This is a genomic window from Alicyclobacillus fructus (genome assembly GCF_017329605.1).
In the GTDB taxonomy this organism is placed as follows: Bacteria; Bacillota; Bacilli; order Alicyclobacillales; family Alicyclobacillaceae; genus Alicyclobacillus; species Alicyclobacillus fructus.
On the sequence record NZ_JAFMTY010000016.1, the window covers coordinates 1 to 55886 of the forward strand.

The 55886-nt window shown below is 63.6% G+C and carries 59 protein-coding genes and 1 pseudogene (1 of these 60 running past the window's edge); 49 read left to right on the forward strand and 11 right to left on the reverse strand.

Annotated elements, in window-relative coordinates:
• Positions 1-383 precede the first annotated feature (383 nt).
• From J3481_RS09220 to J3481_RS09280, 13 genes are all read left to right on the forward strand, one after another.
• Complete coding sequence (locus J3481_RS09220) at positions 384-590, forward strand: hypothetical protein (RefSeq protein ID WP_206831817.1); 207 nt, start codon at positions 384-386, stop codon at positions 588-590.
• Between the two features lie 43 nt (positions 591-633).
• Entirely contained in the window at positions 634-2913 is a 2280-nt protein-coding gene (locus J3481_RS09225) for a glycoside hydrolase family 3 C-terminal domain-containing protein (RefSeq protein WP_206831816.1), read from the forward strand.
• 145 nt (positions 2914-3058) lie between these two features.
• Positions 3059-4345, forward strand: coding sequence for an MFS transporter (locus tag J3481_RS09230; protein WP_206831815.1), 1287 nt, complete (start codon positions 3059-3061; stop codon positions 4343-4345).
• A gap of 69 nt (positions 4346-4414) precedes the next feature.
• A complete protein-coding gene (locus J3481_RS09235; protein ID WP_206831814.1) occupies positions 4415-4597 on the forward strand; it encodes a hypothetical protein in 183 nt (60 codons plus the stop codon).
• A gap of 265 nt (positions 4598-4862) precedes the next feature.
• Positions 4863-5372: a flavin reductase family protein gene (locus J3481_RS09240; protein ID WP_206831813.1), complete on the forward strand. Its 510-nt coding sequence runs from the start codon at positions 4863-4865 to the stop codon at positions 5370-5372.
• Positions 5373-5433: 61 nt separating this feature from the next.
• Positions 5434-6864 carry an MFS transporter gene (locus J3481_RS09245; protein ID WP_206831812.1) on the forward strand — a complete coding sequence of 477 codons (1431 nt, stop codon included), beginning with the start codon at positions 5434-5436 and terminating at the stop codon, positions 6862-6864.
• 51 nt (positions 6865-6915) lie between these two features.
• Complete coding sequence (locus J3481_RS09250; RefSeq protein WP_206831811.1) at positions 6916-7644, forward strand: GntR family transcriptional regulator; 729 nt, start codon at positions 6916-6918, stop codon at positions 7642-7644.
• Positions 7604-8356: a fumarylacetoacetate hydrolase family protein gene (locus tag J3481_RS09255; protein WP_206831810.1), complete on the forward strand. Its 753-nt coding sequence runs from the start codon at positions 7604-7606 to the stop codon at positions 8354-8356. The genes J3481_RS09250 and J3481_RS09255 overlap by 41 nt, the downstream gene beginning before the upstream one ends.
• The gene (gene hpaE / locus J3481_RS09260; RefSeq protein ID WP_236011486.1) at positions 8353-9894 is read left to right on the forward strand and encodes a 5-carboxymethyl-2-hydroxymuconate semialdehyde dehydrogenase; all 1542 of its coding nucleotides are present in this window, start codon (positions 8353-8355) and stop codon (positions 9892-9894) included. Before J3481_RS09255 ends, hpaE begins: the two co-directional genes overlap by 4 nt.
• A 26-nt stretch (positions 9895-9920) precedes the next feature.
• Positions 9921-11372, forward strand: coding sequence for a 4-hydroxyphenylacetate 3-monooxygenase, oxygenase component (gene hpaB, locus J3481_RS09265; RefSeq protein WP_206831809.1), 1452 nt, complete (start codon positions 9921-9923; stop codon positions 11370-11372).
• On the forward strand, positions 11369-12367 hold the full coding sequence (gene hpaD, locus J3481_RS09270; RefSeq protein WP_206831808.1) for a 3,4-dihydroxyphenylacetate 2,3-dioxygenase: 999 nt from the start codon (positions 11369-11371) through the stop codon (positions 12365-12367). The genes hpaB and hpaD overlap by 4 nt, the downstream gene beginning before the upstream one ends.
• A gap of 30 nt (positions 12368-12397) precedes the next feature.
• Entirely contained in the window at positions 12398-13303 is a 906-nt protein-coding gene (gene hpaI, locus J3481_RS09275) for a 2,4-dihydroxyhept-2-ene-1,7-dioic acid aldolase (protein ID WP_206831807.1), read from the forward strand.
• Between the two features lie 191 nt (positions 13304-13494).
• The gene (locus J3481_RS09280) at positions 13495-13641 is read left to right on the forward strand and encodes a hypothetical protein (protein ID WP_206831806.1); all 147 of its coding nucleotides are present in this window, start codon (positions 13495-13497) and stop codon (positions 13639-13641) included.
• Positions 13642-13729: 88 nt separating this feature from the next.
• Here J3481_RS09280 and J3481_RS09285 read toward each other — a convergent pair whose 3' ends face one another.
• Positions 13730-15166 carry a catalase gene (locus J3481_RS09285; protein ID WP_206831805.1) on the reverse strand — a complete coding sequence of 479 codons (1437 nt, stop codon included), beginning with the start codon at positions 15164-15166 and terminating at the stop codon, positions 13730-13732.
• A gap of 128 nt (positions 15167-15294) precedes the next feature.
• Here J3481_RS09285 and J3481_RS09290 point away from each other — a divergent pair, with 128 nt between their 5' ends.
• The gene (locus J3481_RS09290) at positions 15295-15705 is read left to right on the forward strand and encodes a Fur family transcriptional regulator (protein ID WP_206831804.1); all 411 of its coding nucleotides are present in this window, start codon (positions 15295-15297) and stop codon (positions 15703-15705) included.
• Positions 15706-15852: 147 nt separating this feature from the next.
• Here the strand turns inward: J3481_RS09290 and J3481_RS09295 are convergent, their stop codons facing one another.
• On the reverse strand, positions 15853-19059 hold the full coding sequence (locus tag J3481_RS09295) for an MMPL family transporter (protein ID WP_206831803.1): 3207 nt from the start codon (positions 19057-19059) through the stop codon (positions 15853-15855).
• A gap of 255 nt (positions 19060-19314) precedes the next feature.
• Between J3481_RS09295 and J3481_RS09300 the strand changes: the two genes are divergently transcribed.
• From J3481_RS09300 to J3481_RS09315, 4 genes are all read left to right on the forward strand, one after another.
• Positions 19315-19830 (forward strand): CcdC family protein, encoded by a 516-nt coding sequence (locus J3481_RS09300; protein ID WP_206831802.1) that lies wholly within the window; start codon positions 19315-19317, stop codon positions 19828-19830.
• A 24-nt stretch (positions 19831-19854) separates the two neighbouring features.
• Positions 19855-21069 carry a D-alanyl-D-alanine carboxypeptidase family protein gene (locus J3481_RS09305; RefSeq protein ID WP_236011487.1) on the forward strand — a complete coding sequence of 405 codons (1215 nt, stop codon included), beginning with the start codon at positions 19855-19857 and terminating at the stop codon, positions 21067-21069.
• Between the two features lie 18 nt (positions 21070-21087).
• Positions 21088-23688 (forward strand): transglycosylase domain-containing protein, encoded by a 2601-nt coding sequence (locus J3481_RS09310; protein WP_328702089.1) that lies wholly within the window; start codon positions 21088-21090, stop codon positions 23686-23688.
• 170 nt (positions 23689-23858) lie between these two features.
• Positions 23859-25235 carry a sugar phosphate nucleotidyltransferase gene (locus J3481_RS09315; RefSeq protein WP_206831799.1) on the forward strand — a complete coding sequence of 459 codons (1377 nt, stop codon included), beginning with the start codon at positions 23859-23861 and terminating at the stop codon, positions 25233-25235.
• On the opposite strand, the gene J3481_RS09320 is transcribed toward J3481_RS09315, so the two are convergent.
• On the reverse strand, positions 25232-25552 hold the full coding sequence (locus J3481_RS09320; protein WP_206831798.1) for a thioredoxin family protein: 321 nt from the start codon (positions 25550-25552) through the stop codon (positions 25232-25234). The two genes, J3481_RS09315 and J3481_RS09320, sit on opposite strands and share 4 nt — an antisense overlap.
• Positions 25553-25677: 125 nt before the next feature.
• On the opposite strand from J3481_RS09320, the gene J3481_RS14860 reads away from it, so the two are divergent.
• The gene (locus J3481_RS14860) at positions 25678-25803 is read left to right on the forward strand and encodes a hypothetical protein (RefSeq protein WP_008336326.1); all 126 of its coding nucleotides are present in this window, start codon (positions 25678-25680) and stop codon (positions 25801-25803) included.
• Between the two features lie 305 nt (positions 25804-26108).
• Complete coding sequence (locus J3481_RS09325) at positions 26109-26507, forward strand: toprim domain-containing protein (RefSeq protein ID WP_206831797.1); 399 nt, start codon at positions 26109-26111, stop codon at positions 26505-26507.
• A 51-nt stretch (positions 26508-26558) separates the two neighbouring features.
• On the opposite strand, the gene map is transcribed toward J3481_RS09325, so the two are convergent.
• From map to J3481_RS09340, 3 genes are all read right to left on the reverse strand, one after another.
• On the reverse strand, positions 26559-27323 hold the full coding sequence (gene map, locus J3481_RS09330; protein WP_206831796.1) for a type I methionyl aminopeptidase: 765 nt from the start codon (positions 27321-27323) through the stop codon (positions 26559-26561).
• 48 nt (positions 27324-27371) lie between these two features.
• Positions 27372-27560 (reverse strand): hypothetical protein, encoded by a 189-nt coding sequence (locus J3481_RS09335; protein WP_206831795.1) that lies wholly within the window; start codon positions 27558-27560, stop codon positions 27372-27374.
• A gap of 189 nt (positions 27561-27749) precedes the next feature.
• Positions 27750-28097, reverse strand: a complete 348-nt coding sequence (locus J3481_RS09340; RefSeq protein WP_206831794.1) for a phage holin family protein — start codon at positions 28095-28097, stop codon at positions 27750-27752.
• 146 nt (positions 28098-28243) lie between these two features.
• On the opposite strand from J3481_RS09340, the gene acpS reads away from it, so the two are divergent.
• The 8 genes from acpS (at position 28244) to J3481_RS09380 (ending at position 35417) form a co-directional block, all read left to right on the forward strand.
• Positions 28244-28648, forward strand: coding sequence for a holo-ACP synthase (gene acpS / locus J3481_RS09345; protein ID WP_328702088.1), 405 nt, complete (start codon positions 28244-28246; stop codon positions 28646-28648).
• Positions 28649-28729: 81 nt separating this feature from the next.
• On the forward strand, positions 28730-30238 hold the full coding sequence (locus J3481_RS09350) for an NAD(P)H-hydrate dehydratase (protein ID WP_206831792.1): 1509 nt from the start codon (positions 28730-28732) through the stop codon (positions 30236-30238).
• A 33-nt stretch (positions 30239-30271) separates the two neighbouring features.
• Positions 30272-31279, forward strand: coding sequence for a LolA family protein (locus J3481_RS09355; protein ID WP_236011489.1), 1008 nt, complete (start codon positions 30272-30274; stop codon positions 31277-31279).
• A gap of 91 nt (positions 31280-31370) precedes the next feature.
• Positions 31371-32573 carry an alanine racemase gene (gene alr / locus J3481_RS09360; RefSeq protein ID WP_206831790.1) on the forward strand — a complete coding sequence of 401 codons (1203 nt, stop codon included), beginning with the start codon at positions 31371-31373 and terminating at the stop codon, positions 32571-32573.
• A gap of 111 nt (positions 32574-32684) precedes the next feature.
• Positions 32685-32933, forward strand: coding sequence for a CopG family transcriptional regulator (locus tag J3481_RS09365; RefSeq protein ID WP_206831789.1), 249 nt, complete (start codon positions 32685-32687; stop codon positions 32931-32933).
• Between the two features lie 4 nt (positions 32934-32937).
• On the forward strand, positions 32938-33288 hold the full coding sequence (locus J3481_RS09370; protein WP_008336350.1) for a type II toxin-antitoxin system PemK/MazF family toxin: 351 nt from the start codon (positions 32938-32940) through the stop codon (positions 33286-33288).
• Positions 33289-33378: 90 nt separating this feature from the next.
• A complete protein-coding gene (locus J3481_RS09375) occupies positions 33379-34632 on the forward strand; it encodes an adenosylhomocysteinase (RefSeq protein ID WP_206831788.1) in 1254 nt (417 codons plus the stop codon).
• Positions 34633-34646: 14 nt separating this feature from the next.
• Positions 34647-35417 (forward strand): gamma-glutamyl-gamma-aminobutyrate hydrolase family protein, encoded by a 771-nt coding sequence (locus J3481_RS09380; RefSeq protein WP_328702163.1) that lies wholly within the window; start codon positions 34647-34649, stop codon positions 35415-35417.
• On the opposite strand, the gene J3481_RS09385 is transcribed toward J3481_RS09380, so the two are convergent.
• A complete protein-coding gene (locus J3481_RS09385) occupies positions 35357-36913 on the reverse strand; it encodes an HD-GYP domain-containing protein (protein ID WP_206831786.1) in 1557 nt (518 codons plus the stop codon). The genes J3481_RS09380 and J3481_RS09385 overlap by 61 nt on opposite strands.
• A 221-nt stretch (positions 36914-37134) precedes the next feature.
• On the opposite strand from J3481_RS09385, the gene J3481_RS09390 reads away from it, so the two are divergent.
• Both J3481_RS09390 and J3481_RS09395 read left to right on the forward strand, forming a co-directional pair.
• Positions 37135-37455, forward strand: coding sequence for a DUF1659 domain-containing protein (locus J3481_RS09390; RefSeq protein ID WP_206831785.1), 321 nt, complete (start codon positions 37135-37137; stop codon positions 37453-37455).
• Between the two features lie 62 nt (positions 37456-37517).
• A complete protein-coding gene (locus J3481_RS09395) occupies positions 37518-37736 on the forward strand; it encodes a DUF2922 domain-containing protein (RefSeq protein ID WP_206831784.1) in 219 nt (72 codons plus the stop codon).
• A gap of 42 nt (positions 37737-37778) precedes the next feature.
• Here the strand turns inward: J3481_RS09395 and J3481_RS09400 are convergent, their stop codons facing one another.
• A complete protein-coding gene (locus J3481_RS09400) occupies positions 37779-38039 on the reverse strand; it encodes a DUF1450 domain-containing protein (RefSeq protein WP_206831783.1) in 261 nt (86 codons plus the stop codon).
• Between the two features lie 5 nt (positions 38040-38044).
• Entirely contained in the window at positions 38045-38665 is a 621-nt protein-coding gene (locus J3481_RS09405; protein ID WP_206831782.1) for a DedA family protein, read from the reverse strand.
• Between the two features lie 153 nt (positions 38666-38818).
• Between J3481_RS09405 and thiL the strand changes: the two genes are divergently transcribed.
• The 5 genes from thiL to tsaD are packed head-to-tail and all read left to right on the forward strand — an operon-like array spanning position 38819 to position 42534.
• A complete protein-coding gene (gene thiL / locus J3481_RS09410) occupies positions 38819-39799 on the forward strand; it encodes a thiamine-phosphate kinase (RefSeq protein WP_206831781.1) in 981 nt (326 codons plus the stop codon).
• The gene (gene tsaE, locus J3481_RS09415; protein WP_206831780.1) at positions 39796-40284 is read left to right on the forward strand and encodes a tRNA (adenosine(37)-N6)-threonylcarbamoyltransferase complex ATPase subunit type 1 TsaE; all 489 of its coding nucleotides are present in this window, start codon (positions 39796-39798) and stop codon (positions 40282-40284) included. The genes thiL and tsaE overlap by 4 nt, the downstream gene beginning before the upstream one ends.
• Entirely contained in the window at positions 40281-40994 is a 714-nt protein-coding gene (gene tsaB, locus J3481_RS09420) for a tRNA (adenosine(37)-N6)-threonylcarbamoyltransferase complex dimerization subunit type 1 TsaB (RefSeq protein ID WP_206831779.1), read from the forward strand. Before tsaE ends, tsaB begins: the two co-directional genes overlap by 4 nt.
• Positions 40991-41494, forward strand: a complete 504-nt coding sequence (rimI, locus tag J3481_RS09425; protein WP_206831778.1) for a ribosomal protein S18-alanine N-acetyltransferase — start codon at positions 40991-40993, stop codon at positions 41492-41494. The genes tsaB and rimI overlap by 4 nt, the downstream gene beginning before the upstream one ends.
• Positions 41491-42534 (forward strand): tRNA (adenosine(37)-N6)-threonylcarbamoyltransferase complex transferase subunit TsaD, encoded by a 1044-nt coding sequence (tsaD, locus tag J3481_RS09430; protein WP_206831777.1) that lies wholly within the window; start codon positions 41491-41493, stop codon positions 42532-42534. The genes rimI and tsaD overlap by 4 nt, the downstream gene beginning before the upstream one ends.
• A 266-nt stretch (positions 42535-42800) precedes the next feature.
• Here the strand turns inward: tsaD and J3481_RS09435 are convergent, their stop codons facing one another.
• Positions 42801-44771 carry an ABC-F family ATP-binding cassette domain-containing protein gene (locus J3481_RS09435; protein WP_206831776.1) on the reverse strand — a complete coding sequence of 657 codons (1971 nt, stop codon included), beginning with the start codon at positions 44769-44771 and terminating at the stop codon, positions 42801-42803.
• Between the two features lie 63 nt (positions 44772-44834).
• Between J3481_RS09435 and J3481_RS09440 the strand changes: the two genes are divergently transcribed.
• The 13 genes and pseudogenes from J3481_RS09440 to J3481_RS09500 all read left to right on the forward strand — a co-directional run bounded on the left by J3481_RS09440 (position 44835) and on the right by J3481_RS09500 (position 54647).
• Entirely contained in the window at positions 44835-45746 is a 912-nt protein-coding gene (locus tag J3481_RS09440; RefSeq protein ID WP_206831775.1) for a phosphatase PAP2 family protein, read from the forward strand.
• Positions 45703-46305 (forward strand): 5-formyltetrahydrofolate cyclo-ligase, encoded by a 603-nt coding sequence (locus J3481_RS09445; RefSeq protein ID WP_206831774.1) that lies wholly within the window; start codon positions 45703-45705, stop codon positions 46303-46305. Before J3481_RS09440 ends, J3481_RS09445 begins: the two co-directional genes overlap by 44 nt.
• A 17-nt stretch (positions 46306-46322) precedes the next feature.
• Positions 46323-46916: a molybdenum cofactor guanylyltransferase gene (gene mobA / locus J3481_RS09450; protein WP_328702087.1), complete on the forward strand. Its 594-nt coding sequence runs from the start codon at positions 46323-46325 to the stop codon at positions 46914-46916.
• Positions 46913-47905, forward strand: coding sequence for a molybdopterin-binding protein (locus tag J3481_RS09455; protein ID WP_206831773.1), 993 nt, complete (start codon positions 46913-46915; stop codon positions 47903-47905). Before mobA ends, J3481_RS09455 begins: the two co-directional genes overlap by 4 nt.
• Complete coding sequence (locus tag J3481_RS09460) at positions 47898-48455, forward strand: molybdopterin-guanine dinucleotide biosynthesis protein MobB (protein ID WP_206831772.1); 558 nt, start codon at positions 47898-47900, stop codon at positions 48453-48455. The genes J3481_RS09455 and J3481_RS09460 overlap by 8 nt, the downstream gene beginning before the upstream one ends.
• Before the next feature lie 159 nt (positions 48456-48614).
• On the forward strand, positions 48615-48902 hold the full coding sequence (gene groES, locus J3481_RS09465) for a co-chaperone GroES (RefSeq protein WP_008336392.1): 288 nt from the start codon (positions 48615-48617) through the stop codon (positions 48900-48902).
• 66 nt (positions 48903-48968) lie between these two features.
• Positions 48969-50585: a chaperonin GroEL gene (groL, locus tag J3481_RS09470; RefSeq protein WP_206831771.1), complete on the forward strand. Its 1617-nt coding sequence runs from the start codon at positions 48969-48971 to the stop codon at positions 50583-50585.
• Positions 50586-50805: 220 nt separating this feature from the next.
• Positions 50806-51380, forward strand: a pseudogene (locus J3481_RS09475) (FAD-dependent oxidoreductase).
• Between the two features lie 17 nt (positions 51381-51397).
• Positions 51398-51751, forward strand: coding sequence for a hypothetical protein (locus J3481_RS09480; protein WP_236011490.1), 354 nt, complete (start codon positions 51398-51400; stop codon positions 51749-51751).
• Positions 51752-51798: 47 nt separating this feature from the next.
• The gene (locus J3481_RS09485) at positions 51799-53214 is read left to right on the forward strand and encodes an MBL fold metallo-hydrolase (RefSeq protein ID WP_206831770.1); all 1416 of its coding nucleotides are present in this window, start codon (positions 51799-51801) and stop codon (positions 53212-53214) included.
• 43 nt (positions 53215-53257) lie between these two features.
• On the forward strand, positions 53258-53383 hold the full coding sequence (locus J3481_RS09490) for a PAS domain-containing protein (RefSeq protein ID WP_206831769.1): 126 nt from the start codon (positions 53258-53260) through the stop codon (positions 53381-53383).
• A gap of 29 nt (positions 53384-53412) precedes the next feature.
• Complete coding sequence (locus J3481_RS09495) at positions 53413-54312, forward strand: helix-turn-helix transcriptional regulator (RefSeq protein WP_206831768.1); 900 nt, start codon at positions 53413-53415, stop codon at positions 54310-54312.
• A gap of 101 nt (positions 54313-54413) precedes the next feature.
• On the forward strand, positions 54414-54647 hold the full coding sequence (locus J3481_RS09500) for a DUF6199 family natural product biosynthesis protein (protein WP_206831767.1): 234 nt from the start codon (positions 54414-54416) through the stop codon (positions 54645-54647).
• A 58-nt stretch (positions 54648-54705) separates the two neighbouring features.
• Here J3481_RS09500 and J3481_RS09505 read toward each other — a convergent pair whose 3' ends face one another.
• Positions 54706-55104: a hypothetical protein gene (locus J3481_RS09505; protein ID WP_206831766.1), complete on the reverse strand. Its 399-nt coding sequence runs from the start codon at positions 55102-55104 to the stop codon at positions 54706-54708.
• A 385-nt stretch (positions 55105-55489) separates the two neighbouring features.
• On the opposite strand from J3481_RS09505, the gene J3481_RS09510 reads away from it, so the two are divergent.
• Positions 55490-55886, forward strand: the beginning of a protein-coding gene (locus tag J3481_RS09510) for an AAA family ATPase (RefSeq protein ID WP_236011492.1). 581 nt of this gene lie beyond the right edge of the window; the window shows 397 of its 978 coding nt (coding positions 1-397); its start codon is at positions 55490-55492; its stop codon lies off the right edge, out of view.

Consider the following 55886-nt stretch of genomic DNA (forward strand, 5'->3'; position numbering starts at 1 on the left):
AGGGCTGTAGACACTACACGAGTTATCCACAGGTCCCACGAACCTGCATGGGCAAAGGGTTCGTGGGACTTTGTATGACTACGAAGTGTCGAAGTCGGGATGGATGCTTCCATGGTTACCGCCTCACTTTGGATGAGATTCGTACCGTTCATCTGAGAAATATTCTAGATGGCTCGTTGCCTGCGCGCTAGATTGACGTCAAAGGGCGAAAGCGGTTGCAAACCACTGCTTATCCGCACCACGCAGGGCTCCGTGAAAGGGGATGGTGCATCGTATGGAGGTCCATGTGACGCCACAGCCACAGGAAAGCGCGTTCATCACGTCCGCTGCGCGGCGGAATGTGTTGTTTGCTTCTCTTGGCACGTCCTACTTGGGTCTTTTTCATGACGTACGCCGGGCTGATTGTCGTCTTGCTTCCCGAACAGGTGGCTATCCTCGATCCCGCTCGTAAGGTGGACGACCTTGCGGTTGTCACCAGTATCTCCTCCCTCGCTGCGATTTTGGTTCTGCGGTTTCAGGGCCTCGCGGCATACGACGAACAGGCTTACGCCTTTGATAGGGCGCTTGTGAATCGAGCAAGTGCTCTATGACACAGGAAGAAACTAGAAATACGAAAGTAAAGGAGAGAAATCCATGTCATTTCGCGGTTTGATTTCGCAGCTCACCCTTGAGGAAAAAGCATCGCTCTGCTCGGGGCTCAACTTTTGGCAGACCAAGCCCGTCGAGCGTCTCGGCATTCCGTCCCTCCGCCTGACCGACGGTCCGCATGGCGTTCGATTGCAGCGGCCGGGCGGATCGTTCACCGATTCGGAGCCGGCGACTTGCTTTCCCACCGCCGCTACGCTCGCCAGCTCCTGGGATCCCGCTCTTGTCGAACGCGTCGGCCAGGCGCTCGGCGATGAGTGCCGCGCCCTCGGCGTGCACGTGCTGCTGGGACCTGGCGCCAACATCAAGCGATCGCCGCTATGCGGGCGCAATTTCGAGTACTTTTCCGAAGATCCGCTCCTCTCGGGCTCCATGGCGGCGGCCCACATTCGCGGCGTGCAGTCGCGCGGCGTCGGAACTTCGCTGAAGCATTTCGCCGCCAACAACCAGGAATACCGTCGCATGACGACGAGTGCCGAAGTCGACGAGCGGGCGCTGCGCGAGATTTATCTCGCGAGTTTTGAGGGCGCCGTCAAGGGCGGCCGGCCGTGGACCGTCATGTGCGCCTACAATCGCTTGAACGGCACCTACTGCTCGGAGAATCCCTGGCTTCTGACCCAAGTCCTGCGCGACGACTGGGGATTCGACGGCGTGGTGGTGTCCGACTGGGGCGCCGTGAACGATCGCGTCCAAGGGCTCGCCGCGGGACTGGACCTCGAGATGCCTGGCGGCCTCTATGCTCAGGATGGCGAAATTGTGAAAGCCGTCCGCGAAGGTCGGCTGTCTGAGTCGGTGCTGGATGCGGCGGTGGAGCGGTTGTTGACGCTCGTGGATCGCGCGTACCGAGAAGAAGCGGGACCGCCCGTCGATTGGGATGCCCATCACCGACTGGCTCGCCAAGTTGCGGCGGAGTCGATGGTGCTGTTGAAAAACGACGGAGATATCCTGCCGATAGCGCATGGCCAGCGGATGGCGGTCATCGGGGCCTTTGCGGTCTCGCCGCGATATCAGGGAGGCGGGAGCTCGCACGTGAATCCGGCGCGCCTGGACGAACCGCTTGCCGAACTCCGCCACACGTTTGGCGCGGACGCGGTTGTCTACGCGCCCGGATATGCGCTCGACGATGACGCGCCTCGCCCCGAGCTCATCGAGGAAGCCGTGAACGTGGCCCGTCAGGCCGACATTGCCGTCATCTTCGCGGGGTTGCCGGAGTCTTGGGAGTCGGAAGGGTACGATCGCGCCCACATGCGCATGCCGGACGCGCACGTGGCCCTCATTGAAGCCGTGGCGTCCGTTCAGCCCCACACGGTGGTCGTGCTGTCGAACGGCGCTCCCGTGGAGATGCCCTGGATCCATCGCGTGCCGGCCGTCATCGAGGCCTATCTCGCGGGTCAAGCGTTTGGCGGGGCCATCGCGGACATCTTGTCCGGCGCCGTCAACCCGTCCGGCAAGCTGTCGGAGACGTTCCCCGTTCGGCTGGAGCACAATCCGTCACATCCGTTTTTCCCTGGCGAAGGCGATCGCGTCGAGTACCGCGAGGGGATCTTCGTCGGCTACCGGTACTACGACACGAAAGACTTGGACGTGCTGTTCCCCTTTGGTCACGGGCTTTCGTATACGACGTTTGCGTACGAGGCCATCCGCATCTCCAAAACGAGTGTGCGTGACGATGAGCCGCTGACGGTCGAGATCGACATCCGCAACACGGGTGCGCGCGAGGGCAAGGAGGTCGTCCAGCTGTACGTCGAGCCTGAGACGCCGGGCGTGATCCGGCCTGTCCGCGAATTGCGCGCGTTTGCCAAGGTGGAGTTGCGGCCGGGGGAGATGAAGACGGTGACGTTGACGCTCGACAAACGGGCGTTTGCGCACTTTGACGTCCGGGACGGCGAGTTCAGGGTGCAGACGGGGACCTACCGGCTCCGCGCGGGCGCGTCCTCGCGCGACCTGCGGCTCGAAGCGGAGGTGCGCGTGGAATCCACGGCGCCGCCGCGCCCCGTCGAAGTCCATGCGAATGCGACCCTCGGGGATCTGCTCGCCGATCCCGTCACGGGGCCCGTGCTGCGCGAGCTGCTCCAAGAGAAGCTCGCCGGGTCGCCGCTGGGTAGCGAGGTCGAGGGAAATCCGACCCTGGAGGCGTTCCTGCGCTTCACGGCCATCGGCCGCGTTCCCACGCTGTTCGGCGTGCCGAGGGACGAGATCGGCCGCATTCTGGAGATGCTGCGGGAGGCGCAAAACCGCTCGGGGAGCGGGGCAGGGGACAATCGTTGACCGGTGCGGCCGCGCTTTCCGCTGTGCGACCGGGATGGCGCGGCCATGGGCCGCTGCGCGATGAGGCGTTCTATTCTGGCGCGCTTGGCCCTTCAGAAGTTCAGAGCGCGGTTCACAGCGTGTAATATGAGGAGGGCACACATATATGGATCAACAAGTCACACCATTTAAACGACTTTTTGTCGGTTTGATTCTCTCTGGTGTTGGTTTATGGACAGCCATTCTGACTCCGATTCTAGTTTTGTTAACTATTAAATTGCAATCCATTTCACCACAACATTTAACGCAGGATTTCGGAACCATTACAGGAATCGGTGCGTTGTTCGCTTTGGTCTTCAATCCGCTCGGCGGATGGCTCAGTGATAGAACGAGACTTGCTTTTGGGCGTCGAAGAACGTGGCTCTTGATTGGTGCCATCGGACTCGCTGCATCGATGCTGGGCATCGGACTTGCAAGAAGCGTTCTTGCCGTTGGTGTCCTATGGTGTCTGTGCCAAGCACTATTTAACATATCATATGCCGCAACAACAGCTCTGGTCGCGGATCAGGTACCAGAAGAAAAACGAAGCACTATCTCTGGCTCTTTTGGAATGTCCATTTACGCAGGTGAGTTAATTGGTTTGCAACTTGTGAATATGCTCAGTCACGGTACGGCGATTATGCAATGGGGTTCGATGGCCATACTTGCTGTGATTTCTGCAGTCATCGGGGTTGTGCTGATCAAAGAAGGCAAATTCACGGGCGTTGTTCAAAAAGCAAAAGGATTTAGCGTATGGAATATCATCCCCAACCCAAAGAAACATGCGAGTTTTGCATGGGCATGGCTTGCGCGCTTTTTGGTGATGATCGCTGCTACTGCGACAACCTACAACTCCGTGTTCTTGACGCAAAAATTCGGCTACAGTACAGCTGAGTTACCCGAAAAGGTCTTGCTACTCACGCTGATTTCAGCAGGTGGTACGATTGTATTTAGCATCATCGGCGGATATTTGTCCGACAAGGTTGGGAAGCAAAAACCGTTTGTTATCATATCCGGAACCGTTATGTCCCTTGGCCTTATCGTGATGGCATTTGCGCACAGTTTCGGGGTTGTTGAGCTCGCCAACGCAATTATGGGGATCGGTACGGGTACTTATATGGCAGTCGACCTCGCCCTTGTCACTCGCGTGCTACCGAACCCAGAAGACACGGCAAAAGACTTGGGTGTCATCAACATCGCCAATGCACTGCCGCAATCTCTGACGCCCTTCTTTGCCCCGTTCCTCATCGCCATTGGCGGATATCCTTTCCTTTATATCTTGTTGGGCGTTATCGGAATTCTCGGTGGCTTGGCGGTGCTTCCTATTCCTGAAATTGGATCAGGGAAAACGCCGGTTTCTACTTTCGGTGATAATGGTGGTAATAAGGCTAAAATCCAGAATAGTGGTTGCTAAAATCGTCATGGATCGGGGCGATAAAAAAGAGCCGCACTCCTCTTCTCAACATAGCAGGTGGACTCATGGATGTGGAATCCTACTGCGGTGCGGCTTGCTGGACTTATCCGCAGGCATGCGCCTGTATTACGGAGGCCCGCCGCGACAACCAGGCGTCAGGTGACGAAGCGCACGCCGGACGGCATGGTCGTGCAGCCAAGGGAGACGACCGAGGTGCGACTCTGCGGTCTCTGCGGATTGACAAGCTGCTAAGCATTCTGCGGATGGAACCTCGGGCACGAGGGTTGTCGACGCTACACAAGTCATCCACACGTCCCACGAACCCGCATGGGCGAGCGTTCGTGGGACTTTTGTATGACTACGAAGTGTCGAAGCCGGGCTCACAGCGCGGTCCAAAATGCGAATTGACGGAGTGTATGAAATCATATATGATAAGCACACAGCCCTCAGTGCAGTTGAGCAACGCCGCCGACGACGCGACAGCCTGAGGGAGCGCCATGAAGGGAGGGACGGGAGAATGCCCGAGGTGGATGCGAAGACATTTCGGCGCGCATGCGGGCTGTTCACCACCGGGGTGACCGTGGTGACGACCGTGGTCGATGGTCAGGTGCACGGAATGACCGCCAATTCGTTCACGTCGGTGTCGCTCGAGCCTCCGTTGGTGCTCGTGTGCGTGGACCTGCGGAGCAAAATGGCTCAACTCTTGTCCTCTTCGAAAGCGTTTACAATCAATCTGCTGGCGCATCATCAGGAACCCGTGTCGCGCCACTTCGCCGGATCCGACGGCGAGTGGAGCGGGAGCTTCATTCCGTTCGGCCCGTCGGTTCGCTTGGACGATTGCCTTGCCGCGCTGTCCTGCGAACGGTTCGCCCAGTATCCTGCTGGCGATCACGTCATCGTGATCGGCCGCGTGGAAGACATTTACCAGCCGGACGGAGAAGGCTCTCCCCTCGTGTTCTGGCGAGGGCGCTACACATCGCTCGTGGGGGAGAGCTCGTCGCAGCCCTGCTTGGGCAAAATCGTATAGGAAATCGAATGGGATAGCTCGCAGTCATCGCGCTCCGTTCATCTAAAGGAGGGAAATGTTCATGGGCACTGGCGTGCCTCTTTCGAGCGCGGCGGGCGTGTTGTCTCGCATGGAGAGGCTCAAGGCGTGGCCCCTCCCGAGACGGTTGTTCTTTGTCATAGGTCTCGGTTATCTCTTCACGTTCTATGACATCTTCGACGTGAACGTGTCATTCGTGCAGACGGCAATGGCCATCATCCCGGGTGCAACCCCGGAAAACGCGAGCCGCTACATCGGTCTTCCTATCTTTGCGAATTTGCTCGGCTATGTCATCGGTACGCTCGCGCTCAGCCCGCTCGCGGACCGGGTGGGGCGAAGGCGGATGTTGATGGTCACCATGTTCATCACGGGCTTGGGTTCGCTGTTCACGGCGTTCGCCACGAGTGATGGGTGGTTCGTCGTTGCGCGCGGGATCACAGGCGTGGGGGTCGCGGCGGACCTCGCGGTGGTCAACACTTACATGAGCGAAGTTTCGCCTCGTCGGGCTCGTGCAAAGTATACCTCGGGGCTCTTCATCTTCTCCGGTATTGGCGCGTTGGTCGGAATTTGGCTCGGCCTATGGCTTACGACGCCGAGCGCGCCGTTCCCACAGGGCTTGCCTTTTGCGTTGGCCTCCCCGTCGTTCAACTGGGGCTGGCGCCTGATGTACTACATTGGCGCTGTGCTCGCGCTGATCGCGCTTCTCTTGCGCGTCGAACTGCCCGAATCGCCGAGGTGGCTCGCGGCCAAGGGCAGGATCGAAGAAGCGGAGATCATCGTCGCGGACATGGAATCGCGCGCGGGCGCCGATGCGAATGAACCTGATCAAACGTCCCCTCCGATGGCTCGAACCGCGGATTCCTCGGCTCCTTACGGGGAACTGCTGACGAGTCCAGTCTACCGAAAGCGCGTATTCCTGCTTTTCTTCGTTTGGCTCTTCAGTTACGTCACGGTCTATGGATTTTCGGCCGGCATGACCACGTTGCTCGTGGGAGCAGGGTATCCGCCCAGCGAGGCCGGGCTCATTGTGGCCGTGGGCGTCGTCGGCATGTTGCTCGCAGGCATCGCCGCGTATGTCGCCGGAGAGGCGATGGAGCGAAAGACGTATTTGCTCATCTCTGCGCTGCTCACCATCGCAGGAGGGTTGGTGGTGGGGGTGGCGGGTCACCACCTGGCCATCTCGTATCTCGGCGCCGTGGTGCTCTTCTTCGGGCAAAACGTGTGGGTGCCGGTCTTTTACGCATGGACTGCGGAGAACTTTCCGGCGCGCGCCCGAACGAGCGGTTTCGCGCTCGTCGACGGAGCCGGTCACATCGGGGCAGGGGTCGGACTGTGGGCCATCGCTCCGTACATCCCTGCGCTAGGCGTCACGGGCGGTTTTGTGACCATGTCGGCGTTCCTCCTCGTGGCGGCTTTCATCGCCCTCGGCGGCATTTCATCCCGAGGCAAGATCCTCGAGGAAATCTCGCCGTAGCGCGGCAAAGTTGCGCTTTCGCAGACATAGGAAATCGTATACGATGGTGACATGACCAAACACATGCCGAGCAAACAACAGGTTGCGTATCACACGCTGAAGCAGAGAATTCTCGACGGGACCTACGGGCCTGGATATCGCATCGTGATCGATCGCGTCGCCAAAGAGTTGGGGGTGAGTGCGATACCCATCCGCGAGGCCATTCGCCGCCTGGAAGCGGAGGGCTTCGTGGAGGTGGAGCGGTTCAGCGGCGCGAAGGTGACGCGCATCGACGCGAGGATGTATGAAGATTGCCTTTCGGTGCTCGCGGTGTTGGAGGGCTACGCCACGGCGCAGGCGTACCGAAGCCTCACGGATGACGACTTTCAGGCGTTGCGCGAAACCAACGAGGCGATGCGCCAGGCCCGCTCGGACTTCGATCTCACGCTTTACAGCCGGCTCAATCAACAGTTTCACGAGATCATTCTGCGCCGGTGCCCGAATCGCTACCTCGTGGATGAAATTCACGCGGTTCGCGAGCGAATGGATGCGATGCGGGTCTCCGTCTTCAATCTCATCCCGCACCGCGCCAGTGACAGCATCGCGGAGCATGATAAGCTGATTCAACTCATGGCGGTGGACATCGGAGAAGAGGCCGTGGAGCGGTTTGCCCGTCAACACCGACTGGCCACGCTGGAGGCGTTCCGGCGCTGGAACGAACAACACCACCGCATGGTGGCGGAGCGGAAGGAGTGGTATCGTGCGTCACGCGAGGTTCATCCACCAGGGACGGATTCGTGAAGGCATCTTCGAGGGCGACGTGCTCCTGGATGAACAGGGCAGCGTCGTCCCCATCGACGGCGTGACCTGGCTTCCGCCGCTCGTGCCGAGGACTGTCTATGGGCTCGCCCTGAACTATGCCGATCACGCCGTGGAACTGAACCTGGAAAAACCCAAGGAGCCCGTGTTGTTCATCAAGCCGAACAGCTCGCTCATCGGACACCTGTCCCCCATCGTGTATCCCGCCGGCGTATCGTACATGCACTACGAGGCGGAACTAGCGGTCATCATCGGCCGAGCGGGGCGAAGGATCCGGCCGGATCGCGCCATGGATCACGTCCTGGGCTACACCATCGCAAACGATGTGACGGTACGCGACTTCGTGGGCAATCTGTACCGGCCGCCCATCCGAGCGAAAGGATTTGACACGTTCGGACCCATCGGGCCCTGGTGGGTCGATGCTGCCGATGTGGCCGATCCGCACCGGCTCGCCATTCGGACCTACGTCAACGGGGCCGTGCGGCAACAGGGTAACACCAAGGATCTGATCTTCCGAATGGATGACATCATCTCGTTCATCAGTTCCTTCGCGACGTTGTATCCGGGAGACGTGATCCTCACGGGCACGCCCGCCGGCATATCGCCCGTGACGCCCGGGGACGTGATCGAAATTGAAATCGAAGGCATTGGCCGGCTCAAGAATCCGGTGGTGGCAGAGGGGGCGTCGTCATGAACCAGGTGGATCAGCGCGAACGGGACACGAAGCTCGAGTTCGAATCGATCTCCGGGCCCGCGCTTCACTTTATCGATGGGCAGTTCGTGGAGAGTGTGGAGGGCGGATGGTTCGATACGCTGAATCCGACGACGAATGAGGTGTTGACCCAGGTTGCCGAGGGCACGGCCACGGACGTGGACCGGGCGGTGGAAGCCGCTCACCGCGCCTTTCACGATGGGCCCTGGGGCAGGATGAGCGCCAAAGATCGGGCCCGATACCTCTTGCGCATCGCGGATGCCATCGAGCGGCACGGAGAAGAGCTCGCCCGCTTGGAGGTCGCCGACACGGGCCTGCCCATCTCGCAGGCGCGGGGGCAGGCTGCGCGTGCAGCTGAAAACTTCCGTTTCTTCGCGGAAATGGCCACGCGCATGACCGGTGAGACGTTTCCCGTCGGCGAACAATTCCTCAACTACGCCATCCGCGTCCCGGTGGGCGTCGCGGGGCTCATCACGCCTTGGAACACGCCGCTCATGTTGGCGACCTGGAAAATTGCCCCGTGCCTTGCCGCAGGGAACACCGCCGTGCTGAAACCCGCCGAATGGTCCCCTCTCACGGCGACCAAGCTCGCCGAGATCATGCAGGAGGTGGATCTCCCGCCGGGCGTGCTGAACGTCGTCCACGGGTTCGGCGAGGTGGCGGGCGATGCGCTGGTCCGGCATCCCAAGGTACCTCTCATCTCCTTCACGGGTGAGACGACCACGGGGCGGATCATTATGAAGAACGGCGCGGACGCGTTGAAGCGCTTTTCGATGGAGCTCGGAGGGAAGTCGCCCGTGGTCGTGTTTGCCGACGCCGATCTCGACAGGGCCTTGGATGCCGTGGTGTTTGGCGTCTATTCGCTGAACGGGGAGCGGTGTACGGCGGGATCGCGTCTGCTCGTCGAGGAAGTCATCCGGGAAGAGTTTGAGGCTCGCCTTGCGGAGCGCGTGCGGCAGATTCGCCTCGGCCACCCGCTCGATCCGGCCACGGAAGTCGGGCCGCTGATTCATCCGGAGCACAAGCGCAGGGTGGAGGCGTATCTCGAGATCGGCCGGCAGGAGGGCGCCGTCATGGCAGTGGGAGGCGAGGTGCCTGCAGAACTCAAGCGCGGCAACTTCGTCCGGCCGACGCTCTTCGTCGGCGTCCGCAACGACATGCGCATCGCCCAGGAAGAGATCTTTGGCCCGGTTCTCGTGTCCATTCCGTTTGCGACCGAGGAGGAGGCAATTCGTTTAGCGAACGGCGTGCCATACGGACTGGCGGCATATATTTGGACGCGGGACCTTGAGCGCGCGCACCGAGTCGCACGGCGGATTGAATCGGGCATGGCTTGGATCAATTCGCAGAATGTCCGCGACTTGCGCACGCCGTTCGGCGGCATGAAGCAAAGCGGCGTGGGGCGCGAAGGTGGACACTACAGCTTCGAATTTTACACCGAGTGGAAGACGGTGCACGTCGCGCTTGGACAGCATCCCATTCCGCGTTTCGGCGCGTCGAACGCCGGGGCGCAAAGCTGAGCCATCACAGGATGAGGTGACATGCCATGGGAGCGAAGAGCGGAGCGGAATATGTGGAGCGGCTGAACGCGGAACCCCGTGAGGTGTGGATTCACGGCCAGCGGGTCGAAGGCAAGATTTCGGAACATCCCGCCTTTCGCAATGTCATTGAGAGCATGGCGAGATTGTACGACATGCAGTGCCATCCCGCCCTGCGCGATGAGATGACGTACGAGGAAGGCGGCAAGCGTTACGGCTTGTCCTGGCTTGTGCCGAGATCGCGCGAGGATCTCGTCAAGCGGGGGCGCATGATGCAGCGGTGGGCCCGCGCGACCTTCGGGATGATGGGGCGGACGTCCGACTACCTGAACGTCGCCATCACGGCCATGTCGCAAGCAAGCGCTTACTTTGCGGGCAATCACCCATCGTACGCGGAAAACATCCAAGCCTACTACCAATACGCGCGCGAACGCGATCTCACGCTCACCCATACCCTCATTGCGCCGCAGGTCAACCGATCCGTGAGCGTCGGAAAACTTCAGGATCCCTACATCGCGGCACGCGTGGTGGAGAAGACGAGCCGCGGCGTCGTGATTCGCGGCGCCAGGCTTCTGGCCACGCAAGGGCCCATTGCGGATGAAATCCTGGTGTTTCCCTCGACCGTTCTCCGCAACACGGAGGAGGACGCGCCGTATTCGTTCGCCTTTGCCATTCCCAGTTCGACACCTGGGTTGCGGTATATCTGCCGCGAGAGCTTCGATTACGGGCGGTCCCACTTTGATCACCCGCTCGGCTCCCGCTTCGAAGAGATGGATGCCATCGTCGTCTTCGACGACGTCCTCGTCCCGTGGGATCGCATCTTCCTCCTCGAGGACGCGGATCGGTGCAATCAGCTGCATCAGGCGACGCACGCCGTCGTGCACATGACGTATCAGGTGGTGCATAAAAATATCGCCAAGTGTGAATTTCTGCTCGGGCTCGCGGAGGCCATGGTCGATGCCATCGGCATTGCCCAGTTCCAGCACGTGAAAGAGAAGGTTGCGGAGCTCATCCTCGCGCTGGAGACCATGAAAGCGTTTTTGCGGGCGTCGGAAGCTGATGCCGAACTGGACGAGTACGGCGTCATGACGCCAGCATGGGCTCCGCTGAACGCGGCCCGGAATCTGTTTCCCAAAACGTATCCTCGCCTCGTCGAGATCATCCAACAACTTGGCGCCAGCGGACTTATGGCCATTCCCACCGAGGCGGACTGGAATGCCGAGATTCGCGGCGACTTGGAGCGATTCCTGCAAGGACGCAACATCGACGCGTATCACCGGCTCAAGCTGTTCCGCCTGGCCTGGGATGCCGCGCTCTCGAGCTTTGGCTCCCGCCAGGTCTTGTACGAGCGCTTCTTCTTCGGCGATCCCGTCCGGATGTACGGCGCGCTCTACGATTCCTACGATAAGACCGAGTATGTGTCCCGTGTGAAGGCGTTCTTGGACGGTGAGGTCCAGTGAGACAGACGCTTCCGTATTCCGTTGTCCGGGCTGGTCACGCCGAGCTCCTGGTGCGCGACCTCGACGCCTCGCGCCGATTCTACGAAGACGTCCTCGGTTTCGTCGTCACGGAGGAACGGGACGGACAGCTGTTTCTTCGCGGCGTTGAAGAGCGGCATCATCACAGCCTCATCCTGACGCAATCGGATGTGCCCATGCTCGGCCACCTCGCGTTTCGGGTGGAGGCGGACGAGGATCTGGAGGGCATTGCGGCCTACTTCGAAGCTCGCGGCTGTCGGTTCCATTTCGTCGAGGACGGACATGAACCTGGTCAGGGCCGGGCGCTGCGCGTGCAAGATCCATTCGGATTCCCACTCGAATTTTACGCGGAGATGGAGCCCGCCGAGTGCCTGCTTCAGAAGTATCACCTGCACAAGGGGGCGGGTGTCCGCAGACTCGATCATTTCAACTGTTTCGTCCCGGACCTCGCCCGCTGCGAGTCCATGTGGCGCACGGATTTCGGTTTCCGCGTCACGGAGTATGTGGAAACGGATGATGAGCCGAAGAGCGTCAAGGCCGTCTGGCTTCACCGAAAGGGCAACGTGCACGATCTCGCCCTCATGGAGGGAAGGGGGCCTCGCCTTCATCACCTGGGATTTTGGATGGACGACATGGGGAGCATCATTCGCGCGTGCGACATTCTGGGCGGTGCGGAGATGCATGAGCACATCGAACGCGGACCGGGCAGACATGGCATCTCGAACGCGTTCTTCCTGTATCTGCGCGATCCCGACGGCCACCGAATCGAACTCTACACGTCGGATTATCTGACGGTGGATCCCGATCATCGGCCCATCCGCTGGAGCGCGACCGATCCTAGGCGGCAGACGTTGTGGGGCCATCAGACGCCGGAGAGCTGGTGGCGGGACGGGTCGAGCGTCATGGATTGGGAGCGCAGAGCGCCGGTTGAGGTCTCCGGCCTGACCGACGCGCGCGCAGCTGGGTACATCAAATGAAACATGGTCGTCAGGAAAAGGGGGAAGCTCATGACAGCCGGTGGCGACGTGCGCGATCGCCTGAAGGGATCCATTGTGCCGATGGTGACACCGTTTCTCGATGACGGATCGTTTGATGAGAAGGCGTATCGCGATTTGATCGAGTGGCAAATCGAAAGTGGATCGCACGGGATCTCGTGTGCGGGAACGACCGGGGAGCCGAGTTCCCTCACCGTGGAGGAGCGCGAATATCTGTTCGAGGTTACGGTGAACGCCGTGCGCGGGCGCGTGCCTGTGGTCCTCGGGACGGGATCGACGAATCACGCGGAAACGCTGCGCCTGACGAAGACGGCGGAAAAGCTGGGGGCGGACGCCGCGCTCGTGATTGTCCCGTACTACAATCGCCCTTCGCAGGAGGGGCTCTATCGGCACTTTCGCGCGGTGGCGGACAGCGTGAACATGCCCATCATCCTGTACAACATTCCCGGTCGAACCGGTGTGAATCTCGAGCCCACGACGATGGCGCGGCTCAAGCGCGATTGCCGCAATATTGTGGGCGTCAAGGAGTCCAACAAGGACTTCGAGCAGGTCACGCGCGTGTTTCAGGCATGCGGGCGGGATTTCCTGGTTTACTCCGGAATTGAGCTTCTGTGCTATCCGATGCTCGCCTTGGGAGGTGCCGGCCATATCAGCGCCACGGCGAATCTCATGCCGAGGGAAGTGGCTCGGTTGTACGATCTCGTCGCGGCAGGGCGATGGCAGGAAGCGATGGATCTGCATTTTTACCTTGCGGAGTTGAACGAAGCCCTGTTCTGGGAGACGAATCCCGGGCCCGTGAAGGCGTGCCTGGCGATGATGGGGAAAATCCGCCCCGTGGTGCGGCCGCCGCTGGCCTTGCCGGGTGAAGAACTGTCCGCAAAATTGCGCGACGTGTTGGTCTCCTACGGGTTGCTGTAGATGGATGCGCACGGCTGTGCGGGAGGTCGGCTGCACGGGGGCCCTCGTGCAGCCGTGCCTCGCTGCCGCAGAAGACGCGGCAGCGCGCGGATGGAAACTGCATATTCTGAACATTCGGTTGAAAATTCCCCCCTCCCGTGCTATGATCGGTCTCAATCCAAGAGACGCGATTCCGACGGGAGTGGTGAGAAATGCAGAAGACGGCTGAGACCACCACATGCGTCCTGTGTGGCTCGGAGATTCCGGAACCGTGCAGGCCATGGGAAGAGCGCGAATGGGAGAGGCTTTGCGACGATTGCGTCGACCGCTGGGTGCGCGACGCGCAGTCCGAGTGGTGAAGCGCGTTCGAACGATGCCACACCGCGGACCAAGGGACGCCCGGACCTACAGGACCGGGCGTCCCTTGGTTTGGAATCGTGGGTGCGGTCAAGCTCTCGCCAGAGACTCCGACACTCGCTTCGCGAGCTCCGGGTCGATTTGTTCAAAGTGATACATCTGTCGCTCGACGATGTCTGGTTCCACCTGACGCAGCGACGCCGCGAGGTTGTCGATCAGATCCGCCTGCTCAGCCGGCGGAAGCAGGCGGTACAGCTTGCGGGGCTGCGTGTAAAAGTCGCGATCGCGATATTCGTGGTGGCCCACCAGCCCATGCACGGGATATTCCGGGCCACGTGCGCGCTCCGTCGGCGCCGGTTCGCCAAACCGATTGGGATAGTAGTTGACGCTGCCGCCGCCATTGTCATCGAAGCGCATGGCGCCGTCTCGCTGATAGTTCTGGGCGGAAGTGGCGTGCGGACGATTGACGGGCAGCAAGTTATAGTTGGCGCCCAGACGGTATCGGTGGGCATCCCCATAGGCGAACAGCCGACCTTGCAGCATCTTGTCTGGCGAGAATCCGATGCCAGGCACCACATTCGCGGGCGAGAAGGCGGCCTGTTCGACCTCTGCGAAATAGTTCCGCGGATTGCGGTTCAATACCAACTTGCCGACCGGGATGAGCGGGTAGTCGCCGTGCAACCACACCTTCGTCACGTCAAACGGATCGAAAGCGTAGGCCTCGGCGTCTTGAAACGGCATGATTTGAACGTAGAGCGTCCATGAGGGGAAGTTCCCTTGTTCGATCGCGTCGTAAAGATCGCGAGTCGCGAAGTCCGGATCGCGGCCCGCCATCTCCACGGCCTCGTGCCGCCGAAAGTTGCGGATGCCCTGATCCGTGAGGAAGTGATATTTGACCCACACGATCTCTCCCTCGTCGTTGATCCAGGAAAACGTGTGAGAGCCGAAGCCATGCATGTGCCGATATCCGTAGGGCGTGCCGCGATTCGAAAAGAGAATGAGCACTTGGTGCATGGATTCCGGCGTCAAGCTCCAGAAGTCCCACATCATGTTGGGGTCCTTCAGATGCGTCTGCGGATGGCGCTTTTGGGTGTGAATGAAGTCCGGGAACTTGAGCGGATCCCGAATAAAGAACACCGGGGTGTTGTTCCCGACGAGATCGTAATTGCCTTCTTCCGTGTAAAATTTCACCGCGAAGCCGCGCGGATCGCGCTCCGTGTCGGCTGATCCCTGTTCCCCGCCGACCGTGGAAAAGCGGACAAAGACCTCCGTGCGCTTGCCAATTTCACTCAGAAAAGCTGCCTTCGTGTAACGGCGCACGTCGTGCGTGACTTCGAAGTAGCCGTAAGCGCCTGCGCCTTTGGCGTGAACGACTCGTTCCGGAATTCGCTCGCGGTTAAAGTGGGCCAGTTTTTCAATCAGATGAACATCTTCAAGCGTGACCGGGCCCCGGGGACCCGCGGTCCTGGAATGCTGATCGTCGTAAACGGGCGCGCCGGTTTCGCGCGTCATTGGGCGATCCGTCATCTTCATCACCTCAATATGAGTTTCGGTGTTAGACTTAATATAAATCTAAATCTATATCCACGCAAGGCGTCGCAAGTGAACGGGTCTTGATTTATGATAGTGCGGAGGAGACGAAAGAGGGGTTGACTATGAGCAAAGGGGTCAATTGGACGGCGCAGCGGCGGGCCGTTTTCGATATTGTGCAGGCATCGCCTGACCACCCGACGGCGAACGAAATCATGGAACGATTGAAGGCAAGCGGGCATCGTTACGCGTATGCAACGGTGTACAACGCCCTTCGTTACCTGACCGAAAAGGGGTTGCTTCGAGAGGTCAAAATCGGGGAATCGGCGAGCCGGTACGATGCCAACACGCACGAGCACGTTCACGTGGTCTGCGACCGATGCGGGGCCATTGCCGAGTTTGAACGAGATCTGCCCGGCGACTGGATGAGCGAACTGAGTCGCCAGACCGGATACCGCGTGGTGGGATCGGACCTCGTTTTTCATGGCATTTGTCCCGCCTGTCAGGCGCGCGACGCCGGCGCGGAGCTCGGCTGATGTGCAGATGAGGCTGATGTCAGGCGCGCGGAACGGCGCGCTTGAATCCAAGGGCCACCTATGAGCGAATGTCCGCGCAGGTGGCCCTTGGGCTGTCCGCGTAGAGAGGCATCTCCAAGTGGACGACAGGAGAAGTTGGAACGCCTCTTATTCCAGCGCGGCTTCCTCCGGCAGCGAGAGTTCGCGTTCTTCGCGCGACACGCTGCGGAAGGGCCAGAAGTGCGCCTGCCCCACGATGGCGGTGCAGGCGGGAACAAACAGCGCCAGGACGATGAGCGCGTACAGCGCGAGGCCGATGATCACCGACAGGCCGATCTCGACCAGCGTGGTGACGCCGGACACCGACATCGAGCCGAACGTGCCCGCCATGATGGCTGCGGCGGAAAAGACCACGTTGCCCATCTGCCGCATGGCGTACAGCATGGCGCTGCGAAGGTTGAGCTCCGGATGGCGCCTCAGTTCCTCGTCGAAGCGCGACATCAGGAAGATGGAGTAATCGACGCCCAGTGCCACGAGCAACAGGAGCGCGAAGAAGGGCACCGTCCAGCTGATGCCCGCCTTGTGGAGGACATCCACAGCCACAAACTGCAGGCAGGCCATGGTCACAAAGTACGTCCCGGTCAGCGACACAATCACATACAAAGGCGCGATGAGCGATCTCAGCATGATGACGAGCAGGACGAAGATGGAACCCAGAATGAGCGCCATCATCCGGACGAAGTCCTGATTCGACAGCTGGTTGAGCGCGTATTGGGTCGGCGTCGTCCCTGCGAATCCGACTTGCCCTGCGTGAATGGGCGCCGCCGTGAAAGCGGCTTGGGCGACGGTCTCGAGCCGAGGCATCTCGTCAATCGCCGCCATCGAGTACGGGTCGGACTTGAGCGTGACGCGAATGTCCGCCACGTGACCATCCGGCGAGATGTAGCTGTCGAGCGCCTGACGGAGGCTCGCGTTGGACGAGATCGCAGAAGCCGGCACGTAGAAGCCGGGATCGCCCGACGTCTGCGCATCGGCGCTTTTCGCGAGCGCGGACTGAACCTGGCCCACGCCGTTCGATAACTTCACGAGCGCGCTGTGGAGCTCGTCTTCCCCTGCGCCGGCCTGCGCCAGTCCGGCGGAAAATTGGGAAGCCCCCAGAGCCCACTGCCCAAGTCCTGCCTGAAGCTGCGACGCGCCTCCGCTCAGTTGATCAAGCCCCTGCGCCAAAGAGGAAGCCCCGTGTTGCACCTGCGATAGGCCGGAGGCCAGGCTTTCCGCGCCGGCTGCGGCGCGCCGGTTTCCGTCGGCCAACTGGCCCGCGCCTGTGGCGACGCGGTTGGCGCCTTGGGCCAGCGCGGACGCGCCGTTGGCCCACTGGCGCGCGCCATTCGCCAATTGATCCGCAGCTTTGGCCGTCCGCTCTGCGCCCGTCGCGCTGCCCTGTGCCAGCGCGACGATCTGTTGCCAGTTCGGGTCCGCCGCTTCGGCGGGGTGCGCCTTCGTCCACGCCGCGATGGCGTTGGCGAGTTGTTCAGCCGCCTGCGCCTCGCGGTTCGCACCTTCCGCAAGCGACGTTTCGCCAGACGCAATGTTCTGCGCGGACGCGGACAGTCGTCCTGCCCCTTGCGCGACCTGTTGCGATCCAGCCGCCACCTGCGCGGCACCATCTGCCAATTGCGCGTTCGCCTGCGCGAGCTGTGACGCCCCGCTCGTCAGGCTTTCCGCGCCGGCGGCCAGCTTGGACGCGCCCTCCCGGGCCTGTGCGGCGCCCCCGCTCAACTTGCCGCCCGCCTGTGCCAGTTTCTCTGCGCCGCTCGAGAGCTTGCCGGCCGCGCTCGCCGCCTGAGACGCCGCCTGACTGCCGACGTGGCTCGCCACCTGTTGAAGGCCCGTCCGCACTCTGCCAAGGCCCTGCGCGGCGAGCTGGTTTTGTTTGGCGAGCTCAAACTCAGAGATGACCTTGCCCGTGGGCCGCGTGGCGCTCTGCACCTGCTGCACAAAGGGCAGCTTGGCGAGGGACTCCGACACCTGCTCGATGGTCGCCAGTCCTTCCGGGGTGCGAAGATTGTCCGGCGTGTCGATCACGACGTCCATAGGCAGCACCTTGCCGGGGCCGAAGGCCTTGGACACGACGTGAAAGCCCACCACGGACGGCGCCGTCGGGATGTCGGAGGTCGGATCGAACGTGCGCCGGTCGGTGAACGAGAGAGCGACAGGCGTCAGAACCACCAGGACCGCGGCGAGCGTCCACCACGGGTAGCGGAGCGCCGTTCTGCCGGTCAGATCCCAGATGCGCGAAGGTTTGTGGCTCGCGCCATCCAGTTGCCGCCGCGGCCAGAACACATAACGCCCCAGGGCCATGATGAGCGCCGGGAGGAACGTGAGGCACGCGAACAGCGTCACCGCGATGCCGACCGCGACGCCGACGCCGGATCGGAAGAGGCCAAACCGCGCGAAGTACAGCGTCGCGAACGAGAGAAAGACGGTGAGGGCGCTGTAGACGACGGTCTTGGCCACACCCGACATCGCCCGGGCGAGGGCATCCACGGGCTCGAGCCCTCGACTCGCCTCTTCTCGGAACCGGTTGAGCACAATGATGCTGTAGTCGGTTCCGGCCCCGAAGATGATGGCGATGAGGAAGGTGTCGGTGAACGTCGAGACCGGCAGCCCGACGTTCGCGAGCACCGCCACCAGGTTGGTCGTCAGCAGATACGACAGGCCGATCGAGAGGAGCGTCAGAAACGGAGCCACGGCGGAACGGAACACGACGAGCAAGATGACGAGCACCAGGGCGACGGTCACACCCGCCGTCTTCGAGGCACCGTCCATCGAGATGTTGATATTGTCGTTTTCGATGGGCGTATCGCCCGTGAACAAGACCTGCGCGTCGTGCGGAGGATTCTGAAAGATTTGATGGAGTTTGTTCAGAGATGCGTCGGTCGCCCTGGACACGTCGCTTCCCGGAAAGCCGACGGTCGCGATCTCGACCGTATGGTCCGCGCTAAAGAATTGGTTCTGGACCGATCGCGACTGATTGTAGGCGGCCGTGACGGTCTTCACGCCGTACGCCTCTTTGTGATCGGCCACCTGACGCAGTTTTTGCGTGAACCACGCCTCGTCCGCTGCCGTCAGTCCATGCGGGTTATACAGGGCCACCACCGCGCTCGACCCCGACTGGCGCGACGGATCGACTCGTTTCAGCCAGTTGCTGGCGATCACGACACTCGACGAATTGGGCAAGAACGCGGTGTTCTTGTGGGCGACGATCGCGTTGAGCTGCGGCAACAGCACGTGCGCGATGGCCACCCCGAGGATCCAAACGGCGATGATCGCGTACTTGAAGCGCGCGACAACATGGGCGTAGCGCTCTGCCACGGACTCGCCTCCCTTCGCGCGATGGACGCCACGAACTGATTTAGTGACCGAAAGAATTCTACCAGGTCGCTGTCAGGATTTCCAGGCGGTCCGCGTTGATCGGCCGCGGCCTGTGCGCAAAGTTCGCAGTTTTGTAGATCGCTGTTCAAGAAAGCGTTGAGTCATTGATGGTATACTCACACGTAGTCCGCATGGTTGAAGCAAGGGACGAACCATGTCAGCTCGTCGGATCTCGCAGGAAGGCGAGGGGAGAGCGTGAATCACAGCGAAATCACCACGCTGATTGCAACCGTGGTCGCCGTCGTGTTTGCCATCACGGTCATCTTCGTGCGCCTTCGGGCGTCCAAGCGCCCGACGAACGCGCGGAAGATCCTCATTCCGCCGCTCGCCATGAGCACGGGATTCCTGATGTATGTGTTTCCATTCACGCGTGAGCCGATTCTGTACGCCGTCGCGGCGTTTCTGGTGGGATGCATGTTCAGCTATCCGCTCATCGCGACGAGCCATTTTGATGTGGGCGAGGATGGCGTCTATCTCAAGCGATCCCGGGCGTTCATCTACATCCTGCTTGGGCTCTTGGTGGTGCGCATCGCGCTGCACAGCCTGGTCGAGCGATATGTGGACGTTTACCAGACTGGGTCGCTCTTCTTCTGCCTGGCGTTTGGCATGCTCCTGCCGTGGCGCATCGCGATGTTCGTGCGATACAAGCGCTTGGTGCGCGAGATGGAGGCGTCGAAGTCCGGCGCCAAGACTGAACAGCCTGCGACCTGACAGGCCGAAGAGCAGCATAGGAGGATGGGTGTGCGTAGTCTGCGCGGTTTCGTGATTGCCATCGTGATTGCCATCATCGTCATCGGGGTGCCTGTCGTTCAGTGGCTGCGCCCCATTCCGCAGGCGGCAGCAAGTGTGGCCGCGCCGCTGCCAAGCGTGATTCAGGGAGAGAAGCCCGTCATCCAGTGGCCCGCTCAGGGAGAGGCGGCGCTCATGGCCGTCGGCGTGGGCACGTTCGGAACATCCGGACCTCAGGTGTCGGTGCCTATCGCGAGCGTGACCAAAGTGATGACGGCATACCTGGTGCTGCAGAAACATCCGCTGCAGTTGGGACAGCAGGGGCCCTCGATCACCGTCACGCCGGACGACGTGAAGGTGTACCAGCAGGACAAGGCCTTGGGGCAGTCCGTGGTCAAAGTCGCGGCGGGGGAGAAGATCACGGAGTATGAGGCGCTTGAGGGACTGCTCCTGCCGTCCGGGAACAACATGGGGACGCTCCTGGCAAAATGGTGCGACGGTTCCGTGCAGGCGTTCGTCCAGGAAATGAACGCGACCGCGAAGAAGCTTGGCATGACCCAGACGCATTATGCGGATCCCACCGGTTATTCGCCCGCGAGCCAGAGCGACGCGGTCGATCAGATGAAGCTGTTCTCGCTCGCGATGCAGAACCCGGTGTTTCGCCAGATTGTCGGCGAGGCGCAGGCCGAATTGCCTGTCGCGGGGCTCGTCTATAACGTCGACTCGGTGGTCGGGCATGGGACCATCATCGGGGGCAAGACGGGATCGACGCTCGAAGCGGGCGGATGCTTCGTGTTCGCCGCGCGCAAGGTTGTCGCCGGCCGCGAGGTGTTGATCATCGGCGCGGTGCTGGGGCAGAAAGGCCCGCAACCTCTTGCTGAAGCGCTGAACGCGGCCGTCGCAATGTCGAAAGACGCTCAGAAGGCGCTGCGATCCGTCCAGCTGATCTCTGCAGGGCAGACGATCGGGACGCTGTCGGCGCCCTGGGCCAAGCCCGTCACGCTTGTCGCGACGCAATCCGTGCAGGTCATAGGCTGGGGAGGGCTCCCCGTGCAGCAGTCGTACCGGGCGGTTCTGCTGAATCCGAAGAAGCCGATTCAGCCCAATCAGGTCGTGGGCGAGCTGCAGGTGCAGGTCGGGTCGCAGTTGGTGCGCGTGCCCGTCGCCGCCGCATCGGCGTTGCCGGCGCCCACGCTCGGCTGGCGCATGAAGCGACTCTGAGAAGTCCAATCGATGGAGGTGGGCCGTTTGGTCCGACGATGGATTGCCATCGCCCTAGGGACGGTCGTCGCGCTTGTCGTGGTGATTGCGGTCGGGTTTTACCTTGCGGTGCGGCTCACGCCCTTTAACGCGAGCCTGCTGGAACAATCGCATGAGCCGACAGTCGTGTACGCCGCCGATGGGTCGAAGCTCCTCACGCTCGGCTCGCCGAACACGGACTTGACGTATAACCAGATTCCAAAGGACGTCCAGGACGCGATTGTCGCAACCGAAGATCACACCTTCTGGACCAACACCACGGGCATCGATCTCAAGTCCATCTTTCGCGCGCTGTTTGTCGACGTCTCCTCGGGGAGCCTGGCGCAGGGCGCGAGCACCATCCCTGAGCAGCTGGCCAAGATGGTGTACCTGACGGATGAGAAGACGTTTGCCCGCAAGTTCAAGCAGATCATCCTGGGCCTGCAGATTGAGCGCAACTTCACCAAGCAGGAGATCCTGACGATGTACCTCAACCGCATCCCGATGGGCGAGAGTGCGGTCGGGATCGAGCAGGGAGCGCTCAGGTATTTCGGCATCGACCTGAAGACGGAGCCCGGCAAGTTGACGCTCGCAGACGCGGCGCTCCTCGCGGGGTTGCCGCAGGCCCCTTCGGCGTACGATCCGCTCGTGCATCCGCAGGCCGCGCTCGCGCGGCGCAATCAGGTGCTGCAAAACATGGTGCGGTACGGCTACATCACACAAGCGCAGGCCGACGCCGCAGAGAAACAGCCGCTCGGCGTGTCGTTCCACTCGTTCCCGGGCGATGGTTGGGACACGCAGCCGCTCTTCACCAACTTCCTGCTCGACTACCTGAACCGGCACGGCATTCCGCCGCAGGAGGTCATGCAGGGGGGACTGAAGATCTACACGACCATCGCCCCCAATGTCCAGAACGCCATTGACGAGGTGTTCTGGAGCGGGAAATACGACTCGGACTTCCCGGGGCCGACGACGGGAACCGTGGTGGAGGGCGCCGCTATCTTCGTCGATCCGAAGACCGGGGCCATCCTGGGCGCGGCCGGATCGCGCCGCCAGGGATACGTGCCGCTCGGGCTGGATCGCGTGTACCAGGCGAGTTCGCCGGGATCGTCCATCAAGCCCATCATGGACTACGCGCCGGCCCTGGCCACGGGCAAGTGGACGTACACGTCCATCCTGGACAACACGCCTCAGGACTTCGGCGGCGGATACATCCCGCAGAACTGGGATCCGAATGCGCCGCCCAAGGTGACGCTTCAGTACGCGCTCGAGTGGTCGCAGAACGTGGCCTCGGTCTGGCTGTTGTCGCAGATCGGCATTGACACGGGCGCGAATTTCGCCAAGGCGGATGGCATTCCGCTCACGCCGAAGGACTATCAGCACCTGGGCATCGCCATCGGCGGCCTGGAGAACGGCGTCACGCCGATGGAGATGGTCGCCGCCTACACGCCATTTGACAACAACGGCATCCGGTCGCAGCCGTATCTCATCACGAAGATCGTGAACAGCCAGGGCGGGATCATCTACCACGAGGGTCCTCAGCAGACCCAGGTGATGTCTCCCGAGGTGGCGCTCGACATGACGCGCCTCATGGAGGACGTTGTCGACTATGGCACGGGCCAGAATGCGAAGCTTCCAGGCTGGGGCGTCGCGGGCAAGACCGGCACCGTGCAGTACAGCGCCGGCTTGGTCAGCGATCACCCGAACTGGGTGCGCGACGGCTGGTTCGACGGTTACACGCCGAACCTCGTCGGCAGCATTCACATTGGTTACGATGTGTCGTCGCCGGAGCACCATATGACGATGTCGCCGGTTGATCCGTCCGCGAACGCGGCCCAGATCTTCCACGACATCATCGCGCTGGCTCTGGCAAACGAGGCGCCGGAACAATTTTCGGCGGGGCCGTATCCGTACATCACCGGGACGGCCCAAGGGGTCGACTACGTCAACCAGATGAACAGCGGACAGAGCAACGCGACTGCGACGAACGCCATCACGAATCTGTCCGCGACGTACGATGCGAACACCAACACGGTGACGCTGTCTTGGTCGGGCAGCTTCTCGCAACCGGTGACCTACGTCGTGACGCGCGTGTCCACGAACGGCGCCGACGAGACAGTGCCTGTGGGGCAGACGACGGCACAGACCATCACGGACACGTCCGTGCAGCCTAACGAGACCTACATTTACACCGTCCAGGCCACGAGCCAGTCCACCGGTCAGGACGTCGGCAAGCCTGCGACGGTGACGGTGACCACGAGTCAGGCGACGCCCAACGGTGGCAATCAGACGAACACGTCATCGCCGAACAATGGGCTGAACAACACGCTCCCGGGAAACGGGACGGGCGGTCTCGGGAACCAGAGTCCGGGCAACACGGTCATCGGGAACACCACCACGGGCACCGGTAACGGCATCGGCAACACGGCGAATACGACACCGTCCAACACGACCATCACGTCCACGCCGCCCGAGACCGCCGATTCAAGGCCGAAGTCGCAGGTGGTGTCGCCGGGGAAAGGCAACGAAGGCTCCGGAAACGGCGCCGCGGGCGGATCGAACACGAGCGCCACGAATGCGAATGCGCAGAATACGCCTTGAGCCCATGGGGCTGGCCCAACGCCACAGACGCGGCGGGTCAGCCCCGCTTGCTGATGGCGGGTTTACGACCCATGGACGAAGGGCGTGGCCATGATTTATAGTGGGAACTGTGAGTGATGGGGCCCGGATCCATCCGCCACACCGATACATCCTAGGGAAAGGAGTGGTGCATGGTGAAACTGGTCCTTTTGAGCGGCGGTTCGGGAAAACGCCTCTGGCCCATGTCGAACGATGTCCGATCCAAGCAGTTTTTGCGCATCCTGCCTCGCCCGGACGGGGAGGGCCTGGAGTCGATGCTGCAGCGCGTCTGGCGACAAATCGGACAGGCGGGCCTCGCGGCCGATGACGTGTTCGTCTGCGCATCCAAGCCTCAGGTGGAGGTCATTCACGCGCAGATCGGCGAGATCGACGTGATTGAGGAACCCGCGCGGCGAGATACGTTTGCGGCGATTGCGCTGTCCACCTTATACCTTGTCGATGAGCGAGGACTGAATCCCGATGAGCCGGTGGTCGTCTGCCCCGTGGACCACTTCGTGGACGATCACTACTTTCAGGAAATTCAGCGCCTTGGTCCCATCCTGCTGCGCGAAGGCGCCGAGATGGCGCTGATGGGGGTGTGGCCCACGGAGCCGACGAGCAAATTCGGCTACATCGTGCCCGAGGCCCGGACGGACGGCGACTGTTTCCGCGTGAAGCGGTTCGTGGAAAAGCCCGAGCGCGCCGTGGCCGAGGAACTGATTCGGGAGGGAGCGCTCTGGAACTGCGGCGTCTTCGCCTTTCAGCCGCGCACCATCCTCCGCATCCTGCGCGATCGCGGCCTGCCGTCGACGTACGCGGACGCTCGCCGAGGCTTCGATCAGTTCCCCAAGCGCAGCTTCGACTACGAAGTCGTGGAGAAGCTCTCTTCCATCGTGGCGCATCCGTATCGCGGCACGTGGTCCGATCTCGGCACGTGGTCGTCATTGGCCGAGCAGATGGAGAGCGAGGCGGTCGGCCGCGCCATTCTGTCGCAATGTGAAGACACGCACGTCGTCAACGAGCTCGGCCTGCCCGTGGTGGCGCTTGGGTTGAAGAGCGCCATCGTCGTCGCGACGCCAGACGGTATTCTGGCGGCGGACAAGGATCTCGCCGCGGGCCTGAAGGACGTCGTTGCGCCGCTCGACAATCGGCCGATGTACGAAGAGCGCCGCTGGGGCAGGTACCGCGTCATCGACTATCAGTTGCTCGAAGACGAGACGGAAGTGCTGACCAAGTGCGTCGAGCTCCTTCCCGGGCGCAACCTCAGCTATCACCGGCACAAGTGGCGCGAGGAGATTTGGACCATCATCGAGGGCGAGGGCGAGATCGTCGTCGATGACCGGTGGCAGAGGGTTGCGGCTGGCGATATTGTGCGCGCGCCGCAGGGCGTGTGGCACGCGATTCGCACGGAGAAGGGCATGCAATTCATCGAAGTGCAGCGCGGGCGAGGCCTGGTGGAGGAGGACATCGAGCGCAAATATCTGACCTGGGACGAACTCCAGGCGGTCCTGCCAGGACTCCCGCGCTAACCTCGGAGAAACGCCTGGATGGCGTTGGCGAGATCGATCACGTCTCCAAACCGGTACTGGACGTGATCGATCTCGCCGTTTTTCACGTAGAGAAGCGCTGGCACGCTTTCGATTTTCCACGACTGCATCGCCTCGGGGGCGAGATTGGCGTCGAGATCGTAGAGCGGCAAGGCATGTCCGCGGGCCGCGTCGACGACTTCCAACATGCGCCGCGCGAGTTGACACGTGCCGCAGAGCGGTGTGTGGACGAAGACGAGGGCCTCGCGGGGCAATGCGCCGAGCCCCTCAGGCTTGGTTCCTGGAAACGGCGTGAACATGGCTGTCTGCTCCCTCCGGCGTGGACTTGGCGGGGGCCCTGGACATTCGCCCGCACCATCGCGTTCATCCCGCATTCTATGGCAATGTGCCGACCGGCACAAACCTGTCGGAGGAGGGAACGCGGATGTACGGCGTCTTTGGTGGGTACACGCGTTGGGCCGTGGTGTTTCTGATCATCTTCGTGCTCTTCTTCCTGCTCGTTCCCGCGTACACGTGCTCCACAACCACGACCTGCACGCCGGTGGCGTAACGGTCACAAGCGTAGGCGTGGCGCCGCCCCCTCTTGGGAGGCGGCTGTTTTTCTATACATAGCCCGCCCTTTCCGCCCATTGCGGATCCCCGTCCGCATGGGGACGGGATGGCGGTGCATACACTGCGACCAAGGGGGCGGGATGGCATCGGGCCAAGCAGGCGAGGCGCGGCGCGCTGTTGAAGCTGGCATGGATCGGATCTGCCGAGGAAGCGCGCCGCGTGCTATGATGGACGTGAAGCCGACGAAGTCACCTTCGCGGCGCGGCACGGGCCGCGCGCGATGACGGAAGGAAGTTGAGCGACATGCGGACGCACGCGACTTCGCGAAAAGTCATCATCGTCGAAGGCAAGACGGACAAGTCGAGGATTCTGAAGGTGTTGCGCGAAGAAGTCGATGTGGTGTGCACGCAGGGCACGCTGAGCTACGAGCAGGTGGAAAACGACATTGTCCCGCTGCAACACGATGAGGTGTACATCCTGGTGGACGCGGACGCGGCCGGGAATCGGTTGCGCAAGCAGTTGAAGCGCGAGCTCCCGAACGCGATCGACCTCTACACGCGCAAATCGTATCGCGAGGTTGCCCGCACGCCGCTCGAACACCTGGCGAAGATCCTGGCGGACGCTCACTTTGAAATTGACGAGCAGTGGCTGCAGGTCCGGCCGCCCCGGCGGGAGCGGCTTCCGAAGACGGTCCACGGCTGAGGACGAGAAGGCCGCTTACGCGCTTTCCGCGCGTGGGCGGCCTGTTTGGCATCATTCGCCGTCCTGTTTGGTGATGATCTCCGGACCTTCGTCCGTGATGATGAGGGTGTGCTCGTATTGAGCGCTCAGGCTGCCGTCTGCCGTGCGGGCCGTCCAGCCGTCCGAATCGAGCCTGGTTTCGTACGTGCCGACGTTGACCATGGGCTCCACGGTGAACGCCATGCCTTTGCGGATTTTTGGCCCGCGGTGAGGGGGGCCGAAATGCAGGACATCGGGGCTTTCGTGCATCTGGCGCCCAATGCCGTGGCCAATGTAGTCGCGCACGACGGAAAAGCCCTGCGCCTCGACATAGGTCTGGATGGCGTGACCGATATCCGAGATGTGATTTCCCGGCTGCGCCTGTTCGATCCCGACGTAGAGCGCCCTGCGCGTCACGTCGAGCAGTTTGCGCGCCGTTTCGCTGATTTCGCCCACGGCGTAGCTCCAAGCCGAGTCCGCGTGCATTCCCTTGTACACGGCGACCATGTCCACTGTGACGATGTCGCCTTCCTGCAGCACGTAATCGCCGGGGAAACCGTGGCAGATGACGTCGTTGACCGAGGTGCAGGAGGCGTAAGGATAGCCCCTGTAGCCCTTCTGCGCGGGCTCCATCCGGTGCCGGCGGATGAAGTCCTCGACGAATTGGTCGATTTCGATGGTCCGGATGCCGGGCCGGATGAAGCTGCGCAGCGCCTCATGGCAGCCGGCAACCACCTTTCCGGCTTCGCGCATCAAGTTTTGTTCGTGCCGGCTCTTCAGCGTGATCAAACCTTGCATCGCCTGTACCTCTCAGTTCGCTGTCGTTGCCTGCGGGGGCCGTGGGCATCACAACCCCGTGGTGGGCGCGTAGATGTGGTCTGTGGTGATGAAGATGATGCCGATCACGACGCCGACCACAAAATACGCGATCATCTTCGCCCGTGACATGGGTTGAGCGCCCGGGCGGATTTTCATCAGGTACGTGAAGACGGCTCCGATGAGCAGAATGAAGATGCCCTCAAGCAGGTGGTGCACGTTCGTCCGCCCTTTCCGTGGACATATCTCGATCATTGTGCCATAAACGAAGGTGAAATGCACGGCGCGCAAAGATCCAGCTTTCTCCGGGTGTATCGCCGTGCCGCGTGAGGTTGTTTCATGGCATGAAAACAAAAAGGGCCGGCCCGCTCAGGCGTGCGGGCCAGCCTCCCGTCTTCCACTCAGGTGTCACTCGTTTCTCGCGCGGCGAAAGCTCGTCGGCACGAACAGGTCGATGATGCCGATGACGAGCGAAGCCAGCAGGGCCCCGATGATGCTCACGTGCATGCCGTGCACGAAGATCTGTGCGACATAGATGACAACCGCGCCGCTGATGAAACCGATGATTCCCCGCCCATACGGCGAGATCTTTCGCCCAAACAGAGCCTCCATGGCAAGTCCCAACAACGTGATGACGATCGCGGCAAAAATGGCGCGCCAGAATCCGTGGATGTAAAAGCCATGAACGATGTGGCTGACGAGCAACAGCACCAGCGCAGAGACGATGAAGCGAACGATGTGACCGATGATACGCATGAACATCCCCCTTCTCCAGTCTACCGTACTTGTTCGCGTGAGGAAAGAGAATCCTGGCCATCCACGGAATTACGGTATGCGCCATGAAACTTTTCCTGAGGCGAGATGGAAATCGCCTGCGCCGTAGTACAATCGAACCAAGGGTGGTGAGGCCTTTGATCGTCGGGATCGGCAACGACGTGGTCGAGATCGACCGGATTCGCGCGGCCCTGGAACGCCGCGGCGAGGCGTTCCTCAGGCGGGTGCTGTCGCCGGAGGAGCGAAGCCGCGCGCATGCCATCTCCCACGGGCTCCGGCTCGCCGAATTCGTGGCAGGCCGCTTCGCCGCCAAAGAGGCTGTGGCGAAAGCCGCGGGGTGCGGGCTCGCGCGCCTGTCGATGCCGAGCGTGGACGTTCGCGTCGGTGTGGAGGGCCTGCAGGTGGTGTGGCAACCGCCCTCCGCCCTCTGGGATCGGTTCGGCCCGCCGGATGCCGCCCGCGTGCGGGTTCACCTCGCCCTCACGCACGGCGCGGGGGTGGCCTTCGCCGTGGCCGCCATCGAGCAGCTGTAGCTCGCCGCACGCTTGTCACCGTTGTACATACTTCGTGGACACGGCTCATATCCATATACCAATCCTCGGGGAGGGCACTTTGTGTATCTCGTCACGAGTGATGAAATGCGGTGTTTCGATCACGACACCATCCATCGCCTGGGCGTCCCCGCCATGATTCTCATGGACCATGCGGGTCGCGCGATCGCCGAGCGAGTCCGCGAACTGCGCCCGAAGAAAGTGGTGATCCTCACCGGCAAAGGGATGAACGGCGGCGACGGCTGGGTCGCGGCGCGATGGCTTCGCCACGCGGGCATTGCGGTCGAGGTCGTGTCGTCGTGCCATCCCTCCGATCTTCAGGGCGACGCGCGCGCCGCACAGCAGATGGCGGAGCGGTTCGGCGTGCCGTGGCGGGTCTACGAGCCGGGGAGCATCCGCGGGGCCATCGCCGGCTGCGGAGATGGCCAGGCCGGATCGCCCGAAAGGGTGCTCGTCGACGCGCTGCTTGGCACCGGGGTATCCCGCCCGGCTGAGGGCGTCATGGCGCAGATGATCGAGGAGGCCAACGCGTCGCAGGCGTACATCGTGAGCGCCGATCTGCCCTCTGGCGTCGACGCATCCACCGGTGAGGTCCCGGGGCCTGCCATCCTGGCCCACGAAACCATCGCCATGGCGGCCGAGAAGCTCGGGACGGCGGTGACCCCTGGCGCCCTCCACGCGGGCCGCGTGCGCGTCGCGGATGTCGGGATTCCCATCGATCCGGCCCGGGTTCGGGCGTCCTACGTCGCGCCGGCGGCGTTTGGCCGCCAGTTCGGCTTCCGCAGCCCCATGAGCCACAAGGGGACCTTCGGCAAGGTCGGCATTGCGCTCGGACAGATGCCGGGCGCGAGCCGGCTCGCCTCGCTCGCGGCGCTCCGCGCAGGTGCGGGACTGGTGGTGGTCGCGGGCGCCCACGTCGAGGCGTCGCTGTTTGCGCCGGACGTGGTGGTGCGAGAAGGCAGCGATCCTGCGCAGCTCTTGCAGGACGTGGACGCCGTGATCGTGGGCCCGGGCCTGGGGCTCTTCGGGCGCGAGGCGCGCACATGGCTGTACGATCTCGTCCGGGCCGGCGTGGCGCGCGGCGTGATCGACGCGGAGGCGCTCGCAGCTGTGGCGCACGCGGGCCAGTTCGATCCGGTGGCGGGCGAATTTGTCCTGACGCCGCATCCCAAGGAAGCCGCCCGCATGCTGGGGTGGGACGTGCGCCAGGTGCAGGCGCGGCGGATCGAGGCGGCGAGGACCCTTGCCGCGCGTTGCCGGGCGGTGACGCTCCTCAAGGGCCACCGCACCGTCATCGCGCACCCGGATGGGCGTGTGCGCGTGAATCCAACCGGATCGAGCGCGCTCGCGGTGGCGGGCACGGGGGACGTGTTGGCGGGAATCATCGGCGCGCTCATCGCGCAAGGGCTGAACGCGTTCGATGCCGCCTCCATCGGCGCGTGGCTGCACGGCCGGGCCGGGGAGCGCGCAGGGGAGGAACTGACGGAGATCGCCGTCACGGCGTCGGACGTGATCGCGCGGGTGCCGGACGCCGTGCGCGCGTACCGCGCGGAGGCGGGCGCCTCGGAGTGAGGATGGTGCGTGGCGGAGAAAGGCGAGGTGGCTATGCGAAAGCTAACGGCAGTCCTGTTGTCGCTCGCCCTAGCGGGGGGCGTCGTCGCTGGCTGCGGCATTCCCGGCACCACCAGTTCCGTGAGTCACAAGATCCAATCGGAGGCGCAGGCGCTCGAGAACAAGAACTATCAGAGCGAGGCCATCATGACGGTGCAGATGGACAACAACGTCCAGAAGTACTTCGTGCGCGTCTCCTACGAATCGAAGGATATGTACAAGATCGAGCTCGGCAACGCCGACAAGCAGATCAATCAGGTCATCCTGCGCACGCCGAACGGCATGTTCGTCGTCAGCCCGTCGCTTGGGAAGGTCTTCCGCTTCAACGGCAACTGGGCGCAGAATCAGGGCCAGATCTACCTGTACGATCAGCTTCTCCAGCGGATCGCGTCTGACAAGTCGGTCAAGATCAGCCGGGAGAAGGATGCGTACGCGTTTGAGGTCCCCGTGACGCCCGCGAGCGACGTGGTGAGCAAGGAGCAGATTGTGCTCTCGAAGGACCTGAAACCGCAGTCGGTCACCCTGCTCGACAAGAACGGCAAGGCCGCGGTCGTCATCACGTATCAGTCGTTCCAAACGGGCGTCGAATTCCCGAAGAACGCGTTCGATCCGCAGACCATCGCGCAAGCCGGACAGGCCGCCAAACCCACACTCGCATCCGATCACGCCTTTGACTACATCGAACCACCGGCCATGTACGGCATGAAGCTCACCGATCTCGCTCAGCCGGACGAATCGAGCATCATCATGCGCTATCAGGGCGCAGGCCATCACTACGTCCTGACCGAATCCGCGCTCACACCGGGCGCCGCGGGATTGCCGAGCGCCGAGTTGGTCGATCTGTATGGAGTTCCGGCCATCTTCGACGAGGCGCCGGGCACCGGCGTCGCCAATCTCACCTGGATGCAAAACGGCATCGAATTCGATCTGACGTCCAACGATCTCTCGCTTTCCGAGCTCGAGAACATCGCCATCTCCACGTTCGCCGAGGTCGGGAAGTGACGCCATCTCTTCTCCCGCCGCGCCATCGCAGAGGAGCCCGAGGCCTCTGGATGGCGCGTTTGTGTTACACTCGGCACATGAGGTGACCTCCATGTATCGGCCCCTGTTCGCCGTGATCGATCTCGCCCATCTTTCCCACAACATTCGCTATCTCAAAAGCAGGTTGAGCCCTTCCGCGACGCTCATGGTGGCGGTCAAGGCGGACGCCTACGGGCACGGCGTGCGGCCCGTCGTGGGCCGGCTCGCTCGTGAAGGCGTGAATCACGTGGCGGTGGCGTCCCTCGAAGAGGCGCTCGAGATCCGCGCGTGGAACCGCGACGTGAACATCCTGGTGCTCGGCGCCGTGACGCCGGACGCATGTGCGAAGGCCGCGGAGGCGGAGGTCGAGATCGCCCTGACCGATTTGAGCCCCATCGATCAGATCCCGCGGCTGCCGAAGCGGCTGCGCGTTCACCTGCCGCTTGACACGGGGATGAATCGGCTGGGGGTCAAGCGAACGGACGAAGCGGTGGCGCTCGCGCGGGCCATCGCCGCGCGAGAGGATCTGGAACTGGTGGGCGCCGGCACCCACCTGGCCGCCGCCGACGCGCCGGATCCCGGGCACGCGGCGGGGCAGATGGAACGGCTTCGCGCGTTTGTTCGCGCGTTGGAGGAGGCGAAGCTTCGCCCGCCGCGGATCCACGCCGGCAACAGCGCGGCGTTGCTGCGCGATCCGGCCTGGCACCTGGACATGGTCCGCGTCGGGATTGCGGCTTATGGCTACTCGCCAGACCCTTCGGTCCTTCCCGCGCCCGCCTTGCGCCCCGTGATGAGCCTGTACGCGGGCGTGCTGCGCGTCGCGCGGGCCGAAGCCGGGGAAACCGTGGGCTACGGGGCGACGTACGCGGTGCAACGCCCCATGACCCTCGCGACGGTCGCGGGCGGTTACGCGGATGGGTATCCGCGGCATCTGTCGAATGCGGGCGAGGTGCTCGCGCGCGGCGAGTTCCGGCCTGTCATCGGGCGCGTCTGCATGGATCAGCTGATGATCGACGCGACGGGCCTCGATCTTGCGGCGGGCGACGTCGTGGCGCTCTTCGGGTACGATCCGCCCGAAGGTTGGCGCGCAGGGTGGTGGAACCGCATCCGGCCGGAAGAACGCGAGGTCCGCGTGCAGGAAACCTATCGAATGGCGTCGAATTGGGAAGAAAGGCGCGTGTTGTCGCTTGACCGGCTGGCGGAGCGGGCGCAGACCATTCCTTACGAGATCCTGTGCCGCGTGCACAGGCGCGTGCCGCGCGTCGTGTGCGATTGAGGCGTGCGGTCGACGCGCGTCGACGCTTTTTGCGCCGGACAGAGCGGGCGGCTATAATGGCGGCATGGAAGCCATCGGGGACGTCGACCGCAAACAGTGGAGGTGCCGCGCTTGTCGAGTTCGAAATTCAACGCCTGGAATCAAGCTGCAGGTCGTGAAATCGGGGACAAACGCATGCGTGACATGGTGCGCGAGGCGCTGCGTATGTATGTATCGAGGAAAGAGCCCGGGGATCTGCGCGAGACCATGCAGCGCGGGTATCAGGAGATGGCGCCTCTGAACTTGCGCATCGCCTGTGAGTCGTTTCTGGCCGAGCAGGAGGCCGGCAACACCGTGGAGCGCTTGGTGAGCGGGGTGTGAGCGATTGAATGTCAGGCGTGGGGACATCTTCTTTGCGGATCTGTCGCCTGTGGTTGGCTCGGAGCAAGGAGGATTTCGCCCCGTACTCGTGGTGCAAAACGACATCGGCAACCGCTTCAGTCCGACGGTGATCGTGGCGGCCATCACCGCGCAGATCCAGAAGGCCAAGTTGCCGACCCACGTGGAGATCAAGGCGGAGAAGTACGGTCTGGAGCGCGATTCCGTGATTCTGCTCGAACAGCTGCGCACCATCGACAAGCAGCGCCTGACCGACAAGATCACGCATTTGGATGACGAGGCGATGAAGCTCGTCAACGAGGGGCTGTTGATCAGCCTCGGTCTGGTCGATTTCTGAAAATTCCTTTTGGAGACGCGGGATGTTCAACAAGGAGGACGGATGGGTCATCCGTCTTTTTTCATGTGCAGAAGGAGTGTGGAGAACGAGATGCCGCAACCCAAGCCCTCCATGATTCGCAATCCGGACCTCTATCCTTCGGGCGATCAGAAGATCGAGTGGGCGCGCGCGCACATGCCGCTGCTCGGCGCGATCGAGCGCCGCTTCGCCGAGGAGAAACCGTTTTTGGGCAAGCGCATTTCCATGTGCCTTCACCTCGAGGCGAAGACGGCAAGGCTCGCCCTCGCCATTCAAGCGGGGGGCGCAGAAGTGGCCATCGCCGGGTCGAATCCCCTGTCGACGCAGGATGACGTCGCGGCCGCCTTGGCGCGCCGCGGGGTGCGCGTGTACGGCTGGCACGGGGCGACGCCGGCGGAGTACCGCAGTCATCTGGAAGCCGTCCTCGACTGGGACCCCGAGGGCGTGATCGACGACGGGGCCGATCTCGCCACCATTCTGCATCGGGAACGGCCCGAGCAGGCGGCGAAGATCCGCGGCGGCTGTGAGGAAACCACCACCGGAATTCTGCGGCTTCGGGCCATGGCGCGCGAGGGCGTGCTCCGCTATCCGATGCTCGCCGTCAACGACGCGCAGTGCAAGCATCTGTTCGACAACCGATACGGCACCGGCCAAAGCGTCTGGGACGGGTTCATGCGAACGACGAATCTCATGATCGCTGGGAAGACGGTGGTCGTGGTCGGCTATGGCTGGTGCGGGAAGGGAGTCGCCATGCGCGCGCGTGGGCTCGGCGCGCAGGTGGTGGTGTGCGAAGTCGATCCCGTCCGAGCGGTGGAGGCCGTGATGGAAGGGTTCCGCGTGATGCCGATCCGGGAGGCGGCCGGGATCGGCGACATCTTCATCGCCGTGACGGGCAACAAGGCCGTCATTTCGCGCGAGGCGATGGAGCGCATGAAGGATGGGGCCATTCTCGGCAATGCGGGGCATTTCGACGTCGAGGTGGACAAGGTTGCGCTCGCCGATCTCGCCGTGGACGTGCGCCCAGCGCGTCCGAACGTCGACGAGTACCGCCTGGCCGACGGTCGCAGGCTGTACCTCATTGCGGAGGGCAGGCTGGTCAATCTCGCGGCCGGGGACGGCCATCCGGTCGAGGTGATGGATATGACGTTCGCGCTGCAGGCGCTCGGCCTGCGCGAAGTCATGACGAAGCCGTACCCGCCCGGGTTGCACGCCATCCCCGCGCATATGGATGAAGAGGTGGCGCGCATGCGCCTGTCGACGTGGGGCGTGGAGATCGACGAGTTGACGGAGGAACAGGTGCGGTATTTGGCGAGCTGGAACGCGTGAGGTCGGGAGCGGGGGTGGGGAGCTTGACGCGGCCGTTGATTGGGCTGACGGGATCGCATGAACTGCGGCAGAGCGCGGTCCCGGGCGTGCCGCTCCAGGCGGTGATGCTGACAGACGATTACGCGCGCGGCGTGGAGCGGGCCGGGGGATTGCCGGTGGTGTTGCCGTACCTGGCGGATGAGGCGAGCGCCATCGAAATCGGCATGCGGCTCGACGGGTTGGTGCTGACGGGCGGAAACGACGTGGATCCGAATCTGTACGGGCAGGAGCCGCTTCAGGGGCTCGGGACGCTCGAACCCGAGCGGGACCGCCTGGAGATGACGCTCGTGCAGGTGATGCGGCGGGAGCAGAAGCCGGTCTTGGGCATTTGCCGAGGCATGCAGATGTTGAACGTGGCGCTCGGAGGCACGCTGTATCAGGATCTGCCGCGCCAGTGGAAGGGCAAGATTCAGCACAGCCAGAAGGCGCCCCGCAACGCTTACGCGCACACGGTCAAGCTGAAGCCGGGATCGCGCGTGGCGCAGTGCTATGGGAAAACCGCGATTCGCGTCAATAGCTTCCACCATCAAGCGGTGAAGGACGTGGCGCCTTTGCTGAAACCGGTGGGGTGGGACAGCGAAGGGCTGGTGGAGGCGTTGGAATCGGACGGCCGCTGGCCGATTGTCGCGGTGCAGTGGCACCCGGAAAACCTGTGGCGCGAGGACGAGGGCGCTCTGGCCCTCTTTCACTGGCTGGTGGAGGCCGCCGCCTCGCGCGCGGCCGATTTGGCTTCGTCCGGAATGTAGACTTCCTGATACACCTCGATGAAGGCGTCGACGAAGTGCGGATCCCACTGGGTCCCTCGCCCTTCTCGAAGAACCTGGATGGCCTTCTCGGCGGGCATGCCGGACCGATAGGGCCTGTCGGACGTCATGGCGTCAAACGCGTCGGCGACGGCGAGGATGCGGCCAAACAGCGGAATCTCCTCGCCGGCGAGGCCGTCTGGGTATCCCTTGCCGTCGTATCGCTCGTGGTGGGAGCGAATGCCGGGCAGAAGAGGTTTCATCGCGTCGTCGGGCTGAATCTGCCGGATGATGTTTTCCCCAATCACGGGATGTCGCTTGATGATGGCGAACTCCTCGTCCGTCAATTTTCCTTCCTTCAGGAGAATCTCGTCCCGAATGCCGATTTTGCCGATGTCGTGCAGAAGCGCTGACTGCCTGAGTTCGCGCACGGTCTGAGGAGACAGGTTGACCTTGCGGCCGATGGCCTCCGCGTATCGCGCGACTCGCTGCGAGTGGCCCGCTGTGTATGGATCGCGCGCGTCGAGCGCGGCGGCGAGCGTCGCAAAATAGCTTTCGATGAGCTGACGGTTCAATGCGTCGCGCTGGGCGAGGCCGCTCAGCATCAGGTTAAAGCCCTGGATGAGATCGGAAAACTCGTCCATGTAGGTGTCGTCTGCGCGCAGGGAGAAGTCCCCGCGCTCCACGCGCCGCATGAGGGCTTCGAGCCTGCGGATGGGCCGCTGCACGTCGCTCGCCAGAAGGTATCCGCCAAATGCCGAAAACAGCGATCCGACCGCCAGGATGCCGCCCGCCCACGTCCAATAGGTTGATGGCCCAAATCCCGCGTTGGTCAGCCGGACGGCGTTGGCCAGTCCGAACAACAAAAGCGGCAGGGCGCCAAACACCACGGAGCTCATGGCGAACTTGAACGCCAGCGGCACTACCACCTGCCCCCGCAACCAAACGGAGGCGCCGTACATGTGCTCGCTCCTGCGGCGGATGGTCACGAGGGTCGGCTCAATGGTGCGCGACGTGAGAAAAAACTCGATCACGGCGTGCATGCTCGCGACAATCAGCGTGCCGAGCGAAGCGAGCCACACGTACGCCATGGGCAGGTGAAGCAGGCCACGCCGAACGAGGATGGACGACGACACGAGCCCGGGAATGAGGAACGACAGCCAGTGCGGCCCCATCACGCGCAACACGGCCAGCGCGGGCAGATGCAGCGCGCGCCTGTATCCCTTCGCGAGCACGTCCTCTGTCGGATGGGCTTGGACAAGCGCTTTCCGGATGGGGCGAACCTGCGCGCGAAAGGCGATGGTGTCCGCCGCGAGCATCAGGGCGAGCGAGCCGCCCAGAATGGCGCCTATGATCTCCAGGTCCTTCCTTGTCAAGTGGAGGGTCGTGAAGATCAGGACCCCACCCACGCCGAGGACGGCCAGGATGGAGCCCGCGAAGTAGTTGAGGATGAGCCGCTTGACCAAGCGCATGAACTCGTGGTTCGCCGACCAGCCCATACCGCACCCCACATGTTGTCGATGGCATCGCTCATTTCGAAAGAATTCCACCTCCTGTGCCGGATTCCTGCCGTCCTCCATCCGCAACGCGCAAATTCGCGCGACATCGCGCGATGTGTGTCGAACAAGGCACCAGCTGGATGTCCACGCGACGGGCCCCTCGCTGCACGTCCTACGGTGCCCGCCCGGGCGGGCGGAATCACCGGAAGGAGGAACAAGCGATGGCACAATCGAGCCTCGCACTCGGCACGACGTTGCAACTGCAGACGCAGTCCGGCACGCGCGCCGACGGCCAACCCAAATTGAAGGTGCACAAGTTCAATCACGTGTCGCCGCAGGCCGCGGACGACGATCTCCTCGCCGTCGGCCTCGCGCTCGCACAGCTCATCGACGAGCCGCTCGTGCAGGTGGAGCGGGTCGATGTGGCCCTGCTGACGAACGCGTCCGGAGGAACGGGCGCGGGCGGTACGGGCGCCGGCGGGTCAGGGGGCGGCTCCACGGGCGGCAGCGGATCTACTGGCGGACAGGGGCCGAGCGCGTGACGACCGCGAGCGCTGGAGAGGATGGACGAGGGTTTCGATTTGAGTGGACAGGAGGCGCGTCGATGGCCGCAAAGGTATCTCTTCACCTGATGTTCATGACGGATCGCAACAAGAAGGTTCGCATCGCCATTCCGAATCCCAAGCAGCCGGTCGATCCGACCGCGGTGCAAAACGCCGCGCAGCTGATCGTGGAGAAGGGCGTCTTTGATCTTCCCCAGGGCAAGATTGTTCAGGCGCTCCCGGCGCAGCAGACGCAGACGGACACGTCGAGCGTTTCGTGAATCGCCCCCCTTCCTCGGCGGTGTTCCGCCGGGGAAGGGGGATTATGTCGTGCGCGAGCCGGAATCCGCCCCGCCGCTCGCCGCGTCGATGGCGGCGACGAGATCCCGGGCGAGCCGCTCGGGCGTCGGCGCGGTGACGACTTGGCCGTCGACGATGGCGAACGGTTGCCGCGCGCAGAGGGCGCACTGATCGACACAGGCGTAGGTCCGCACCGCGGCGTCGGGCCGCGCAGCCCGAACCAGCGCGATGGCCTCGCGCACCCCGGCCGGCGCATTTTTCGCACACCATTCCACCGCTCTCATCGCTCTCAGTCCCCCCTGCGCCTCTTCCGCACATGGTTCCACGCCCAGTACAGGGCGGCGGCCGACACCAGGCCCGCCGTGATCCAGCTGAGCCCCGACTGCACGTGCTTCATCATCTCGTCCATATTTTCGCCGAACCAGTAGCCAAACGCGAGCCAGGCGCCGCACCATACCATGGATCCGACGATGGAGTAGAGCGCGAACGTCGCGTAGGACATTTCGGACAGCGCGGCGGCGTACGTGCTGAGCGAGCGAATGCCCGGCAGAAAGCGGCCCGGGATGAGGACCAGCCACGCGTACCGATCCAGCAGGCCGCCGGTGTACCGAAGGCGAGTCTCGTTGAGCAGGCGAAGGCGGTACAGCGGGTTGAGCAGCAGCGATTCGAAGCGACGGGTCAGCAGGAAGATGATGGTCACGCCGGTGAAATAGCCAAGCGCACTGAGGCTGAAGACCGTGGGGGCTCGCATCGTTCCAAGGGCGATGGCGTACCCGTAGAACGCGAGGAACACGTCGCCGGGAAAGGGCAGGCCCAGGCCCTCCAGGACCATGGCCGCGTAGGTGCCCGGGTAGCCGAGCAGCAGCAGGCCAGCGTTGATCGATTGCAACAGCTCGCGAATGGCGTGCACAACTCCACCCCGCTTCCGTCGTCGGGCCCGCAGGCCCTAATGGATGTGTATGGACAAGGACCGTGGCTCATGATTGACGCAAACCCCGGCGGCTGTCATTGTTATGGTATTGGCAAGGGTACGACGCGACGCGCTGGAAGGAGGGACGTCGGGATGGACGAGTTTGCGCTGATCCGTGCGCTGGTCGCCAAGCTTCCACCGCCGGGCCCGGACGTCAGCGTGGCCATCGGGGACGATTGCGCGGTGGTGGAGGGCGGGGGCCGGTTGGCCGTGACGACGGACGCCGTTGTGGAAGGGGTGCACTTCCGGCGCGATACGATGTCTCCGCCTCAGATTGGCTACAAGGCCATCGCGGCCGCGGTGAGCGACATCGCGGCGATGGGCGGCGAGCCCGCCTGGCTCACCGTCGCGCTCGCCGTTCCCCCTTCGTGGCCGGAGGAGGACGTCGTCGCGCTCTACGATGGCGTCGGAGAAGCGGCGGCGGCTTTCCGAACGAGTGTCGTGGGCGGAGATGTCGTCTCGACAGAGGGGCCGCTTTGGATGTCGATCACGGCCGTCGGACACGTCCATCGCCCGGTCACTCGCGCGGGCGCGCGGCCAGGCGATGTGCTGTTTGTCACGGGCAGCCTGGGCGGAAGCGCGGCCGGACTCGACATCCTCCTCGGCAGGCGGGGCGGATCGGCCATCGCGCAGGCGGTGCTCATCGAGCGCCACCGCCGCCCCGTTCCGCGCATCGCTTTTGGCAGGGAGGCCGCCCGCCTCGGTGCGACGGCGCTCGACGACATCAGCGACGGGCTGGCGAGCGAGCTGAACGAGATCGCCGAGGCGAGCGGCGTGCGGCTGGTGGTGGAGGGAGAGCGCGTCCCCGTTCAGCCGGAGGTCACCGAGTATGCGCGCGTCCTCGGCAAAGATCCGCTCGAGTACGCGCTGTACGGCGGGGAGGACTACGAACTCGTGGGCACGGCGCCGAGGGACGCGTTTGCGCGGCTTTTGGCCATTGCTCAGGTCGTCGGCACGCCCGTCGCGGCTATCGGGCGCGTCGAGGAGGGCGACGGCGTGGTGATGCGCCGCAACGGCCAACTCGAGGTGGTTGCGCGCAAGGGATACAATCATTTTGAGAGGTCACGGCCATGACGGAGGCATATGAATGGCGCGTCGATGACGAAGTGGAGATGAGGCGCCTGGGGGAGCGCCTCGGTGCGCTTCTCCGTCCGGGCGATGCCGTGCTGCTCGAGGGACCCATGGGCGCGGGCAAAACCACCTTTGCCGCCGCCGTCGGCAAGGGCGCAGGCGTGACGCAGCCGATGACCAGCCCCACGTACGTCCTGCGGCAGGAGCACCGCGGCCGCTTTCGCGTCGCCCACTTCGATCTCTACCGGCTGTACGGCGACCCGGAACGCCCGGAGACGCTGGACGTCGAGGGGGTGTGGGCGCTCGGGCTCGACGACGACCTCGCGGGCGGCGCCATCCTGCTCATCGAGTGGCCGGGGCCGTTGGCGGACGAGATCGACGCATACCTTCGGATCCTCATCCGTCCGGAGGGCGCATCGCGCAGGGTGCGCGCGGAGGCTTGGGGCAAGCGCCCGGAATTGATACTGAAGGAGTGGACGGCTTCATGAGCGTGATCGCCATGGATACAGCGACCGATGTGTTGGCGCTTGCAGTCGCGGACGAGGACGGCAGGCTGATGTCTTCCCTCGTGGAGTTTCTGCCGCGGGCCCACTCGCGCCTGTTGCAGCCGTCGCTCGGCCACCTGCTGGCCGGCGCGCGCATGAACATTCACGACGTGAAACTGTGCGTGACCGGCGTCGGGCCCGGCAGCTATACCGGCGTTCGCATCGCGGTGGCGGCGGCGAAGGCTATTGGGCACGCATGCGCCATCCCCATCGTGTCGGTCCCGACCGTCGACGGCATGGCCATGGCGCTGGCCTGCGCGGAAGGCCAGCGCTTCGGCGCGTTCATGGCGCTCATCGACGCAAGGCGGGATCGCGCCTTTGGCTGCTGGTACCGGCTCGAGGACGGCAGGTTATGGGCCCAGTGCGAGCCGACGGTCCAGGCCCTTTCGGACTGGTTCGCCATTGCCGACCGCGAGCGCGCGTCCATCGTGGCGAGCGGCAGGCGCCTCGGCGATTCCGCGGAGGCGCAGGGCGTGCGGGTGCGCCCGTGGAACGAGATTGCCCCGATGATGCCGACGGCGCTCGTGCGGCTTGGCCTGTCGGGATCGTACGAGCGGTTCGAGGGCGAAAGGGTGCACGATCTCGCCCCGCTCTACGTGTTGCCGACGGAGGCCGAGGCGAAGCTCGGCGCGAAGGGAGAGGGCGGCGAGTGACCCCGGCGGCTTTTGACCCACAGAAGCTCGCCATCCGCCGCATGATGTTGAAGGATCTGGACGACGTCATGCGCGTGGAGACGCGATCGTTCACGGCGCCATGGTCGCGCCAGGCGTTCGTCGGCGAGCTGGTGGAGAATCGGCTGGCGCGCTACGTGGTGGCGGAGTACGACGGCCGCGTGGTGGGGTATGCCGGCTTCTGGATGATCATGGACGAGGGGCATATCACCAACATCGCGGTCGATCCCGACTTTCGCGGCCTGAAGCTCGGCGAGCGGCTGCTCGAGGCCATCATGTCGATGTGCATGGCCCTCGGCGGCCGGAAGATGACGCTCGAGGTGCGGGTCACGAACCATGTGGCGCAGAATCTGTACCGGAAGTACGGTTTCGAGCGCGTGGGTGTGCGCAAAGGCTATTACACGGACAACAACGAGGACGCCTTGATCATGTGGGTCGATCTCCCGCCCAAGGTGATGCGCGACAGAGAGGTGCAAGCATGAACATCCTCGCCATCGAGACGAGCTGCGACGAGACCTCGGCCGCCGTCGTCGCGGACGGCGAGCGCGTGCTCGGCCAGGTGACGGCGAGTCAAATGGAAATCCATCGCCAGTTTGGCGGCGTCGTGCCCGAGGTGGCCTCGCGCCGGCACGTCCAGGCCATCACGCGCGTGGTCGACACCGCCCTGGCGCAGGCCGGGCTCGGGTTTGCCGATCTCGGCGCCATCGGGGTGACGATGGGGCCAGGACTGCTTGGCGCATTGCTGGTCGGCGTGACCGCCGCCAAGGCGTACAGTCTGGCCACTGGGCTCCCGCTCGTCGGCGTGCATCACATCGCCGGGCACGTCGCGGCGGCCCTCTTGGAGGAGCCGGATCGGCCTCCGGTGCGGCCGCCGTTTTTGTGCCTGGTGGCCTCCGGCGGGCACACGGAGCTGTACGAAGTGGACGCGTCGTTTGCGTTCAAGCGCCTCGGCGGCACGCGCGACGACGCGGCGGGTGAAGCGTACGACAAGGTGGCGAGGCTCATCGGCCTCGCCTATCCCGGCGGTCCCGAGGTGGACAGGCTCGCGCGTCTGGGCGATCCCGGCCGCTTTTCCTTTCCACGCGGCCTGTTGGACGATCCGTCGCTCGACTTCTCCTTCAGCGGCATGAAGACCGCTGTGCTCGTGGCGCTCGACAAGCTGAAGCGCCAGGGGCAGGCCGTGCCCGTCGAGGACGTCTGTGCGAGCTTTCAGGCCGCCGTGATCGAGGTGCTCGTCGAGAAGACGCGCCGTGCGGCGAGCATGACGGGCCATCGAACCGTCGTGGTCGCGGGGGGCGTGGCGGCGAACCGCGGCCTGCGGGCGGCCATGCAGGCGATGGCTGCGGAGGAGGGGCTCGAGGTCCACTTTCCGTCGCCCGCGCTCTGCACCGACAACGCGGCGATGATCGGGGCGGCGGCATATCTCCGCGCGCAAGAAGGGCGATTCGACACGCTCGAACTCGGCGCGTATGCCGACCTCACGCTGGAGGAATGGCAAAGCGGGCGTTATCCCATGGATTGAGCAACGCGTGAACCTGGAATCGGCGAGGCTTCGGCCTCGCCTTTTCCTTGTGCGGGCGGGATGCGGCGCGCGCGTAACGCGCGCTCGCCCTCGTCCGACGAACAGCCGTTCCTGTGTATAACTGGCGAAGACGGCCCTGTGGATGTTGTGGAAACGTGTCGAAAAGGCTCGAAACGGCCGCGATCGATCCTGTGGATAAACCGGTGGACAATGTGGATAACTGAACATTGTCCGCATTCGAAAGCGCGCATCCCGACCGAATCTTCCTAGCCGTGCCAGTTCTCGAGCGCCTTGCGAACCTCTTCGAGTTCCAACGACTTCGCTTCCCACTGCTCGAGCGCGTGCTGATAATCGGCTTCCAGGCGCCGATAGAGGGCGTCGAGATCGCGCAATCGCTCCACCTCTTGCGCCATGGCGGCTTCGCTCTGCTCCTTCGCGACCCGCTCCATCTCCCGCTCCAGCCGGTGGGCGGCATCCTCCCACCGCGCGATCTCGGCCTCCAGCTTGCGCGCCTCGCTTGTGCGGATGCGCCGCCGGGCTGGCGGCTCGCCCGCGACTTCCTCGTCGCCGCGCGCGTTCTCAGGCTCGTCCCCGCCGCCCTCGATGCGTTGCAAGCGATCGTTTTCCATCAGCTTCTCGAGGTAGTCGGTGTAGTTGCCGAGGTACCATTCGATCCCGTCGGGTCTCAACACCGCGACGTGCGTCGCGAGCTTGTCGATGAAGTACCGATCGTGGGAGACAAAGATGACCGTGCCGTCGTAATCGGCGAGAGCCGCCTCGAGCGCTTCCTTGCTCGGGATGTCGAGGTGATTGGTCGGCTCGTCCATGATGAGGACGTTGGCCCCGCTCTGCATCAGCAGGCACAGCCGCAGGCGGCTCTGCTCGCCGCCGGAGAGCGCCCCCACCGGCTTGAACACGTCCTCCCCGCGGAACAGAAACTGCGCGAGCAGCTTGCGCACCGAGGTGTGATCGAGGTCCGGGTAGGCGTTCCAGACGACGTCGATCACGCGCGCATCCCGCGGCAGGCCGCCGTCCTCCTGGGCGTAGTAGCCGAGATCGACGCCGTGCCCGAAGCGAAACCAGCCTCCGATGGGCCTGAGTTCGCCGACGAGCGTCCGAAGCAGCGTCGTCTTGCCGGCGCCGTTTTGGCCCAGGATGGCGAGCCGCATCCCGCGCTGGACGCGAAAGCTGATGTTCCGGGCCAGCGCCTGGCCGCCAAAACCTATGGCGAGATCCCGCACCTCGAGCACGTCCTCGCCGGAGGTTCGCCGCACCCCAAACCGCATCCATAGCGACGGATCGTCCGCCGGAGGCCGCTCGATTCGCTCCATCCGCTCGAGCATCCTGCGGCGGCTCTGGGCCCGCCTGTGCGTCGACGCACGCGCGATGTTCCGCTCGATGAACGCCTCCATCCGGGCGATCTCGTCCTGCTGCGCCTCGTACCGCCGCCACATCTCCTCGCGCTCGGCGGCGCGCATCTCGAGGTAGACGTGGTAGGGCCCGGGATACGTGCGCGTCTCACCGTCCTCCAACGCCACGGTGAGGCGCGTGACGCGATCGAGAAAATACCGGTCGTGCGAGATCACGACGAGCGACATCTCGCCGTGCGACAGGAAGTCCTCAAGCCAGGCGAGCGTGTCCATGTCGAGGTAGTTGGTGGGCTCGTCGAGGAGCAGGACGTCCGGGCGCGCCGCGAGCAGGCGGGCAAGGGCAAGCCGCGTCCGCTGTCCGCCCGAGAGCGCGGAGACGGGGAGGTCGTACATCTCGCGCGGGAAGTGGAGCCCCGCGAGGACGCGGCGGACGTCCGTCTCCCACTGGTAGCCTCCCATCGCTTCGAAGCGGCGCGTGGATTCCTCGTACAGATGCGCGAGTTCCGCGAACCGGGCCTCGTCTTCGTACAGCGCCGGATCGCTCATGCGGGCCTCGAGCTCGCGCAAGTCGCGCTCAAGCTGCTGGACGGGCCGCTTCGCCTCCGCCACGAAGTCGTACACCCGCATGTCGTCTCCGCGGCCGATGAACTGGGCCACGTAGCCGATCTCGGCCCCGCTCCTGACGTACACCTCGCCCTCGTCAGGCGCTTCTTCGCCCGTCAGGATGCGCATGAGGGTGGATTTGCCCGCGCCGTTCGGCCCCACGAGGCCGATTTTGTCCCCCGCGCGGACGGTGAGCGACGCCCCGCGCAGCACATCCACGCCGTCGTAGCTCTTTTTCACGCGCGTCGCCTGCAAAACGATCATACGAACTCTCCTTTGTCCATACACTCTAGCAGCCAAGTTTGGACGAGGTGGGGAGGCTCCTTCATGTCCAGAGCGTCGTTCCCGTTGCCGCAAGGCTTCGCCTGGCAATATGACCTCATCGTGTGGTTGCAGTCGTATCATTCGGCCGTGCTGGATCGAGTGGCCGCGGCATTCTCGTTTTTGGGCACGGAGTCGTTTTACTTCGCCGCACTGCCCGTGCTCATCCTCGCCGTCGATCGCGTCCTCGGCATGCGCCTCGCCTACGTGTTTTTCACCAGCATGTACCTGAACGCGTGGCTCAAGTCCTATTATCACATTGCTCGGCCCATCGGCGTGCCCGGAATTCAATCCGGTGACGTCCGTTCCGCCACGGGCCTGTCGATGCCGAGCGGGCACGCCCAGGGGACGATGACGTTTTTCACGGCGCTCGCCCTGTGGCTGCGCCGCCGGGTGTGGCTTCTCGTCGCCGTGCTGCTGTCGGTCGCGGTCGGCGTCTCGCGTGTCTATCTCGGGCTTCACTGGCCGATGGATGTCGTGATCGGCTGGGTGTTGGGGCTTTTCATAGGCTTCTTCGGCTGGCAGATGGGGCGCTGGTGGACGTACCGCGGCATCCCGTTCGGCGTCGCCATGACGCTGTCCGTCCTCTTTCCAGCCATCCTCCTCATCTTTGCCCGCGACGTCACGTCCTCCGTGTACGCGGTGTTCTTGCTCGTGGGCGGAGCGGGCGCCGCGCTGGAGAAACGTTTCCTTCGGACAGCCATCGATCCCGCCCTGTGGAAGCGCGCGGCGGCGGGCGTGATCGCGCTCGGAGGTGTGGTTGCGGTACAATTGGCGGTACAAGCGCATCTGGATGAGCCCCTGTGGCAGTACGCGCGCGCGGCGGCGGTGGCCGTATGGACGACCGTGCTTGCGCCGTGGCTGTTTCACCTGCTTGGGCTCTACACGCGGGAGGCGGATCATCATCGAAACGGATAAGCACACGCTGCGCCACGCGTACCGCCTGAAGCGAGCCGCCATCGCGCCGGAGGCCAGGCGCCGTCAGGAGGAGGCCATCCGCGCGCACGCCCTCGACTTCACCCGCGCCGTTCCGCCGGATCGGTTCGTCGGTCTGTACGCGGCCGTCCACGGGGAGGTCGATCTCGCCCCTCTGGCGGAGGCGCTCCTCGCGGCGGGGGTGAAGATCGCGCTTCCGCGGGTGGAAGGCCCTTCGCGCATGGAGTTCTGCGCGGTGCGGTCTCTGGGCGACCTCTTGACGGGAGCTTACGGCATCCCGGCGCCTGGGCCCGATGCGCCGGCCATTTCGCCCGCGGAGCTTGAGGCGGTTCTGGTCCCGGGCCTCGCCTTTGCGCCGGACGGCACGCGGCTTGGCTACGGCGGCGGCTTTTACGATCGCTACTTCAAGCGGCCGGAGGCGGACGCCATCCGGCGGATCGGCGTGTGCTTCGTGGAGCAGTTGGCGGATGCGTTGCCTCGCCACCCGCACGACGTCCGCATGCACGCGCTCCTCACCGAGAGGGGGCTTTTGCCCTGCTGAGGCTCAAGTGGGCCGCGGTGTTGGCGGGCGGCGCGTCGAAGCGGATGGGAGCGCGGGGGAACAAGCTTCTCCTGCCGCGCGGCGCGGAGGGGATCCCCATCGCGGGGCACGTCGCGCGCGTGGCGAGTGCGGTCGCGCCGCGCGTCGCCGTGCTGTACGCGGACGATTCGGTTCGCATAGCCATTGAACCTTGGGTGTCGGGCGAGATCGCATGGATACGAGACGGGGAATGCTACCAAGGGCCGCTCGCTGCGCTCGGCCGGTTCGCCGCGCGCGATCCGGCCTCCGTGTCGCCGCTCCTCGTGCTGGCGGGGGACCTGCCGGGCATCTCCGTGTCGGCGGTCGAAGCGCTGCTCTCGGCGCGATCGTGCGCTGGGGCGGATGTCGTGGCCGCGGAACGCGAGGGAAGGCTGCAGCCGCTCGTCGCCATCTACCGCGAGCGCGCGGTGCGCGCCGTCGCGGACGCTGCGGCGCGCGGAGAGCGGCGGATCCTGTGCGCCCTGGAGGGACTTTCGGTGTGCGCCGTCGCGCTGGACGACGAATGGGCTGTGCGCCCGGTGCACCGGCCGGAGGATTACGAGGCCTGGTTGAAGAGGGAGGGAATGGCGTGATCCGGCGAGAAGTGCCTGTGGAAGACGCCGTCGGCTTGGCGCTCGCGCACGACATGACGCGAATCGTGCCGGGGGAATTCAAGGGGCGCCAATTCAAGCGCGGGCATGTCGTGCGCGAGGAGGATATCCCCATCTTGCTCGATATGGGCAAGCGGCACTTGTACATCCTGGAGCTTGAGCCCGGGGAATTGCACGAGGACGACGCGGCGGTTCGGATGGCCAAGGCCATTGCGGGAGAGGGCGTGGAACTGTCCGAGGTTTCGGAGGGGAAGGTCGTTCTTCGCGCCAGGCGGGACGGCATGCTGTGGGTGGACGCGAGGCGCGTGACGGCCATGAACACCATTGACGAGATCTCCATTGCGACGAAGCGGCCGTTTCAGCACGTGCCGCGAGGAACCAGCCTCGCCGCGGTCCGTCCCATTCCGCTCGTCATCGCGGAGGACAAGGTGCGCGCCGTGGAAGTCATTGCGGCGCAGGCGCAGAAGCGGGCCGTGATCGACGTGTTGCCCTACCAGCCGCAGAAGGTGCGCATCATCACCACGGGCAGCGAAATTCTGCACGGGCGCGTGGAGGACAAGTTCGGGCCGGTCCTTCGCGCGAAGCTGGCCCGGTACGGCATTCAGGACGTGCATCAGGTGTTCGTCGGCGACGAGCGGGACAAGATCACGGACGCCATCGTCGAGGCGTGCGAGCAGGGGGCGACGCTCGTCCTGGTGACAGGCGGGATGTCGGTCGATCCCGACGATCGCTCGCCCGGCGCCATTCGGGACGCGGCGACCGAAGTCGTGACCTACGGCACGCCCATGCTGCCCGGGTCCATGCTCATGCTGGCGTATCGGAATCAGACCGCCATCTTCGGCCTTCCGGGCGCCGTCATCTACGATCCCATCACGTCGTTCGACCGCCTGTTGCCCCGCGTTCTTACGGGGCTTCCCGTGCGCAAGCGGGACATCGCGGTGCTTGGCGTGGGCGGGTGGCTCAATGCGTGACGGCGCGCGGCCTGTCGTCATCGGCATCGCCGGCTTTTCCGACGCCGGCAAGTCGCTGTTCGCCGAGTCGATCGCGGCGACCGCGGCGGCGCAAGGCCTTCGCGTGGCGTACCTGAAGCACGACGGCCACGCGGACGCGGGGCCGGACGACTGGGAGAAGCCCGGATCGGACACCGCCCGCATCGCGGCCGCTGGCGCGGCGGTCACGATGGTCGCGAGCCGGCGGGGATTTCTCCTGCGATCGCGGCAGGCGGGCGGCTGGAACGACTGGTTGGCCGCGATTTGCGCGATCGCGGATGTGGATGTCGTGATCGCGGAAGGAGGTAAGCAGGCGCCGCACGCGAAGGTGGCGGTCGTGCGGGACGAGGACGAGTGGAGGCGGTTCCTCGAGGCGGGGGCGATGGCCATCGCGGCCGTCGTCTCGCGGGAAGCCGAGGCGACCCGGTTTCCGGTGCCCGTCTTTCCCCCCGAAGCCGCCGCGGATCTCCTCGCCTGGTGGTGCCATCACTGGCGCCACGGGGTGCTCGCCGCGCCCACCTTTCCGGGGTGACGGGGGCCCGCGCAGGCTCTCCGCATGATCCGCAAAAAAGTTGAATTCCCTGTTGCACTCTCGCAACGAACCGATTATCATAGTCCATGGTGTTAGCACTCACCGAGCGAGAGTGCTAACAAAGGTTCGGAACAACATCTCGCAAGGAGGTCGTTCGCAATGTTGAAGCCGCTCGCTGATCGCGTGGTGGTCCGTCCGGTGGAGCGTGAGGAAAAGACCGCTAGTGGGATTTTCCTGCCGGACAACGCGAAGGAGAAGCCGCAGGAGGGCGAAGTGATCGCCGTCGGCCCGGGCAAGCTCGACGAGAAGGGCAACCGCGTGGCCATGGAAGTCAAGGTCGGCGATCGCGTCATCTACTCGAAGTACGCGGGCACCGAGGTCAAGGTGAACAACGAGGAGCTCTTGATCCTGCGCGAGAGCGACATCTTGGCGATTGTCGAGAAGTAATGCCAGATGCACGTTGAGGACGCTCCATGAACGGAACATTCCACAGTCGTCAGGGAGGTATGCGACATGGCAAAAGAGATTCGCTTTGGTGAAGAAGCTCGCCGTGCGATGATGCGCGGAGTCGATGCGCTTGCGGATGCGGTCAAGGTGACGCTCGGACCGAAGGGCCGCAACGTGGTGCTGGAGAAGAAGTTCGGTTCTCCGCTCATCACGAACGACGGTGTGACCATCGCGAAGGAGATCGAGCTCGAGGATCCGTATGAGAACATGGGTGCTCAGCTCGTGAAGGAAGTGGCGACGAAGACGAACGACGTCGCGGGTGACGGTACGACGACGGCGACGGTCCTGGCGCAGGCGATGATCCGCGAGGGTCTGAAGAACGTCGCTGCCGGCGCAAACCCGATGGTGCTCCGCCGCGGCATTGAGAAGGCTGTGACGGCTGCCGTCGAGGAACTGAAGAAGATCGCGAAGCCGGTGCAGGGCCGCAAGAACATCGCGGAGGTTGCCGCCATCTCGGCCGGTTCGAACGAGATCGGCGAACTCATCGCGGACGCCATGGAGAAGGTCGGCAACGACGGCGTGATCACCGTCGAGGAGTCGAAGGGCTTCACGACCGAGCTCGAGGTCGTCGAGGGTATGCAGTTCGACCGCGGCTACATCTCGCCGTACATGGTGACCGACGCGGATAAGATGGAGGCCGTGTTGGACGAGCCGCTCATCCTCATCACCGACAAGAAGGTCTCGAGCATCCAGGAGATCCTGCCGGTTCTCGAGCGCGTGGTGCAGGCGGGCCGTTCGCTGCTCCTCATCGCGGAGGACGTGGAGGGCGAAGCGCTCGCGACGCTGGTGGTCAACAAGATCCGCGGCACGTTCAACGCCGTGGCCGTCAAGGCGCCTGGCTTCGGCGATCGCCGCAAGGCCATGTTGCAGGATATCGCCATCCTCACGGGTGGTCAGGTCATCAGCGAAGAGCTGGGGCTTGAGCTGCGCAACACGACGCTGGATCAACTCGGCCGGGCTCGCCAGGTGCGCGTGAGCAAGGAGAACACCATCATCGTGGACGGCGCTGGCGACAAGTCGGCCATCCAGGCTCGGATCAACCAGATCAAGGCGCAGATCGAGGAGACGACCTCCGACTTCGATCGCGAGAAGTTGCAGGAGCGCCTCGCGAAGCTCGCTGGCGGCGTCGCGGTGATCAAGGTCGGTGCGGCGACCGAGACCGAGCTCAAGGAGAAGAAGCTCCGCATCGAGGACGCGCTCAACTCGACGCGCGCGGCGGTCGAGGAGGGTATCGTCCCTGGCGGTGGCGTGGCGCTCGTCAACGTCATCAAGGCGCTCGACAACGTGCAGGCTGAGGGCGACGAGCTGACCGGTGTGAACCTGGTCCGCAAGGCGCTCGAGGCTCCGGTCCGCCAGATTGCCGAGAACGCGGGTGTCGAGGGCTCCATCATCGTGGAGCGCCTGAAGACGGAGCAGCCCGGCATCGGTTACAACGCGGCGACCGGCGAGTGGGTCAACATGTTCGAGGCTGGTATCGTCGACCCGGCGAAGGTGACGCGCTCCGCGCTGCAGAATGCGGCCTCTGTTGCGGCGACCTTCCTCACGACCGAGGCTGCGGTGGCCGACAAGCCGGAAAAGGAGAAGGCTCCGGCTCCCGGCGCGGGCATGGGCGACATGATGTGATCTTCTGTCAAGAAGCGGAGGCACCCGAATGGGCGACCATTCGGGTGCCTTTTTTGGTGGTTCCGAGGCTGCGGCATGGTGGACCTTCGTCGCTCCTCCTCTGAAGTCTCCGATATTGCCCGTCACGATTGTGAAATCAGGGTTTTCCCGGATGGTCAGGCGCCTCCGGCGCGAGTAGGCTTGTTGATGAAAAGGCTTTCATTCGCGAGGAGGGAGCCGCATGCGCTATCCTATCGTCATTGCGGGCGGCGGAACCGCGGGCATTTCCACGGCAGCCCGGCTGCTACGAGAGCACCCAAGTTGGCGTGGACAGGTGGCCATCATTGAACCTGCCGAGAAGCACTACTATCAACCGCTCTGGACCCTCGTGGGCGCGGGAGCGGCACCGCGAGAGGCCACGGTGCGGGATGAAGCGTCGCTCATACCGCCAGGCGCGGTGTGGATCCGCGACGCCGTCGCCGCCTTTCGGCCAGAGCAGGGCGAGATCGAACTGGCATCAGGAGCCACGGTGGCCTACGACGCGCTGGTGGTCGCCATGGGCATTCAAATAGATTGGTGAACAACCTGACGGCCTACCTGAAAGACCGGCCGATTCAGGACGAATATGATGGCTACACCTCCTGCCCCCTGGTGACGGGCTACGGCAGACTGATCCTGGCCGAGTTCGATTACAGCCACGAGCCGGAGGAGACCTTCCCGTTTGATCAGGGACAGGAGCGGGTCAGCATGTACGTGCTCAAGAAGTCGTTCTTGCCGGTTTTATACTGGGACGGCATGCTCAAGGGCCTGATGTAGGCTCGGGGGGTGGGATCATGGCGAACAATCATACAGCCGAAGTCGATGGTGCCCAGCGAGCGCTTGGCGATTTCGACTTTCAGGCGAAGTTTGTGCACCTGATCGAGCACTTGGCCGAGTGGGACGAGGCACTCGGCGATCTACCCACCGTCATTGCGTTTGGTCGTGAATTCGTGCGAGACCGGGAATCGATGCGCTACCTGATGGAGTCGACGTCCGAGGAGATTCCGCTGCACGTCGATCGGGACACGCTCATTGCCTTGGCTGAGTTCGTTGAAGGAACCTGTTGTGCAGAAGGCGCTTCGCTACGCGAAGGCGTTTGTGCAGGTGGCGCAGGAGCGCGGCGATGCGCCCGCGATGAAGGGCTTTGAAGGAAGGCCGCGTTCGAAAGGGACACTGAGAGAGAGGATGGGTGACCATGTATCTTCGGCGCTTTTATGATGAGGGATTGGCGCACGCTTCTTACTTGGTAGGCTGTCAGGAGACAGGAGAGGCATGCGTGATCGATCCCGCTCGCGACATCGAGCCTTACCTGGCGACTGCCAAGCGAGAGGGGCTGCGTATCGTAGCCGCGCTGGAAACCCACATCCACGCCGACTTCGTCTCCGGAGCGAGGGAGCTGGCGGACCGCGTGGGCGCGGCTATCTGCGTGTCGGACGAGGGGCCGCCGGAGTGGAAGTCGGGGTACGTAAAGGCGTATCCCCACCGGTTGCTGAAGGACGGAGACGAACTTCGCTTCGGCGCTGTTCGGCTCGTCGTGATACACACGCCGGGGCACACGCCCGAACACGTCTCGTACCTCTTGTACGACGGCAAGGCATCGCCGGACGTACCCATGGCGCTCTTTTCCGGAGACTTCGTCTTTGTGGGAGACGTCGGGCGGCCGGATCTGCTCGAGCGGGTGGCGGGCGAGAGTGGGAGCTCGGAGGCGCTGGCGCGACAGATGTTCCGCTCGCTGCGGAAATTTGAGGCGCTGCCCGATCACGTCCAGGTGTTGCCGGCCCACGGTGCGGGCAGCGCGTGCGGCAAGGCGCTCGGCGCCGTCCCGTCGTCCACCGTCGGCTACGAAAAGCTCGTGAGCTGGGCGCTGCAGCACAAGGACGAGGATTCGTTCGTGCAGGCGCTGCTCGCCGGACAACCCGAAGCGCCGGTCTACTTTGCCCGCATGAAACAAGTCAATAAGAACGGGCCGCGCCTGCTCGCGGAACTGGGCACGCCCGAGCGCGCGGAGCTGTCGCCGGAGAGGCTTCGCGCGTGGCGAGAGAGCGGCATCGTGTTGGATGTGCGGCCGGCGGACGCGTTTGCGAAGCGCCACTTGGCCGGAAGCCTCAACATTCCCTGGAACAAGTCGTTCGTGACGTGGGCCGGATGGCTTCTTCCAGCGGACAGTCCAATTCACCTTTTGGCCGCGGACAGCGTCCTGACGGACGTGATGCGCGCACTTCGTTCCATCGGCATCGATGGCGTGGAAGATGTGGCTCATCCAGCGGAGTTGGACCACCTTTCGCTGGAAGAGGCCTCAGCCTATCTGAACGTCGCCCCAGACGAGGTACGCCATGCACTCGCCAACGAGGAGCTGTGGCTGCTCGACGTGCGCAACCCGGACGAATGGGAAGGTGGGCATCTGCCAAAGGCGCATCACATTCCGCTCCCGAAGCTCACGGCTCACCTCCACGATGTTCCGCGCCATCAGCCGGTCTATGTGTACTGCCGCACGGGCGGGCGATCCGCCATCGCGGCGAGTGTCCTTCGCGCACACGGCATCGGCGATGTGCGCAACATGGTGGGTGGCTATGAGGCATGGCGAAGCAAGGGTTTTCCCATCGAGTCCTGATGGAGTAAGGTAGAGAAAACTGCGGACGACAAGGATGGTGTGCGTGGCCGCCAGACCGCTTGGCTACAGTTCTGAGAGGCTGCGGCAATTGTTTAACGCCCTGAACGACGGGATCATCGTCATGGACAAGGACCGCATCATCGTCTTCATCAATCCGTCCGCGACGTGACGCGCGAGCGGCAGGAGAAAGAGCTCGAGATGCGGGCGCGCCTCAACCGCATGACGCTCGAGGTGCAGGAGCAAGAGCGCAGGAGCATTTCACAGGAGCTGCACGACGGCGTGAGCCAGTCGCTCTATGCCATCGATCTCGGGATGGAGCACTTGAAGCGCCAAGCGCCTCGTCGCCTGCACCGCGCCATCGACGATTTGCGCGCCCAAGTCGTTCGAGGTTCACAGGAGGTTCGCGCGCTGTCGCACAGCCTGTACCCCTCGCTCCTGTTCGATCTCGGTCTTTGCGCCGCCATTCGACTGCTCGCCGAGGAGATGTCGACGAGCGGCTGTCGGATCGACGTAAGCACCAATAAGGACTGGCCGGGAGGCGATCTCGGCGGCGCCGCCATCCATGTCTACCGAATCGTGCAGGAGGCCGTCCACATGCCAAGAGGGCTCGACGGTATCACCACCGCTCGGCACATTCGGCAGCTCGCGCCCGAGGTTCGCGTGATCATGCTGACGATGTTCGACGACCGTCCGCATGTGGAGAAGATGTTGGCTGCGCACGTCGCGGGGGTTGTGTTCAAACACGACGATTCGGCGGAGATTGTGGAGGCCATTCGCCGCAGGCGACCGGAGAGTCCTTACGTGTCACGGCGGTGGCAGGCGCGGGACGAGGCGAACCGCGCGGAGGAAGTGAGCCAGGGACAGCCAGTGCGCCTGTCGCCGCGCGAGGCGGAGGTGCTCGTGCTGTTGGCCAGAGGATACACGAACCGGGAGATTGCGGACGCTCTTCATATCAGCGTCAAGACGGTGGAAACGCATCGTCAGCACATCGCGCGCCGCGTGGGCGCGACTTCCCGTGCCACGCTCATCCGTTATGCTTACGAGAGCGGGCTCGTCGATCCGCCCGTGCCTGGCGGTGCGGACGAGAGGGTTTGGTGATACACTTTGTCAAATTTTTGTCTCCCCATCGTCACCATTGAAGTAGAATGGTCTCCATGGGGCGCGTTGGCCGTTCCAATGGTCTCCATGGGGGCGTGCGCATGGGAATCGTGGCGGGCTTCATCCTCTTTGTCGTGGGCTTATTTCATGTTTTTGCGCCGAGGGCCGCGTGGTACCTCCACATCGGATGGAAGATCAGGGGGGCGGAGCCGACGGACGAGTATTTGTTGCTGATTCGCGTCGGCGGCATCGTCATGTGCGTCGTCGGCGTCCTCATCGCGGTCTTGGTGGGGCCGGGTTCAAGCGTCCGCGTTTCCGCGGCCGCGATGATGTGAGGCTTTTCTGCATGAGATGCGCCCCAAGCGCGTTCAGCGCCTGGGGCGCATCGTCTGTCTAAAGGCTCATCGCCCGCTCCGCCTTCTCCTCGCGCAACGCCTCGCGCAGGCTGCGGAGGGCCTTGCGGAACGCTTTCGTCTGTTCAAACGTCACGCCGTAGGTCTTGAGCTCCTGCAGCTGCTTCAGCCGGCGCTTCGCCGACTTGTACGCGGCGCGCTTTTCTTCGTACGACCGGTGTGGATCCCGCTGAATCTCCATGGCATCCAGGATGGATTGAAAACACATCCGAGCCTGCGTGACAAACTCCGTCTGGCACATCATGCAAAATTGCAGATCGGACGGCATTTTGCACCGCTTGCATCGGCTCGCACTTTTCGGGAAGGGCCTCTTGCCGTACAGGGGTACAGGTTCAGGGTTGAGGGCTGACAGCGAGATCTCCTCGGTGTCCCTCGCCACGTGCGTATCCCTCCCTTGGTCGAAGGGCTTCGGCCTGTCCGGAGGCCGTTCCATTCGCGCAAATAGACGCATTCGCTGCGAAGGAAGTTCATGCAATGGATTCGAGCTCGTCGGCGCTGCCTCTTCCTTGGATCCTATCACAACCCCCTTGCGATTGCGACGAACTCCGAACGGCAGGCGGTGAGTGGTGCGCGCGTTGAGCCTGTGGAGGCGCGTGGTGGGGACCTTCAAGTACCCATCTCCTTCCAAATGAGATGCCGACGGCCGGATCGCCAAACGCGTCTCTTCTCTACCCACTATATGGCCCGTGACGCGACCTATGCGGACGTCGGCCGCTTTGTTAGAATCGGGAAGAAGACAAGATACGGGAATGGGGATTGCGACGTTGGCTTCGCATCACGTGAACGTACAAGTGGAACCGATGTCTCCGGCCTTTTCGCGCCTTCGCGACGCCATCGGGAGCGTGGTCTACGGCCATGGCCAGGCGGTCGATCTCGTCCTGTGTGCGCTCGTGGCCGGCGGCCATGTCTTGATAGAAGATGTTCCCGGCGTGGGCAAGACCACGCTGGCCAAAGCGCTGGCCAAGCTCCTTGGCCTCACGCTGAGCCGCGTGCAATGCACGTCTGACCTTCTTCCGGCGGACATCCTCGGTTACGTCATGTACGACAAGCGGCGCGGGGCGTTTGAAATCCGCAAGGGCCCCATCTTCAGCGAAATGGTGTTGGTGGACGAGTTGAATCGCGCTTCACCACGGACGCAGAGCGCCTTTCTCGAGGCGATGG

What these genes read in the sequence shown, in the direction of transcription:
- J3481_RS09355 (WP_236011489.1), top strand. Translation starts at nt 30,272, where the DNA reads ATGCGAAAGCTAACGGCAGTCCTGTTGTCGCTCGCCCTAGCGGGGGGC.
- J3481_RS09435 (WP_206831776.1), bottom strand. Translation starts at nt 44,771, where the DNA reads ATGATCGTTTTGCAGGCGACGCGCGTGAAAAAGAGCTACGACGGCGTG.
- J3481_RS09280 (WP_206831806.1), top strand. Translation starts at nt 13,495, where the DNA reads ATGCAGAAGACGGCTGAGACCACCACATGCGTCCTGTGTGGCTCGGAG.
- J3481_RS09395 (WP_206831784.1), top strand. Translation starts at nt 37,518, where the DNA reads ATGGCCGCAAAGGTATCTCTTCACCTGATGTTCATGACGGATCGCAAC.
- J3481_RS09390 (WP_206831785.1), top strand. Translation starts at nt 37,135, where the DNA reads ATGGCACAATCGAGCCTCGCACTCGGCACGACGTTGCAACTGCAGACG.
- J3481_RS09495 (WP_206831768.1), top strand. Translation starts at nt 53,413, where the DNA reads ATGCGGGCGCGCCTCAACCGCATGACGCTCGAGGTGCAGGAGCAAGAG.
- J3481_RS09220 (WP_206831817.1), top strand. Translation starts at nt 384, where the DNA reads ATGACGTACGCCGGGCTGATTGTCGTCTTGCTTCCCGAACAGGTGGCT.
- J3481_RS09250 (WP_206831811.1), top strand. Translation starts at nt 6,916, where the DNA reads ATGACCAAACACATGCCGAGCAAACAACAGGTTGCGTATCACACGCTG.
- J3481_RS09290 (WP_206831804.1), top strand. Translation starts at nt 15,295, where the DNA reads ATGAGCAAAGGGGTCAATTGGACGGCGCAGCGGCGGGCCGTTTTCGAT.
- tsaE (WP_206831780.1), top strand. Translation starts at nt 39,796, where the DNA reads ATGACGGAGGCATATGAATGGCGCGTCGATGACGAAGTGGAGATGAGG.
- J3481_RS09325 (WP_206831797.1), top strand. Translation starts at nt 26,109, where the DNA reads ATGCGGACGCACGCGACTTCGCGAAAAGTCATCATCGTCGAAGGCAAG.
- hpaE (WP_236011486.1), top strand. Translation starts at nt 8,353, where the DNA reads ATGAACCAGGTGGATCAGCGCGAACGGGACACGAAGCTCGAGTTCGAA.
- J3481_RS09235 (WP_206831814.1), top strand. Translation starts at nt 4,415, where the DNA reads ATGTGGAATCCTACTGCGGTGCGGCTTGCTGGACTTATCCGCAGGCAT.
- groL (WP_206831771.1), top strand. Translation starts at nt 48,969, where the DNA reads ATGGCAAAAGAGATTCGCTTTGGTGAAGAAGCTCGCCGTGCGATGATG.
- tsaD (WP_206831777.1), top strand. Translation starts at nt 41,491, where the DNA reads ATGAACATCCTCGCCATCGAGACGAGCTGCGACGAGACCTCGGCCGCC.
- J3481_RS09340 (WP_206831794.1), bottom strand. Translation starts at nt 28,097, where the DNA reads ATGCGTATCATCGGTCACATCGTTCGCTTCATCGTCTCTGCGCTGGTG.
- J3481_RS09225 (WP_206831816.1), top strand. Translation starts at nt 634, where the DNA reads ATGTCATTTCGCGGTTTGATTTCGCAGCTCACCCTTGAGGAAAAAGCA.
- J3481_RS09440 (WP_206831775.1), top strand. Translation starts at nt 44,835, where the DNA reads ATGTCCAGAGCGTCGTTCCCGTTGCCGCAAGGCTTCGCCTGGCAATAT.
- map (WP_206831796.1), bottom strand. Translation starts at nt 27,323, where the DNA reads ATGCAAGGTTTGATCACGCTGAAGAGCCGGCACGAACAAAACTTGATG.
- J3481_RS09245 (WP_206831812.1), top strand. Translation starts at nt 5,434, where the DNA reads ATGGGCACTGGCGTGCCTCTTTCGAGCGCGGCGGGCGTGTTGTCTCGC.
- alr (WP_206831790.1), top strand. Translation starts at nt 31,371, where the DNA reads ATGTATCGGCCCCTGTTCGCCGTGATCGATCTCGCCCATCTTTCCCAC.
- tsaB (WP_206831779.1), top strand. Translation starts at nt 40,281, where the DNA reads ATGAGCGTGATCGCCATGGATACAGCGACCGATGTGTTGGCGCTTGCA.
- groES (WP_008336392.1), top strand. Translation starts at nt 48,615, where the DNA reads ATGTTGAAGCCGCTCGCTGATCGCGTGGTGGTCCGTCCGGTGGAGCGT.
- J3481_RS09240 (WP_206831813.1), top strand. Translation starts at nt 4,863, where the DNA reads ATGCCCGAGGTGGATGCGAAGACATTTCGGCGCGCATGCGGGCTGTTC.
- hpaI (WP_206831807.1), top strand. Translation starts at nt 12,398, where the DNA reads ATGACAGCCGGTGGCGACGTGCGCGATCGCCTGAAGGGATCCATTGTG.
- J3481_RS09500 (WP_206831767.1), top strand. Translation starts at nt 54,414, where the DNA reads ATGGGAATCGTGGCGGGCTTCATCCTCTTTGTCGTGGGCTTATTTCAT.
- J3481_RS09285 (WP_206831805.1), bottom strand. Translation starts at nt 15,166, where the DNA reads ATGACGGATCGCCCAATGACGCGCGAAACCGGCGCGCCCGTTTACGAC.
- J3481_RS09400 (WP_206831783.1), bottom strand. Translation starts at nt 38,039, where the DNA reads ATGAGAGCGGTGGAATGGTGTGCGAAAAATGCGCCGGCCGGGGTGCGC.
- J3481_RS09385 (WP_206831786.1), bottom strand. Translation starts at nt 36,913, where the DNA reads ATGGGCTGGTCGGCGAACCACGAGTTCATGCGCTTGGTCAAGCGGCTC.
- J3481_RS09485 (WP_206831770.1), top strand. Translation starts at nt 51,799, where the DNA reads ATGTATCTTCGGCGCTTTTATGATGAGGGATTGGCGCACGCTTCTTAC.
- J3481_RS09480 (WP_236011490.1), top strand. Translation starts at nt 51,398, where the DNA reads ATGGCGAACAATCATACAGCCGAAGTCGATGGTGCCCAGCGAGCGCTT.
- J3481_RS09230 (WP_206831815.1), top strand. Translation starts at nt 3,059, where the DNA reads ATGGATCAACAAGTCACACCATTTAAACGACTTTTTGTCGGTTTGATT.
- hpaB (WP_206831809.1), top strand. Translation starts at nt 9,921, where the DNA reads ATGGGAGCGAAGAGCGGAGCGGAATATGTGGAGCGGCTGAACGCGGAA.
- J3481_RS09315 (WP_206831799.1), top strand. Translation starts at nt 23,859, where the DNA reads ATGGTGAAACTGGTCCTTTTGAGCGGCGGTTCGGGAAAACGCCTCTGG.
- J3481_RS14860 (WP_008336326.1), top strand. Translation starts at nt 25,678, where the DNA reads ATGTACGGCGTCTTTGGTGGGTACACGCGTTGGGCCGTGGTGTTTCTG.
- J3481_RS09320 (WP_206831798.1), bottom strand. Translation starts at nt 25,552, where the DNA reads ATGTTCACGCCGTTTCCAGGAACCAAGCCTGAGGGGCTCGGCGCATTG.
- J3481_RS09460 (WP_206831772.1), top strand. Translation starts at nt 47,898, where the DNA reads ATGCGTGACGGCGCGCGGCCTGTCGTCATCGGCATCGCCGGCTTTTCC.
- J3481_RS09375 (WP_206831788.1), top strand. Translation starts at nt 33,379, where the DNA reads ATGCCGCAACCCAAGCCCTCCATGATTCGCAATCCGGACCTCTATCCT.
- thiL (WP_206831781.1), top strand. Translation starts at nt 38,819, where the DNA reads ATGGACGAGTTTGCGCTGATCCGTGCGCTGGTCGCCAAGCTTCCACCG.
- J3481_RS09305 (WP_236011487.1), top strand. Translation starts at nt 19,855, where the DNA reads ATGGGTGTGCGTAGTCTGCGCGGTTTCGTGATTGCCATCGTGATTGCC.